53 protein-coding genes, 1 pseudogene and 1 riboswitch (1 of these 55 running past the window's edge) are annotated in these 57,671 nt (G+C 40.8%); of the genes and pseudogenes, 48 read left to right on the forward strand and 6 right to left on the reverse strand.

Annotated features, from left to right (window positions below; all coding sequences use genetic code 11):
- Positions 1-132 precede the first annotated feature (132 nt).
- From thiC to B5Y67_RS03415, 17 genes are all read left to right on the forward strand, one after another.
- Complete coding sequence (gene thiC, locus B5Y67_RS03335) at positions 133-1,431, forward strand: phosphomethylpyrimidine synthase ThiC (RefSeq protein ID WP_088225136.1); 1,299 nt, start codon at positions 133-135, stop codon at positions 1,429-1,431.
- Between the two features lie 19 nt (positions 1,432-1,450).
- Positions 1,451-2,731, forward strand: a complete 1,281-nt coding sequence (gene bzaB, locus B5Y67_RS03340; RefSeq protein WP_088225137.1) for a B12 lower ligand biosynthesis ThiC-like protein BzaB — start codon at positions 1,451-1,453, stop codon at positions 2,729-2,731.
- Positions 2,732-3,374: 643 nt separating this feature from the next.
- Complete coding sequence (locus B5Y67_RS03345) at positions 3,375-5,477, forward strand: BglG family transcription antiterminator (protein ID WP_088225138.1); 2,103 nt, start codon at positions 3,375-3,377, stop codon at positions 5,475-5,477.
- A gap of 15 nt (positions 5,478-5,492) precedes the next feature.
- Positions 5,493-5,750 (forward strand): hypothetical protein, encoded by a 258-nt coding sequence (locus B5Y67_RS03350; protein WP_088225139.1) that lies wholly within the window; start codon positions 5,493-5,495, stop codon positions 5,748-5,750.
- Positions 5,751-5,756: 6 nt separating this feature from the next.
- Positions 5,757-6,077, forward strand: coding sequence for a PTS sugar transporter subunit IIB (locus tag B5Y67_RS03355; RefSeq protein WP_088225140.1), 321 nt, complete (start codon positions 5,757-5,759; stop codon positions 6,075-6,077).
- Between the two features lie 180 nt (positions 6,078-6,257).
- Complete coding sequence (locus B5Y67_RS03360) at positions 6,258-7,565, forward strand: PTS transporter subunit EIIC (RefSeq protein ID WP_088225141.1); 1,308 nt, start codon at positions 6,258-6,260, stop codon at positions 7,563-7,565.
- A gap of 60 nt (positions 7,566-7,625) precedes the next feature.
- A complete protein-coding gene (locus B5Y67_RS03365; RefSeq protein ID WP_088225142.1) occupies positions 7,626-7,967 on the forward strand; it encodes a PTS lactose/cellobiose transporter subunit IIA in 342 nt (113 codons plus the stop codon).
- Positions 7,968-8,177: 210 nt separating this feature from the next.
- Entirely contained in the window at positions 8,178-9,146 is a 969-nt protein-coding gene (gene pfkA, locus B5Y67_RS03370) for a 6-phosphofructokinase (RefSeq protein ID WP_088225143.1), read from the forward strand.
- A 50-nt stretch (positions 9,147-9,196) separates the two neighbouring features.
- The gene (locus B5Y67_RS03375) at positions 9,197-9,460 is read left to right on the forward strand and encodes an HPr family phosphocarrier protein (RefSeq protein ID WP_088225144.1); all 264 of its coding nucleotides are present in this window, start codon (positions 9,197-9,199) and stop codon (positions 9,458-9,460) included.
- Between the two features lie 94 nt (positions 9,461-9,554).
- Positions 9,555-11,249, forward strand: coding sequence for a phosphoenolpyruvate--protein phosphotransferase (gene ptsP / locus B5Y67_RS03380; protein ID WP_170932567.1), 1,695 nt, complete (start codon positions 9,555-9,557; stop codon positions 11,247-11,249).
- Positions 11,250-11,384: 135 nt separating this feature from the next.
- The gene (locus B5Y67_RS03385) at positions 11,385-12,746 is read left to right on the forward strand and encodes a glucose-6-phosphate isomerase (protein ID WP_088225146.1); all 1,362 of its coding nucleotides are present in this window, start codon (positions 11,385-11,387) and stop codon (positions 12,744-12,746) included.
- A 532-nt stretch (positions 12,747-13,278) separates the two neighbouring features.
- Positions 13,279-13,458 carry a hypothetical protein gene (locus B5Y67_RS03390; RefSeq protein ID WP_088225147.1) on the forward strand — a complete coding sequence of 60 codons (180 nt, stop codon included), beginning with the start codon at positions 13,279-13,281 and terminating at the stop codon, positions 13,456-13,458.
- A gap of 137 nt (positions 13,459-13,595) precedes the next feature.
- Entirely contained in the window at positions 13,596-14,114 is a 519-nt protein-coding gene (locus B5Y67_RS03395) for a GNAT family N-acetyltransferase (protein ID WP_088225148.1), read from the forward strand.
- 489 nt (positions 14,115-14,603) lie between these two features.
- Complete coding sequence (locus B5Y67_RS03400) at positions 14,604-16,769, forward strand: LUD domain-containing protein (RefSeq protein ID WP_088225149.1); 2,166 nt, start codon at positions 14,604-14,606, stop codon at positions 16,767-16,769.
- A gap of 2 nt (positions 16,770-16,771) precedes the next feature.
- Entirely contained in the window at positions 16,772-17,800 is a 1,029-nt protein-coding gene (locus tag B5Y67_RS03405; protein WP_088225150.1) for an LUD domain-containing protein, read from the forward strand.
- Between the two features lie 46 nt (positions 17,801-17,846).
- Positions 17,847-19,136, forward strand: a complete 1,290-nt coding sequence (locus B5Y67_RS03410; protein ID WP_088225151.1) for an MFS transporter — start codon at positions 17,847-17,849, stop codon at positions 19,134-19,136.
- A 58-nt stretch (positions 19,137-19,194) separates the two neighbouring features.
- Positions 19,195-19,890, forward strand: a complete 696-nt coding sequence (locus B5Y67_RS03415; protein WP_088225152.1) for a FadR/GntR family transcriptional regulator — start codon at positions 19,195-19,197, stop codon at positions 19,888-19,890.
- Between the two features lie 337 nt (positions 19,891-20,227).
- Here B5Y67_RS03415 and sfsA read toward each other — a convergent pair whose 3' ends face one another.
- Positions 20,228-20,914, reverse strand: coding sequence for a DNA/RNA nuclease SfsA (sfsA, locus tag B5Y67_RS03420; RefSeq protein WP_088225153.1), 687 nt, complete (start codon positions 20,912-20,914; stop codon positions 20,228-20,230).
- 126 nt (positions 20,915-21,040) lie between these two features.
- On the reverse strand, positions 21,041-21,826 hold the full coding sequence (locus tag B5Y67_RS03425) for a lysophospholipid acyltransferase family protein (RefSeq protein WP_088225154.1): 786 nt from the start codon (positions 21,824-21,826) through the stop codon (positions 21,041-21,043).
- Positions 21,827-22,203: 377 nt separating this feature from the next.
- A riboswitch (cyclic di-AMP (ydaO/yuaA leader) is annotated at positions 22,204-22,339 on the forward strand.
- 251 nt (positions 22,340-22,590) lie between these two features.
- Here B5Y67_RS03425 and B5Y67_RS03430 point away from each other — a divergent pair.
- The 17 genes from B5Y67_RS03430 to B5Y67_RS03510 all read left to right on the forward strand — a co-directional run bounded on the left by B5Y67_RS03430 (position 22,591) and on the right by B5Y67_RS03510 (position 40,786).
- The gene (locus B5Y67_RS03430) at positions 22,591-22,965 is read left to right on the forward strand and encodes a YopX family protein (protein ID WP_088225155.1); all 375 of its coding nucleotides are present in this window, start codon (positions 22,591-22,593) and stop codon (positions 22,963-22,965) included.
- Positions 22,966-23,015: 50 nt separating this feature from the next.
- Positions 23,016-23,726: a response regulator transcription factor gene (locus B5Y67_RS03435; protein ID WP_088225156.1), complete on the forward strand. Its 711-nt coding sequence runs from the start codon at positions 23,016-23,018 to the stop codon at positions 23,724-23,726.
- Positions 23,723-25,294: a HAMP domain-containing sensor histidine kinase gene (locus B5Y67_RS03440; protein ID WP_088225157.1), complete on the forward strand. Its 1,572-nt coding sequence runs from the start codon at positions 23,723-23,725 to the stop codon at positions 25,292-25,294. The genes B5Y67_RS03435 and B5Y67_RS03440 overlap by 4 nt, the downstream gene beginning before the upstream one ends.
- A gap of 81 nt (positions 25,295-25,375) precedes the next feature.
- Entirely contained in the window at positions 25,376-25,549 is a 174-nt protein-coding gene (locus tag B5Y67_RS03445; RefSeq protein ID WP_242975813.1) for a hypothetical protein, read from the forward strand.
- Positions 25,550-25,811: 262 nt separating this feature from the next.
- Positions 25,812-27,365 (forward strand): sigma 54-interacting transcriptional regulator, encoded by a 1,554-nt coding sequence (locus B5Y67_RS03450; RefSeq protein WP_088225158.1) that lies wholly within the window; start codon positions 25,812-25,814, stop codon positions 27,363-27,365.
- Positions 27,366-27,631: 266 nt separating this feature from the next.
- Complete coding sequence (gene ald, locus B5Y67_RS03455; RefSeq protein WP_088225159.1) at positions 27,632-28,780, forward strand: alanine dehydrogenase; 1,149 nt, start codon at positions 27,632-27,634, stop codon at positions 28,778-28,780.
- 294 nt (positions 28,781-29,074) lie between these two features.
- Positions 29,075-29,701: a TetR/AcrR family transcriptional regulator gene (locus B5Y67_RS03460; protein WP_088225160.1), complete on the forward strand. Its 627-nt coding sequence runs from the start codon at positions 29,075-29,077 to the stop codon at positions 29,699-29,701.
- A gap of 40 nt (positions 29,702-29,741) precedes the next feature.
- Positions 29,742-32,411 carry a PEP/pyruvate-binding domain-containing protein gene (locus tag B5Y67_RS03465; protein WP_088225161.1) on the forward strand — a complete coding sequence of 890 codons (2,670 nt, stop codon included), beginning with the start codon at positions 29,742-29,744 and terminating at the stop codon, positions 32,409-32,411.
- Positions 32,412-32,600: 189 nt separating this feature from the next.
- The gene (locus tag B5Y67_RS03470) at positions 32,601-33,776 is read left to right on the forward strand and encodes a TIGR04053 family radical SAM/SPASM domain-containing protein (protein WP_170932568.1); all 1,176 of its coding nucleotides are present in this window, start codon (positions 32,601-32,603) and stop codon (positions 33,774-33,776) included.
- 404 nt (positions 33,777-34,180) lie between these two features.
- Positions 34,181-35,428, forward strand: a complete 1,248-nt coding sequence (locus tag B5Y67_RS03475; RefSeq protein ID WP_088225162.1) for an efflux RND transporter periplasmic adaptor subunit — start codon at positions 34,181-34,183, stop codon at positions 35,426-35,428.
- A 15-nt stretch (positions 35,429-35,443) separates the two neighbouring features.
- Complete coding sequence (locus B5Y67_RS03480; protein ID WP_088225163.1) at positions 35,444-36,190, forward strand: ABC transporter ATP-binding protein; 747 nt, start codon at positions 35,444-35,446, stop codon at positions 36,188-36,190.
- Complete coding sequence (locus B5Y67_RS03485) at positions 36,187-37,407, forward strand: ABC transporter permease (protein WP_088225164.1); 1,221 nt, start codon at positions 36,187-36,189, stop codon at positions 37,405-37,407. The genes B5Y67_RS03480 and B5Y67_RS03485 overlap by 4 nt, the downstream gene beginning before the upstream one ends.
- Before the next feature lie 255 nt (positions 37,408-37,662).
- The gene (locus tag B5Y67_RS03490) at positions 37,663-38,004 is read left to right on the forward strand and encodes a GTP-binding protein (protein WP_170932569.1); all 342 of its coding nucleotides are present in this window, start codon (positions 37,663-37,665) and stop codon (positions 38,002-38,004) included.
- A gap of 264 nt (positions 38,005-38,268) precedes the next feature.
- The gene (locus B5Y67_RS03495; protein ID WP_088225166.1) at positions 38,269-38,682 is read left to right on the forward strand and encodes a MarR family transcriptional regulator; all 414 of its coding nucleotides are present in this window, start codon (positions 38,269-38,271) and stop codon (positions 38,680-38,682) included.
- A gap of 51 nt (positions 38,683-38,733) precedes the next feature.
- Entirely contained in the window at positions 38,734-39,057 is a 324-nt protein-coding gene (locus tag B5Y67_RS03500) for a YnfA family protein (protein WP_088225167.1), read from the forward strand.
- Positions 39,058-39,404: 347 nt separating this feature from the next.
- Complete coding sequence (locus tag B5Y67_RS03505; RefSeq protein WP_088225168.1) at positions 39,405-39,773, forward strand: CbiX/SirB N-terminal domain-containing protein; 369 nt, start codon at positions 39,405-39,407, stop codon at positions 39,771-39,773.
- A 62-nt stretch (positions 39,774-39,835) separates the two neighbouring features.
- The gene (locus tag B5Y67_RS03510) at positions 39,836-40,786 is read left to right on the forward strand and encodes a cation diffusion facilitator family transporter (protein ID WP_088225169.1); all 951 of its coding nucleotides are present in this window, start codon (positions 39,836-39,838) and stop codon (positions 40,784-40,786) included.
- 224 nt (positions 40,787-41,010) lie between these two features.
- On the opposite strand, the gene B5Y67_RS03515 is transcribed toward B5Y67_RS03510, so the two are convergent.
- Complete coding sequence (locus B5Y67_RS03515; RefSeq protein WP_207652388.1) at positions 41,011-41,259, reverse strand: spore coat protein D; 249 nt, start codon at positions 41,257-41,259, stop codon at positions 41,011-41,013.
- Positions 41,260-42,015: 756 nt separating this feature from the next.
- On the opposite strand from B5Y67_RS03515, the gene B5Y67_RS03520 reads away from it, so the two are divergent.
- From B5Y67_RS03520 to B5Y67_RS03545, 6 genes are all read left to right on the forward strand, one after another.
- Complete coding sequence (locus B5Y67_RS03520; protein WP_088225170.1) at positions 42,016-42,390, forward strand: DUF1801 domain-containing protein; 375 nt, start codon at positions 42,016-42,018, stop codon at positions 42,388-42,390.
- Between the two features lie 827 nt (positions 42,391-43,217).
- A complete protein-coding gene (locus B5Y67_RS03525) occupies positions 43,218-43,928 on the forward strand; it encodes an FCD domain-containing protein (protein WP_088225171.1) in 711 nt (236 codons plus the stop codon).
- A gap of 389 nt (positions 43,929-44,317) precedes the next feature.
- The gene (locus B5Y67_RS03530) at positions 44,318-44,971 is read left to right on the forward strand and encodes a DUF1847 domain-containing protein (RefSeq protein WP_088225172.1); all 654 of its coding nucleotides are present in this window, start codon (positions 44,318-44,320) and stop codon (positions 44,969-44,971) included.
- 488 nt (positions 44,972-45,459) lie between these two features.
- On the forward strand, positions 45,460-45,561 hold the full coding sequence (locus tag B5Y67_RS03535; protein ID WP_242975814.1) for a MerR family DNA-binding transcriptional regulator: 102 nt from the start codon (positions 45,460-45,462) through the stop codon (positions 45,559-45,561).
- A gap of 159 nt (positions 45,562-45,720) precedes the next feature.
- Positions 45,721-46,284 (forward strand): TetR-like C-terminal domain-containing protein, encoded by a 564-nt coding sequence (locus B5Y67_RS03540; protein ID WP_088225173.1) that lies wholly within the window; start codon positions 45,721-45,723, stop codon positions 46,282-46,284.
- Positions 46,285-46,447: 163 nt separating this feature from the next.
- Positions 46,448-48,136: an oleate hydratase gene (locus B5Y67_RS03545; protein ID WP_088225174.1), complete on the forward strand. Its 1,689-nt coding sequence runs from the start codon at positions 46,448-46,450 to the stop codon at positions 48,134-48,136.
- A gap of 143 nt (positions 48,137-48,279) precedes the next feature.
- Here the strand turns inward: B5Y67_RS03545 and B5Y67_RS03550 are convergent, their stop codons facing one another.
- The 3 genes from B5Y67_RS03550 to B5Y67_RS03560 form a co-directional block, all read right to left on the reverse strand.
- Positions 48,280-49,344 (reverse strand): MFS transporter, encoded by a 1,065-nt coding sequence (locus B5Y67_RS03550; RefSeq protein WP_282432747.1) that lies wholly within the window; start codon positions 49,342-49,344, stop codon positions 48,280-48,282.
- A gap of 276 nt (positions 49,345-49,620) precedes the next feature.
- Positions 49,621-49,860 carry a thioredoxin family protein gene (locus B5Y67_RS03555; protein WP_088225176.1) on the reverse strand — a complete coding sequence of 80 codons (240 nt, stop codon included), beginning with the start codon at positions 49,858-49,860 and terminating at the stop codon, positions 49,621-49,623.
- A 13-nt stretch (positions 49,861-49,873) separates the two neighbouring features.
- Positions 49,874-50,179 (reverse strand): metalloregulator ArsR/SmtB family transcription factor, encoded by a 306-nt coding sequence (locus tag B5Y67_RS03560; RefSeq protein WP_088225273.1) that lies wholly within the window; start codon positions 50,177-50,179, stop codon positions 49,874-49,876.
- Positions 50,180-50,413: 234 nt separating this feature from the next.
- Here B5Y67_RS03560 and B5Y67_RS26110 point away from each other — a divergent pair, with 234 nt between their 5' ends.
- The 8 genes and pseudogenes from B5Y67_RS26110 to B5Y67_RS03590 all read left to right on the forward strand — a co-directional run.
- On the forward strand, positions 50,414-50,545 hold the full coding sequence (locus B5Y67_RS26110; protein ID WP_282432744.1) for a hypothetical protein: 132 nt from the start codon (positions 50,414-50,416) through the stop codon (positions 50,543-50,545).
- Between the two features lie 170 nt (positions 50,546-50,715).
- Complete coding sequence (locus tag B5Y67_RS03565) at positions 50,716-51,852, forward strand: hypothetical protein (RefSeq protein WP_088225274.1); 1,137 nt, start codon at positions 50,716-50,718, stop codon at positions 51,850-51,852.
- Positions 51,853-51,958: 106 nt separating this feature from the next.
- Positions 51,959-52,335, forward strand: a pseudogene (locus B5Y67_RS24815) (hypothetical protein).
- 120 nt (positions 52,336-52,455) lie between these two features.
- Positions 52,456-53,304 carry an amidohydrolase family protein gene (locus B5Y67_RS03570; protein ID WP_088225177.1) on the forward strand — a complete coding sequence of 283 codons (849 nt, stop codon included), beginning with the start codon at positions 52,456-52,458 and terminating at the stop codon, positions 53,302-53,304.
- A gap of 325 nt (positions 53,305-53,629) precedes the next feature.
- Entirely contained in the window at positions 53,630-54,187 is a 558-nt protein-coding gene (locus B5Y67_RS03575; RefSeq protein ID WP_242975815.1) for a TetR/AcrR family transcriptional regulator, read from the forward strand.
- Positions 54,188-54,365: 178 nt separating this feature from the next.
- Positions 54,366-54,797, forward strand: coding sequence for a C-GCAxxG-C-C family protein (locus tag B5Y67_RS03580; RefSeq protein ID WP_088225179.1), 432 nt, complete (start codon positions 54,366-54,368; stop codon positions 54,795-54,797).
- A gap of 926 nt (positions 54,798-55,723) precedes the next feature.
- Positions 55,724-56,212: a hypothetical protein gene (locus B5Y67_RS03585; protein ID WP_088225180.1), complete on the forward strand. Its 489-nt coding sequence runs from the start codon at positions 55,724-55,726 to the stop codon at positions 56,210-56,212.
- 388 nt (positions 56,213-56,600) lie between these two features.
- On the forward strand, positions 56,601-57,671 hold the 5' portion of the coding sequence (locus B5Y67_RS03590; protein ID WP_242975816.1) for an MFS transporter. It continues 348 nt past the right edge of the window; 1,071 of the gene's 1,419 nt are visible here — the first part of the coding sequence; its start codon is at positions 56,601-56,603; the stop codon falls past the right edge of the window.

Here is a 57,671-nt window from a genome sequence, read left to right on the forward strand (position 1 = left end):
GCCATACTCAATTTCTCTGAATTAAGCATTCAATGCAAGTTCTATCCTTGATAAGTTCTTTTGGTGAATTAGCAATTCTATGAAAACAAGAGGAAAACCAAGAAAAATCAAATTTATATAGGGAGGATAATGATGAGTTTGTTAACGAAAGCGTTGGAAGGAATAATTACACCTGAAATGGAGCAGGTAGCAGCCCGGGAAAAAGTCTCACCGGAATTTATCAGACAGGGAGTTGCTGCTGGTACAATAGTAATCCCTTGTAATATTCATCATAAGACTATTGTTCCTATAGGGATAGGAAATGGGTTACGGACAAAGGTCAGTGCCAGTATCGGTCTTTACGGTAGTAAAGCTACAATTAGTGAAGAAGTTGAAAAGATCAAAACAGCTTTAGCAGCAGGTACGGATGCTCTGATGGATCTAAGCGTTAGCGGTGATATCGATACGATGCGTAAAGAGACACTAAGTTCTGTTTCCGTTCCGGTTGGATCACTTCCTATATACCAGGCTATCGCTGAAGCTGGGGAAAAGTACGGTTCGACCGTGAAAATGGATGCTGAGGAAATGTTTGAGGTCATTGAACGGCATGCGGCAGATGGAGTTGATTTCCTAGCCTTACACTGCGCAACGACCATGGATATTGTGGAACGAGCGAAGAGAGAAGGCCGCATCGACCCTTTGGTAAGTTACGGAGGTGCTCACTTAATTGGTTGGATGATCGCCAATCAATGTGAAAATCCTCTTTATGAACAATATGATCGGGTATTGGAAATCGCCAGAAAATATAACGTTACTCTCAGCCTGGCTGACGGGATGCGGCCGGGTTGTCTTGCTGATTCTTTAGATGGAGCCCAGGTTCAGGAACTGGTTATCTTGGGCGAACTGGTCAGGCGTGCTCGGGAGTCTGGGGTGCAAATCATGATTAAGGGACCTGGACATATGCCTCTTGATCATGCGAAGGCGACTGTTACTCTGCAAAAGAGCCTTTGTAAGGGAGCGCCATATTTTGTTTTTGGGCCATTACTGACAGATATCGCCGCCGGTTATGACCATATTAATGCTGCTATCGGAGGCGCCCTCAGTGCCTGGGCAGGCGCGGAATTTCTTTGTTATGTTACCCCGGCTGAACATATTGGGGTACCCAGCGTTGATCAGGTACAGGAGGGAGTCATAGCCGCACGGATCGCTGCACATGCCGGCGACCTGGCCAAAGGGATGAAAGAAGCCCATCAATGGGATCTGGAAATGTCTATGGCTCGGAAGAACCTGGACTGGAAAAGACAACTGGAATTGGCACTTGATCCGCAGAGAGCAAAAGAGATCAGGAAAACCCGAAATAGTGGGGAATCCACGGCTTGTGCCATGTGCGGGAAGTACTGTGCCATGGAAATTGTCGCTAAGTATCTGAACACAACAAAGCATAGCTGTTAAGAAGGGAAAGGTGGTTAAGATGACACAAGTTTTAAAAGCCCGTTCAGGAATCATCACCGAGGAAATGGAAGCTGTAGCGGCTGATGAGAATCTTGATGTGGAGTTTATCAGGCAGGGAGTTGCTGAGGGGAGAATAGTTATCCCAAGAAATAAAAAAAGGAAGGAATTTAAATACTGTGGGATCGGGGAAGGTTTAAGGATTAAGGTTAATGCCCTGATCGGCACCTCCAGCGATCGTGATGACATGGAAATGGAAGCACGAAAGCTAGCGATTGCGGAAGAAGCCGGTTGTGACAGTTTTATGGATTTAAGTACCGGAAAAAATATTGATGGAATGAGAAAACAGTCCTTGTCCCTAGCTCATGTTGCGGTTGGCAGCACGATGATTTACCAAGCAGGTATCGAAGCGATTGAAAAATACGGCAGTGTTGTCAACATGAGAGAAGAAGATATATTTGAGGTCATTGAAAGACAAGCGGCCGATGGTTTGGATTTTATGGCGATTCATTGTGCTCTGAATATGGACGTTATCAAACGAATGCAGACTACCGGACGGGTAACCGACGTGGTTAGTCGGGGCGGTGCTTTCCTCACTGGGTGGATGCTGCATAATCAGAAAGAAAATCCCCTCTACGAAAAATTCGATCGTGTGTTAGAAATATTAAAGGCATATGACGTAACCTTAAGCCTGGGCGATGCTATCCGTCCCGGCAGCATTGCCGATTCGTTGGACGGCGCGCAGCTTCAAGGCATGATCATTCAGGGGGAGCTTACCAGGAGAGCACAGGAGGCCGGTGTTCAGGTCATGGTGGAAGGACCGGGTCATGTTCCCCTTAACCATGTCGATGCAACTATGCGCGTGCAGAAACGGCTATGCAACAATGCCCCATATTATATTCTTGGAACCTTGGCGACAGATGTGACTCCAGGTTATGATCATATCAGCGGAGCAATCGGGGGAGCATTAATCGGTGCGTGTGGTGCGGATTTTCTCTGTTATTTAACTCCCGCCGAACACCTGGGGTTACCGACTGAGGAAGACGTCAGAACCGGAGTAATCACTACCAGAATGGCCGCTCATATTGCTGATATCGCCAAAGGCAATAAACAAGCTTGGGCTAGAGATCTAGAAATGGCCAAGGCCCGTGTTGCCCGCAACACGGACAGGCAGCTTAAGGCGGCTCTTTATCCTGAACAATTGAAGGCTGCTGCGGCAACTGCTGGAGACGACCACGGTTGTGTTGTATGCGGAACCGGATGTGCCGCCCAGGTCGCTGCCGAATATTTTGGTCTTGCTTAAATCTGTAAGAATATCCCCAATAAGATAATTGGCGTAGCAAGCAGGAAGTAATGAGATCAATAAACCGGATCCCCAAGAACCGGTGGACATTTTAGCCTTTTTTAACCGTCGATATATTATCGGCGGTATATTTTTATGTTTATGTATTAGAATAACTCATAATTCTGAGTCCAGACAATAGGCTTTTCCAGCGTTCTTTTACTTATTACTTAAGACGTACCAAAATAATCACTCTTGAGCGATTATTTTGGTATTGTCCGTATTTTTAATGAGTATTTTCTAAGAATGTCAGGGCTTAGCTTGCGTTAACGGTCAAATGGAAACTAATATAGCAATTATAGTTGACAACTGCCTGTCATGCGGCTTTCAGGATAATCATGAGTCTGAAATAGCTTTCAAAATACTATTGTTTAATGGAAAACTAAGGTAATAACTAATGATTTTAACTTTAAATAATAGAAAAGTGTCAGTACAAATATGACAATGTATAATTAAGTTCATATTGCTATGTATTATCTAACGTTTATAATAAACATTAGATAATTTAAATTATAAAACTCGAACAATTAAATTATTATTAAAAGTAATTAATATGATTAATCAATATATAGTTTAAATAATTGGTAAAGGTGGAAAGAACATAATGATTAAGCTTAGTTCTAGACAACTTGATTTGTTCCGGAAGCTGATTAACCGAGAAAATATAAAGGTTAAGGATTTTGCCCACAAAAATAATATAAGTGTTCGAACAGTTTACCGCGAAATTGACAATATTAATAAAGAAATTCATGCTTTTGGAGTTAAAGTTGCAAACGAGGCTGGAGGACTTGTCTTAAACGGAGATGCTGAACAACTTATTCATCTAAAATTGAATATTCCTGGGATTGGCTCAGTTATGAAGGTTGAGAACAAGAAAAATCTGATCCTCTTGGATCTTTTGCAAGGTAAAGAACCTATTAAGATACAATATTTTGCCAAAAAATTTAACGTATCCAGTGCAGCAATCAGTTATTACCTAAAAGATATTAAAGAATGGTTGGAGAGTAAAGATATCATTTTGGTTTCTAAACCGGGTGTTGGAATTTATATTGAATCTGATGAAGGAAATATTCGTCATGCCATCATTGATTTGTTATATCAAACTTACAGTACCGATGAATTAGTAAGCTTTTTGCAAGAAGGTTATGAACATCAAGCTTACCCTACAAACAACAAGCTCAATAATGAATTAAATATTAGATTATTGAACATGATGGATCATAACACTTTAAAAGTTATTGAAAAGGCTTTAATAAACTTAGAGACTGAAATGAATTACCAGATAGAAGATAGACTCTATATTGAGTTAGCGATTCATCTAGCCCTAGCAATTAAAAGGCTGCTTAACGGAGAAACAATAGATATTCAGAGTTCAACTTTAGAAAAATTAAAAGAATCGGAAGATTATATTTACGCCGAAAAGATTGCTCAGTATATTACCAGTGAAATTCCCATTGAAATTCCAGAAGCCGAGATCGGGTATATTACTATTCACCTTCAAGGATTAAGAATTGGCACTCAGGCCCTTCAGGTCGAGGATCAGTTTTTGACTACCACGACGAACAAAATTATTCAAAAGGCTTCTGTTGAATTTGGAATAAATTTTAGAGAAGATCAAACACTGTACAAGGACTTAAAATCTCATCTACTATATTCAATCTATCGCTTGAAAAACGGATTTAAGATCCGTAATCCTTTAATTCAGCAAATTAAAAATCAGTATACAACCGTTTTTGAGCAGTGCAAATTAACCTTAGTTAAAACTCTGCAAGACGATTTGGATCTCGAGATTAATGATGATGAAATAGGCTATGTTACGATGCACTTTCTCGCTTCGCGGGAACGTTTAAAGAATAAGACCAAAAAGATAAATGCTCTTTTGGTCTGTGCCAGTGGGATAGGAACTTCTAGAATGTTAATGGCCAAACTGAAGAAGATCCCTCAGTTAAATGTTGTATCAACGGCGTCTGTGCTTAAGATTAACGAAATGAAAGAGACTTTTGATTTAGATGTCATTATATCAACGGTGCCTATTCAAAGAGATGACATTAAGGTTGTTGTTGTTAATCCGCTTTTTTCGGAAAGTGATTTAGAAAAGTTGGAAAGTGAATTAAACGTAGGGATAACTGTCCAACCCCAGGAGCGAAAAATCGAGTATAAGAAAGACCAGTTAAGCCAATTGAGATATATCAAAGATTATAGTTCGCAAATTAGTGTTCTGACCAAGAATGTATGTTTTACAACGATGAGTTTTACCCAAGTCAAGGCTATTATTAAGGGGCTTTTAAATGAGCTTGTTGAGCGAAAATTATTGAATCAACAGCAGGCCTTAAGTTTAAGACGGACACTGTTGGATAGGGAAAAACTTGGGGCTATTATTATCCCGAAAAAAAACTTCGCCATTTATCATTGTGTCAGCTCTGAAATAGCGGAACCGATGATTGCCGTCGCTCAGTTGGACAAGCCTGTTAATCTGATAAATTTACTGGGCAAAAATGAAAAAGTGACAACGGCTTTTTTAATGCTTGCACCACTAAATGTTAAAGAAAGCTTGGAGGTCATCGGGGATATTTCAAGTTCCATTATCGAGAGTTCGGACTTTGTCTTCGAAATTAATCGCAGTTCAAACGTGGAGGACTGTCGTGCTTTATTGGAAGAAACTCTTCTTAAAAAGCTTTATATTCAAATAGAGAGAATCTTTTCTTAGAAGGAGGTGAGTAAATTGACATCAGAAGGCAAATTAATTTCAATTTCTAAAAAACAATTAGGGCTATTCTATATTCTCTTAGCTGCAGTTTGGTTTGGAGAATCTGCCAATGAAATTATTCACTACCGTTTCTTTGCGGGTGTAAGTTTGTTTGTCTTTGGAAGTTTATTTCTTATTGTTCTCTATCTAATTCAGAGTTACTTCACGAGAATGCTTCTGCTTTACCAGAAGAATTTAAATAGTTCCAGACATTCATTAAAAAATAGGAGGTAGTTAATTATGAAAGCGATTATTTTGTGCAGTTGGGGTGCCACATCAAGTTCACTGGCAAAGAGTGTAACAGATGAAGCTAAGAAGAGGAATCTGGACATTACCGTTGATGCAGGGGGTACAGGTGAATTTAAGAAAAAAGCGGCGGATTACACCGTTGCTTTACTTGAACCTCAGGTTAGGCATCTCAAGAAGGAGATCGAAGAGGCGGCAAGTAAATATGGAATTCCGGTAGATCTCGTAGATATGCAGGCCTTTGCCATGATGAACGGCAGTAAAGTACTTGACCAGATCCTGGAGTTAGCTAAAAAGGCAAAGCCAAGCAGTTAAAAGTAAGGACTTTTAAAGTCCTTACTTAGGTCAACGAAATTTTTCTTCCAGGATTAACAAGGCTGAATGAGAGTGAGGTAGCATACGATTGGTCTTGTCAGCTGGGGGATAAGTAAGTGGCCAATTTGTAAGGACATCATAGTCCCTATTTTAACGATAAATATTAGGGGGGCTAAATTAATGAAAAACAGCCGATTTATGCAGTGGATGGATGAGCATTTTATGCCTGTCTTGGCCAGAATTGCTCAAAACATCTATTTGCAATCGATTCGTGATGCATTTTGCATCTTTGCATTACCACTTATTATTACAGGTTCTGTTTTCTTGATTATCTCAAATCCACCCGTAGCCCTTCACTGGGGAATTATTACAGCCTGGAATAATGCTATTACACCCATCCAAGGCCAAATAATGACCGCATTTAATTTGAGTTTTGGCATTATGGCTTTGATGGTTGCCTTCGGGACAGCTTATAGTCTAGCTACGAGGTGGGACTTAGATGATGCTTTAGCTGGTATCCTCTCGATGGTCAGCTTCCTGATTCTCTGCTTTCCTGCAACAGATGTAAGCAAAGTCTCTTTCGGAGATGTTCTAAACTACCTCGGTGGTCAAGGATTATTTGTTGCGATTATGATTGGAATTATGACCGCTAAAATTATGAAGTTTTTCACGCAGAAAGGTCTCGTTATCAAGATGCCCGCCGGGGTTCCTCCCTATGTCGTAAGAACGTTTACAGCTCTTGTTCCGTTCTTTTTCATGATCACATTTTCTTGGGCACTTGAATGGATCGTATGGTCCCATATGCACATCACAGTTCCTCAATTAGTACTAGAGATCTTTAAACCATTAGTCGCAGTGTCTGACAGCTATCCGGCTGCGTTAGCTGAAATTATTCTCATGATGTTGTTATGGTCACTCGGGATCCATGGTATGAATGTTGTGTCTTCTGTAGCCTATCCGTTCTGGATGACCCAACTGGCAGCAAATGATGCTGCCCTCAAAGCCGGTCAATCGCTTCCCGGAATTGTTACCGAACCGTTCTTCCATATGTTTACACACATAGGTGGTTCAGGGTTGACATGGCCATTAACGATTATGTTCTTAATGTCAGCATCCAAACAGCTTAAGGGTATTGGCAGAACAGAAATCATCCCTGCTATCTTTAATATTAACGAGCCTCTTCTTTTTGGTGCCCCGCTTGTTTTGAATCCAATTATGTTCATTCCCTTAATCCTGGCTCCAGTTGCGGCTGTTACCATTAACTATGCGGCCTTTGCTTTTGATCTTGTACCGAGAATTGTTACGCAGCCCTCATTCACGACTCCGGTATTTGTTGGTGGTATCATTGCTACGGGTGGTTATTGGCAGGGGGCTGTTCTGCAGTTAGTGAACTTGGTTGTCGCTGCAATTATCTACTATCCTTTCTTCAAAATGTTTGAAAAGGAATTGGTAGAAAACGAAAAAGCAGCTGCACAAGAAGCTGCTTAAACGAAATAAGTCTTTACAAGTACCAATTTCCAGAATTATAAATTTTGGGGGGGCATAACTGTGAACATTGAAAACAAACTTGACCTGGAACAGATCATCTTAAATCTTGTCCTGCACGGCGGCAATGCCCGCGGCAAAGCTTACGAAGCTTTGGATGCTGCTGAAGATGGTGATTTTGCACAAGCAGAAAAAAACCTCGAAGAAGCTGATCAGGAATTTTATGAAGGCCATAAATACCAGAATCAACTTATTCAAGGTCAATTAGAAAAGGACACTGCACCTAATTTCCTTGTTATTCATGCACAAGACCAGCTCATGACTGCTCTTGCCGAAAAGAACCTTATAAAAAGACAAATCGCTCTTTATAAACGTGTTCATGAATTAGAAAAGAAAATTCGATGAAGTACGCAAATTAAGTATAAATTAGATTAGAAAATAAGGAACTAAGCAAGTTTTTCGGGAGATTCAGCATTCAGTTTAAGGGGTGGTTCTTTGTACGATTGTTGCCAAGCAACGAACAGAGAATACCCCTTTAAATAGTACAAGCTTGAAACAGCTTGATACGTATTTGCAATTACTTCAAGAGCGTTTTTTGGGTGAGAGGTGATACTATTGGGTGATATAAAAAGGATTGGCGTGTTGACAAGCGGTGGGGATGCTCCTGGTATGAACCCATCTATTCGAGCCATAGTTCGCAAGGGAATTTACCATGGCTTGGAAGTTTTCGGGATTAAAAGAGGGTATGAGGGTTTAATTCACGGGGAATTTCAGGCAATGCAGCTGGGTTCAGTGGCAGATATCATACACCGTGGAGGAACAATTTTAATGACAGCACGCTGTGCAGATATGAAAACAGAAGAAGGTCAGTACGAAGCAGTAAAACAGCTCAAGTTGCATGGCATTGATGCTTTGGTTGTAATTGGCGGAGACGGTTCTTTCCGAGGTGCGCAAACATTAGCCGGTCGGGGAATTAACGTTGTGGGAATTCCGGCGACCATTGACAATGATATCCCTGGCACCGATCTGACTTTGGGTTTTGATACGGCTGTAAATACTGTGCTGGAAGCTGTGAGTAAGATCAGGGATACAGCGACTTCCCACGAGAGAACGTTTATCGTTGAGGTCATGGGCAGAAATTGCGGCAGCATTGCTTTACAGGCAGGACTCGCCTGTGGTGCGGAATCGATCATAGTTCCTGAAGTAACTTTTCAGATAGAAGAGGTTATCAGAAAGCTGCTCCAGGGACATCAAAGGGGTAAAAACCATAGTATTATTCTGGTGGCCGAAGGGGCAGGCAGTGCTTACGAAATCGGAGCCAAAATTAAGTTAAAAACCGGTTTTGATACCAGGGTTACGGTTTTGGGACACTTGCAAAGGGGTGGAAGTCCCAGTGCTGTTGATGCAGTGTTGGCCTCTGCTATGGGCGGTAAAGCTATCGAAATCTTGCTTTCCGGAGCGAGTGAGCGCATGACTGCTTATGTTAATCGCGAAGTTGTGTCACTTCCCTTAGAGGTTGCCTATGGTCCGAGGCCCTCATTTGATAAAGTTTTGTATGATCTAGCCAACGAATTGGCAATCTAAGAAATAACCTACAACTTGATTTTTAATATCACTACAAAGGAGACTGTCAAATGATTGAAAAAGAATATATGTTAACGAATCCGCAAGGTCTTCATGCCAGACCAGCCAGTTTGTTGGTGCAGGCGGCTACCCAAAGTAAGTCAGCGGTCACCCTTATTAAAAATGGCAACGAATATAATGCTAAGAGTATTCTGGGAATTCTGAGTGTGGGAGCCCAGAAAGGGGATAGTCTTATAATTAGGATTGATGGTCCGGACGAAGTGGAGACGGAAAACAAGATTCAAGCTTTGTTTGCTGGGAATTTTGGTGAATAGGTTAATAATAGGGAGTTTGAGAACCAAGAAAGATTAAGAGAAAAATTGAAATTGAATGTATGAAGCCTAATTTAAAAATGGAGGGTCAAAAATAATGGGGATAGGGGTATCACCCGGAATTGCCATAGGGAAAGCCTTAGTGCTCAAAGAGATTCCCTCAAATTTGCCAAAACAAAGCTACCATAACAATGAGGAAGAAAACCAACGTCTGGATAAATGTCTCAGTACGGTGCGTCATCAACTGGAAAATATCCGAGTGGAAGCAGAAGCTAAATTGGGAGATATGGCCCAAATTCTTGATGCTCAAATCTTGGTCACTCAGGATGAAGAACTCCTGACGTTTGTGAGGGGTAAATTAAAAGAAGGTTTGACTGCTGAAGCGGCTGTTTACGATGGTGTGGAATTTTACGCCAATCTTTTGGCTAATATGGATAATGACTATATGCGTGAACGGGCTGCCGATATTAGGGACGTGGGTCAGAGGATGATCCGTCATCTCTTGGGATTGGAACAATCCAATTTAACTCATTTGACTGAAAGCTGTATAATCGTTGCCCATGACCTGACACCGTCCGATACGGCGACGATGGACCAGGAACGTGTCCTGGGTTTCGTCACGGATATTGGAGGTCGAACATCCCATACTGCGATCATGGCAAGAACGCTGGAGATCCCTGCTATTGTCGGTACGGTTGACGGGACGAGCATTATCAAAACCGGAGATATGATGGTTTTTGATGGTGAAAGCGGGGAATTAATCTTGAACCCCAGTGAAGAAACCTTAAAAGTTTATTCTGCTAAGCAGAAACAGGATCGGGAAAACAAAGCAAGGCTGCAGACACTCAAGGAGCAGCCCTCAATGACGCTGGATGGGCGGAAAGTGATAGTTGCTGCTAACATCGGAACGCCTAAAGACTGCGAAGGAGCACTGAAGCATGGAGCCGAAGGAGTAGGATTATTTCGGACGGAATTTTTGTATTTGAACCGAGATACCCTGCCGAGTGAGGAGGAACAGTTTCAAGCGTATAAAGCAGCCCTGGAAGCGATGGCCCCAAACTCAGTAATTATCAGAACCTTGGATGTGGGTGGGGATAAGGAGATTCCGTATTTGGGCTTGGCCAAAGAGAGTAATCCGTTTTTGGGATATCGGGCGATCCGAGTATGTTTACGCCAGACCGAAATCTTTAAAACTCAGCTGCGTGCCCTTTTGCGAGCAAGTGTTTATGGTAAGCTTGGGATAATGTATCCGATGATCTCCGGCCTGGCTGAAGTGCGTCAGGCCAATGCGATCCTAGCCGTTGCCAAAGCAGAATTGGCTGCTGAAGGAATTGCTGTTAGTCCGGATGTCGAGGTAGGCATCATGATAGAGATTCCGTCTGCCGCAGTGATCTCGGACATTTTGGCTAAAGAAGTGGATTTTTTTAGTATTGGAACCAATGATTTGATTCAGTATACGACGGCCGTGGACCGCTTAAACGAAAATATCGCTTCTCTCTATTCACCCTATCATCCGGGGGTGTTGCGTCTGGTGCAAAAGGTTATCGAAAACGGACACAAGTCCGGGATCTGGGTCGGGATGTGCGGCGAAGCTGCCGGAGATACAGCTTTGATCCCCTTGCTCCTGGGCATGGGACTTGATGAATTCAGCATGAGCGCCATATCTGTCCTGAAAGCAAGGGAACTCATCGGACAGCTGAATTATGCCGAAACGCAGGCTTGGGTGCCTGAAATATTGGCCATGGGGACGGCAGAAGAGATCAAGGAAGCTTTGTTGTTAAAGTCGACCTAAAGGAAATCACGGAAATCTGCCGGAAGGCTGGCTGTAGGTGTTTCTGTTGAAGGGGAACTTGGGACTATCGGCGGTACAGAAGATGATCTGTCCGTTGTTGATGATTAAATAAAATCCTATATTAGGAGATTAAACATGCTCGATAAAATTGAATTTGATTATTCTTATGCCCTGCCTTTTCTTAAGCAGGAAGAAATTATGAATATGCAGCCCTATATCTCACTGGCCCATGATTTGCTTCATCTAAAAATGGGAGTCGGAAGTGAGTATACTGGATGGGTTGATTGGCCCCTTAACTATGATAAAGAAGAATTCGCCAGGATTAAACTGACTGCGCAAAAAATAATTGCTCAATCCGATGTATTCTTGGTTATTGGCATTGGGGGTTCTTATCTGGGAGGAAAAGCGGCCTTGCAGATGTTAAATCATACTTTTTACAAGCAGTTACCCGCGAGCAAAAGAACAACTCCGGAAATATATTTTGTTGGTCAGCAGCTAAGTTCGGTTTACTTGGCTGATCTTTTGGAAGTATTAGAAGGAAAAGAGATTTCCGTTAATGTCATCTCTAAATCAGGGACTACCACCGAACCGGCCGTCGCCTTCCGGATTATCCGCGAATATATGGAGAAAAGATACGGGAAGGATCAGGCGAAGGAGAGAATTTTTGTTACCACAGATCAGAAGCGGGGAGCCCTTAAACAAATGTCTGATGGAGAAGGGTATGAGAGTTTCGTTATTCCTGATGATGTCGGAGGAAGATATTCCGTCCTGACGTCTGTAGGGCTTTTGCCGATTGCCGTTAGCGGTGTTGACATTGATCAAATCATAGCTGGTGCTCAAGAGGGACATCGCTTATATTCGCAGGTTCCGCTGGAGGAAAACCTGTGTTATCAGTATGCAGCTATACGAAATATATTTTATCGCAAAGGAAAAAGTATGGAGTTATTGGTAAACTATGAACCAAATCTCCAATATTTTGCTGAATGGTGGAAGCAATTATTTGGGGAAAGTGAAGGAAAGGATCAAAAGGGAATATTCCCAACCTCGGTACACTTTACTACTGACCTGCACTCCTTAGGGCAATATATTCAGGATGGGCTGAAAAATTTATTTGAAACTGTAATTTTTGTTAAAAAGACTAGAGCTGAACTGATTGTACAAAAGGAAATAAATGATCTTGACGGTCTCAATTATCTTGCTGGAAAGAGTCTTCAATTTATTAATCAACGGGCCATGGAGGGGACTGTGTTAGCTCATACTGATGGAGGAGTTCCAAATCTGCTTATTCAAGTTCCCGAGATTAATCCCTATTATTTTGGCCAATTGGTATACTTTTTTGAAAAAGCTTGCGGAATCAGCGGTTATCTCCTGGGGGTAAATCCCTTTGATCAGCCCGGTGTAGAGGCTTACAAGAAGAATATGTTTGCTTTATTGGGTAAATCAGGATTTGAAAAAGAAAGAACTGAACTCGAGAAGAGATTGAGAAAATTATGTTAGGCGTTAACACTCCCTCCTTGATATCCGATATCCGCATTTTGGAAGCTTTCGCGCCAGTTGGGCGCAATCTCCTGCCAGGCGGATAGATGATGAATTTTTAATAAATGACAATAGTCAACAATTCCAAAAATCTGACTATTGTCTCCAAAGATTGGCCTTAAATGGAGCTTGAAACGAGTAAGGTTATGTTATGTTATGTTATTCCAATGCTTCTTGAGAAGTAAGAAAGTTCTTTGTTTGCTCATTACTAAGTTGTTGATGCATCGTTAATGTTATAAGTGAAATTGTATTTTGATTAAAAAGGGAACACCAGAACGTTTTCACACGTTCTGGTTAATTTTTTGGGATGTTCGCGTTTATGACAGGAATATCAGGAAATTTGTTGAATCCTAGGTTGAATCCTAGATAGAGGAAAATTATGGGATGCCCTTTCATTAACTTAATATAGATACCCGTATAGGGGGTTTAGGAGCTTATGCATCAAATGAGAACCTAAGCTTTTCTTCATATTTAATTGGATGGATATATAGAAATGCATGACGAAATGATGTTTGATATAACTTCACAAGAAAAGGCAAAGGGGTTTTTGAGCAATTTTTCAAACATGAGTATAGATAATATTGAAAATTACATTAGTAATAATGCTGAAGATTATAATGTTGACGTTTTTGTAGAGAAACAGGTGCTTGGGGACATTGGAATATCCAACTAGAATAATAAGCTCTAAAAGGAGTTTCTGAATAGCTCTGTAAGTTCCTATTTATGACCCTATGTTTTGAAGTCAAGATGCCCGATTTATATTTATAGAGGAAGGTTAAGAATGAATACTTACATGAAACAGAAAGACTAATATTAAGACAATTCACTATTGATGACGCAGAAGAAATACAATCTATCTTCACCCAACCTCATATATTAAAATGGATGCCTGATTGGGAAATATCCCTGGAAGAAAGAAAGGGATGGATAAGATGGGTGGAAGAGGAGTATTTAAGAGCAAGCAAAAATAGTGTCAGAATAATGCTTGCCATTACCCTAAAATCAAATCAAAATCTTATAGGTATGGTCGGCATTGGAAATAAAGAGGAAGTCAATAACGAAATTGAAATAGCATATTTTGTTTCAGAAAATTATTGTCACAATGGATACATAGGTGAGGCTGCAAAGGCTATGGTAGAATGGGTATTTACCAACTTAAAACTTGATTATCTAATCGCCATTGTAGAGCCTGATAATATTCCCTCCCAAAGAGTCGTTGAAAAGTGTGGTTTTATCAAGCTTGCGACAAAAATGGTTATAAACTCTGGAGAGACCGAAGAAAAGCCATTCTATTATTATCGCTTGGTTTATACAGGGGCGGTTATGTAAAAGCATACGGCAATATTTTGGAAGTTTATGATACGATAGATTTATACCTGGCTAAAAAATAACAAATTTGAGTAAATTCGAAGTTTTTCTTTAGTCATCCTTGCTATCTGCTAAAACAAGTAGAGAAAAGGGGATGAAATGAGAAAGAACTATTTTGCAAAATTAGTAAACTTAATATGAAATATCTTAGCTAGTCAAGCCACACGTCGTTCTAATAAAAGGGTGTGTGGCTTTTTCCACATAAATGTCAAAAAATAGGAACATTGAATAACAAAATAATCTAACCATCTGATTGGATCCATAAAGTAGTTTTCTTCTTGTTTGAAAAGGTAATAAGAAGATTCCAAAATTTACTTTAATCATTTAAAAATTAGTGTATAATTATATAGAACAATAGATTAATAGAAGATGTGTATCATAAAAGACCTTTTGAAGGTTTTTTGTTTTACTCAATTGGTCCAACCACTAAACCACTGAGGAGGAGATTTTGTGGGACAAGATACTTACAAAATTATAAAAAATAAGGTTTCAGAAGGTCTTCAGGATTTAGAGTCGCGCAAAGGCCGGTTTCGGGCTTTTGAAGCAATTCGGCCGGCCATGTTAAAGATGGTGCCGGATTATCCGGAACTTTCTAATCGTTTGCGGGAAATCAAAAAATACAGTATTGATCATTTAGAGGAAGTCATTGTTCAGGCTCAAAGGTCTTTAGAAGAAAAAGGATGTAACGTCTTTGTTGCTGAGACAACTGAGGAAGCCCAGAATTATATCGCCGGTCTGATTCCCCCTAAAGGACTGATCGTCAAATCAAAATCTAATGCTGGTAAGGAAATTAATATTTCACACCACCTTGAAGATCAAGGAGCTACTGTCATAGAGACAGATCTTGGGGATCGGATTAACCAGCTCGCCAAGAGTGAGGCAAGTCATTCCTTAGCACCTGCTATTCATATTCCTATTGAGCGAGTTACTGAAGTTTTTTCCGAAGAAGCAGGAACTAAGCTGGAGTGTACTCCAGAAGCTTTGGTTGTAGCAGCTCGCCAACGTCTGCGCAATTATTTGATTAATGCGGATATAGGAATCTCCGGAGCTAATGCGATTGCCGCCGATACAGGCAGTATTTTTCTGACGGAAAATGAAGGGAATATTCGTGCTGTGACGATGATGCCTAAAACTCATATTGTGATTGCCGGCGTTGAGAAAATTGTCCCGACCTTGGAGGATGCTCTTCAAGTTGTCCGAGCTGCTGCAGTTTACGGTGTTGGACAAGATATCGGAACCTACGTTTCGGTAATTTCCGGGGTAAGTGAATCCCTTGATCCTGATTTAGATCAGCAAGTACACGGACAGGGACCTAAAGAAGTTCATGTTGTACTATTAAAAAACGGACGTCAGGAAGCCATTCGAGCGGGTTATAAAGAGTCACTTTACTGTATTAACTGTGGTAGCTGTCTGAACTTTTGTCCTGTCTATGCAGAGGTGGGCAGCCGGTATGGATATAAGTACCTTGGAGGACGCGGCTTGGTTTTTGCGGCTTTTCACGGAGACTTAGAAAAATCAGAGAAAAACGGTCTATCCCTTTGTATTGGCTGTCAAAAGTGTAAGACGGCTTGTCCTGTGCAAATGCCCACTCCTGAGATGTTGTGGAAGCTTCGAAAAACTGCAGTTGAGAAAGAAGGGGTGGGTTGGAAAAAAGAAGCTATTTTCTCCATGTTAACTAAATCAAAATCCCTTCCTACGGTTACTAAACTTGCCGCGACCTTCGGCAAATTTGTTTTAAAGGATTCGGGTCAGGGAATGAGTTCTCGTTTACCCTTGAGTTCCTTAGGTATGCCAAAAGAACGAGTTATTCCCAAACTTACTGGAAAGTCCTTTTTGACGAAGGCTAACCCCAAAACTATTACTCAACCCCTTAAAACGGTAGGCTTTTTTCCCGGGTGCGTGGTTAACTATTCCGAGACGGATTTAGGTGAGGCCCTTTTACACGTTTTGGCAGAAAACAATGTAGCCGTTAAGCTCGCTCAAGAAGATGTGTGTTGTGGAATCCCCAGTATTGTCAGCGGGGATATGGCTCATGCCAAAGCTATGGCCCTTAAAAACATTGAAATGTACAGCAAATTTGAGATGGATGCTTTGGTTTTCGTTTGTCCAAGCTGTGCGGTGGCCTTTAAAGAAGAGTACCCTAAGCTTTTTGCTGACGATTCTCCTGAGATTCAGAAGAAAGCGCAAAAACTTGCTGAGAGTGTACGAGATATTAATGAATTTCTGTTTCATGATATACAATTAAAAGCTCCAGATAAAAAAGTAAGTGAAAAAGTAACCTATCATGATCCCTGTCATTTGGCACGGAGTATGGGTGTGAAAGAAGAACCACGCAATTTACTGCAGCAAATTCCGGGTTTGGACTATGCAGAAATGAAAGATGCTGATACTTGTTGTGGTTTTGGCGGGTCATTTAGTTTAAGTTTCTACGAACTTTCACATCGAATCAATGAAGGAAAACTACGGACTATTGCTGATACTCAAGCAACGATATTGGCTACGAGTTGTCCAGGATGTATGGTGCATTTTCGGGATGGAATATCCCAGAACAACATGAAGCAAAAAGTGCTCCATACGGTACAGTTATTAAGTCAGGCTTATGGAAGGAGGCTGTAAGGATGAGTGAGGCAAAAACAACTGTAAAGGCTCAAAGAATTTTAAATAACATTGACTCCAATCGAAATAATCTTATCCAAAAATATCCCAGGCTTGCCTCTCAAGTTAACGAAATTAAATCAGAGGTTGTCAAGAATTTTAAAGAACATGTAGAGAAAGCAATTTCATCTTTGGAAAACAAAGGATGTCATGTTCTTGTTGCGGCTGATTCGGCGAACGCTCAACAACAGGTTTTAAAAATTCTTGCCGGAAATAAGCAGGTCGCCATAAGTAAGAATCCTATTTTTTCGGAGATCGGTCTGAGGGATTTCCTAAAAGCAAACGGTGTGGAGGTTAAGGATACTGATCTCGGAGAAAGATTAGCCGGTACGGCAATTGATGTCCATCCCTGGATTGCTACGCTTAATAAAGAGATAACTGACCAAGCATTGGTTGCTCAAGTAAAAGATGAAATCAAACGCACAGTATCAAACTTAGAATATGGAATCACAGGTGCTGAGGCAATCGTGGAACAAAATGGAACGATTACCCTCTTGGAAAGTGAAGGGAACGTCAGATTTACCTCAAATCTTCCCTATAATCATATAGTGGTTACCGGTATGGATAAGATCGTTCCAACACTTGAGGATGCTTTAACGGTTTGTCGGACAATGAGTGTTTATGGGTTAGGAAAAGATATGCTTAGTTATATCTCCTTTATCAATGGTCCCAGTCGGACAGCTGATATCGAATTCAAAATGGTCCAAGGTATGCATGGCCCCAAAGAAGTCTATGTCATTTTAATCGATAATGGTCGTTTGGCTGCAGCAGAAAGCGGGGAGGGGGATGTACTGAAATGTTTAAACTGTGGAAGTTGTTTGGTTAATTGTCCCAAATATCTGACGGAAGGACTGGAAAGGGGTTATCGTTATACGGGTAAAAGGATGAAAGTTCTGACAGCTTTTTTAGAGGGGGGGCCTAAAACAGAAACTACAGATTGTGGAGATTGCCGGAAATGTAACGAACTATGTCCGGTCGGTATTCAGGTTTAGACATAAAAAATAATTTGCCTAAACGTACGGGGAGGATGAAAGTGAGATGGAAATAAAACCAACGAAGATTCGCTGGGTTCTGGGAGTATTTCTTTTTGTACTGGGATTTGTGGCTTATATGGATCGCGTTAATTTGTCCGTCGCTGGTCCTATGATTATGAAAGAGTTTCACTTTGACAAAGTTCAGTTCGGAATGATGCAAACCTTATTTTTTATCGGTTATGCTGTCATGCAAATTCCTGGTGGAATGGTCGCAGAATATTTTGGAGCACGGAAGGCCATGACCTTGGCAATTTCTTGGTGGTCGGCATTTACATTTTTCACAGCAGCTTCAAGTAATTTTTTGACGTTTGGTATTGTGCGTGCTCTGTTTGGCGTTGGTGAAGGACCGCTTTACCCAGGAGGCAGTGTTTTGGTCAGAAATTGGTTTAATGCTAAGGAAAGGGGAACAGCTAATTCTTTTATTTTGGCAGGTTCTTTTGTTGGGCCTGTCCTGGCTCCGGCGGTTACCGTAGCGGTTATTACGACGTTTGGCTGGAAAGCTATTTTTTATATCTTTGGAGGAATCGGAGTTTTAGTTGCGTTGGGTTGGTGGCTTATTGCCCGTGATTATCCTAAGGATCATCCCCTTGTTAATAAGTCTGAGCTGGCAATAATTATGGAAGGCAAAACTAATCCGGAAACGACGAAAAAGGAAATGGCTCCTTGGCGAAACTTCATTGGTTCTGTCCAGTTCTGGGCGATTGGAATTGAATACTTTGTCGCGGACTATATTATGTATGTTTATTTGTCCTGGCTGCCTATCTATTTAATGGAAGCCCAGAAATTTTCTCTGAAGCAAATGGGAATCGCAGCAGCTTTTCCGTGGCTGGCTTTAGCTATTACGACCTTATCAAGTGGATTCTTAAGCGATCGACTGATTGCCAAGGGAGTTTCGGTTAATCGAGTACGGACTGCTTTTGGAGCAATTGGTTTAGTAGTGTCCAGCATAGCCTTGTATTTGGCTGCAGGATCAACAAATCCGATTATTACAGTGGTTTGGCTTTCCATATCCCTAGGGTCATTAGGATTTACGTTTAGTTCCTCGTGGGCAAGCTGTAATGAATTGGGACAGAAATTTACGGGTTCAATATCAGGCTGGATGAATCTCTGTGGTAATATCGGAGGTGTGGTAGCACCCACTCTCACCGCAATTATTGCGCTTCGTTATGGATGGCAGTGGGCAATTTCAGCAACTGCATTCATTGGAGTTATTGGAGTGTGCGCCTGGTTCCTTGTTCGTCCGGATCAGCCATTAGTAATTACAACCCTTCATAAAGAAAACAAGGCAGCTTAATAAGTTGCCATGGAATTCCGATTTCGTTTTTGATACACTGGTGTCATGGAGGGTCTTCATGCAATTTGAAAAAGTTAAGCCGCACCGGACGTATCAAGAGGTATTAAAACAAATTAATAATCTAATTATCGAAGGAAAGTTGAGTCCCGGCGATCGTTTGATGGGAGAACGGGAGATGGCTGCAGAATTGGGCGTAAGCCGTACAACACTGCGCGAGGCTTTGCGAACTATGGAACTTTTAGGCTTGGTAGAAATTAAGCCGGGGGGCGGGACGTTTGTTCGTGATGTTCAGCTGGACTATGTGATTAACCCCTTAGCCTTAGCCTTATCTGTCGAACCGACTCGCCTTGATGAACTATGGGAAATACGTATTACCCTCGAGGCAGAATGTGCTCGCTTAGCTGCAGAGCGGGCCAGTGAGGAAAGCTTGCGTTGGATTGAGCATGCACTTAAGGATATGCAAAGAGAACATCATGACTTAGATGCCTATGCGAAGGCGGATATGCGATTTCACTATATGGTTGCCCAAGCTTCTCAGAACACTCTTATGAATCGGCTTCTCCAAACATTGGTTGTACATATTTTTGAGTTAATTAAAAGGGCTGGGCCCCTTCGTTTTAGTCATGACATAGGTGGACTTCGTACTGTTCAGGAGCATGTCGCAATTTATGAGGCGATTTCGCGTCATGATTCAGGAGAAGCGCAGAGCCTTATGCGGAGGCATTTAGAGGAAGCAAGAAACGAGCTTGCATAACGCGCCTATCTCTCGAATGTTGTACTCAATGAACATATTGTCTTCTGCTTCGGTATTGACTTCATTCGTAATTTTTTTGACACCGATATAAACAGTTTTTGGTTAACTACACCAATTGTACAGGAATTTAGTCTTCGCACTTAAATAATGGAAAATTGTAAAAACCGGGTAGGGGGCTGATCAATTAATGATCAGCCCCCTACCCGGTTAGAGGTAGAAAACGGGAGGTTACTGCCATCCATATACAGAAGAAGCATATTACCGGGCATTCTGCTGCCGCAATTATCGAAGAAGCTGAGAGAGACTTTGACCTCGTAGTAAAATAGTCGGTCTATTATCAAAAACGGACCTCTACCGGAGCTCCTATGCTTATCTCGTCATCAGAAACTATCGAATCATAAGCCAGGACCTTCACTCCTTTTTCACTTGCCAACCGCAGTGCCTTGGCAAATTCCGGATCCCTTAATTCAAAGGGGGTAAAATACTTTACACCCGTCATCTGGATGAGAAAGAAAATGAAACCGGCATACCCTTCTTCCACAGCCCTGATCATTTCGTAGATATGTTTGCAGCCCCTTTGAGTAGGAGCATCCGGGAACATGGCAATTCCCTCGGTTTCAAGTGTTACACCTTTAACTTCTACAAACCCTCTTAGTTCTTTAGTTTCAAAGTACAAATCAAATCTGGAATTATTATAAACTCTCTCTTTGGAGAGTTTTGTAACATCGGGAATCCCCTTAATTTTCCCTTCCTTAATACCTTGATATACAACCATATTGGGGATCTGTGAATCAATATTGATCAGAGCATCTCCCTTATATACGGCAATCAACGAGTACTTAGTTTTTCGCTCCTTATTTTTTGCTTCTTCCAAAATCACCGTTGCGCCTTCCTGGAGGATCTCTTTGCACCGACCTGTGTTTTTTACATGAACAATTTCTTCATGGTTGTCTAATAGGACATGAGCGATAAACCTATTAGGTCGTCTTATAAATTCAGCAACTTTGATAGATGGATACTTCAATGCTCGTTCCCCTTTATCTCTCGTTTGGTTTGACGGATTCTCGATTGATCAAAATAATAGCGTGCTTGAAACAGATCCCCCTATGATATGTGAACGTATCATAGGGGGTTAGTATGTCTCGCAGATTCAGGTGGTTTCCCAATCATTCAAATTTCTCTGTATAAAATCAACGATGGCTTGATGTTCATCCTTACCACTGCCTTTTATTGAGAATGGCTCGCCAAAATTCATGTATATAGGCTTATTCCTGCTTATTGGGCCCAAATCTTTAAGAATTTTGCCATATCCCCAGAAATCAGTTTTAATTGCTGCCGGAATTACTTTAACCCCAGCAGCCTTGGCTAATTTGATCCCTAAGGAATTAAATTTTTCAGGTTCAAAGGTTAAGGTTCTCGTACTCTGAGGGAATATGATAACAGATGTTCCTTTATTTAAAAGCTCTTTTCCTTTTTCCATGACTATTTTAAAGTCTTCCCGAGGGTTATCTCTGCCTACGACGATGGGATCTCTTGAACGCATGATTGAGCCAAAGAACGGATGTTTAATTAAGCTGTCTTTAACAACAAACGTCACATTCATGAAGGGTTCGATTAAGCAAGGAAATACAAAGGTTTCCAAGGTGCTCATATGATTACTGATAAATACAACCGGCTCATGACAAGAAGAGATATTATCTAACCCTCTTAAATGAAATTTACCGCCGCACCCCTCAATAATTTTTAAGATATCGATGCTCGATTTAACCCAAACAGCATCATCATAGCGTCCTTGATTCGCCAAAATACGTGCCCGGTTTATAACATTGACTACTCCGGCTACAAAAACCAATCGGGTATCCAGAACAAGACGGTCCCCCAAAAAACGTTTATTTGGAGGGGTGTCATATGAGTTAGTATGAAAGTAAGTCTGCAAAACGTGATACCTCCCCGAGAAATTATAATTAAATCCGTAATAAATTCCCGATTCCTAGGTCACATTGTATCATTATCCTCCGGACGAGTGAAGTAGTTGGTCGATAGTTGTATGGCACTTGTATGTACGGATAACTAATCAGCATAATCGTGTAATCTCCGGTTTGTAACATTTGTTCACACTTTCGTAAAACACGTTCATAGTTTGGTAAATACCATTTAATATGCCTCCGGTATAATTACGAAATGAGGCGAAGAATTCTTATCATTTTAACGCCTTCCAGTCAAGGAAACATTTTCCTTGACGAATAAGGTTGACACGCCTTGACTGCCAACTTATAATGCTAAAAAATAGTTGTCAGCCATTCCAACTAAATAGCTTAAGACGCGCTGAGTTCCGCACTTAGTGGAAACGGGGGACCCATATTTTCGGGGCGAATCCGGCTTAAGCCGGTAGGGCTATCTCTTAGCCCGAATCCATCAGCTAACTTCGTAAGCGCTTTCAAGAGAAAACTTCTGAAATAGGGTCCTGCGTTCAGTTTGTTAACGCAGGACTCTTTTATGCATTTTGAAAGGAGGACTGCCAACTTGCCGGTTCCTTCCGGGATATAAATCGGTGGATGAAATAACGGTCTAAGTTAAACATTTTAGGGAATATCCCGTTACGCTGAAAAATGAGTTTATTATTATTGGTACCCCCATAAAAAGTAATATTCTTAAGTATTACTAAGTGAGACACTATGGAGGTCTCAAGGAGGAAGTAAATTGAAAGAACTTAAATTCCGAGTTTGGGATAAGGTCAGACAAAAAATGTTTAAGCCTCAAGCCATTTCCTTTGATACACAGACGTTAGCTCCCTTCGCAGTCAGTGTGCCCGGTCGTTCGTGGGAACCGGCTGAAAAGTTTGACTTGCTGCAGTGGACCGGTTTGTCTGATGCCAAGGGTAGTAATGTTTATGAAGGTGATTTTATTAGCATTTCCTCGGTTATGTACCAGGTGATTTGGAATAAATCCATCGGCGGTTTCGAACTCTTGGAAGCAGGAAGCTCTTTTAAGCGAAACATTATTGATGTTGGAATTGGCGAGATCGTTGGAGATCCATACCAAAATGTCCCTTTGACTGTAACTTCAAGATTGTAAAAATGGGCTCAATGCTTTGTTGGAAAGGCTGCCGCCGAGGGAGGAAAAAAATGGCCTATTGTGGTAAGGTGCTGCTGGTTGACGATGACCAAAACGTTTTGGAACTGGTTAAATTATATGGTGAAAGGGAAGGTTTTAAAGTTATTGGTGTGAGCGACGGCGACTTGGTTCTCGCCGTATTCGACCGAGAAAATCCTGATGTGGTAATCCTGGATATCATGCTTCCTGGTCAGGACGGGTTAACCCTCTGTCGTAAATTAAGGGCGGTTCGGATGGTTCCGATTATCATGCTCACAGCTAAGGGGGAGGAAGCAGACCGCGTTTTGGGACTGGAAATGGGAGCCGATGATTATGTTTCCAAACCTTTCAGTCCCAGGGAATTGGTGGCCAGAATAAAAGCGGTCTTGCGCCGTACCCAACCGATAGAAAAAGCAACGTATTGGAAATTAAAATATCCGGGGCTGGAAATCCTGGCGGATACCAGGACCGTTTTGATTGATGGTGAAAAAGCGGAAGTTACTCCCAAAGAATTCGATTTGATGTATTACCTAGCCCTGAATCCGCGCCGGATTTTCAGCCGGGAGGAACTGCTTGCAGCTGTTTGGGGATATGATTTCTTCGGTGATCAGCGGACGATAGATGTCCACATCCGCAGGTTAAGGACCAAACTGGCATCTTTGCCGGTTGAATACTTGACTACCGTTTGGGGTGTGGGATACCAGTTTACACCTCCTGCCAAAGGAGGAGCGACCACGCCGTGAATAGTTATCTGGAGAAGGGCAGGGAAAAACTTCAATGGGTTATCCGAGCCCTCCATCGATTTGGGCTTCGTATTAAACGTTTACTTCAGGAACAATTCAACAAAAATCTTTACACTAGGATCTTGTTTACGAATGTCACAGCTTTTGTCATAGCTTTTATTGTCGTGATGCTTTTTTCCGGCTTTGTGGTTAAGCAGGTAACCTATGATCAGATTCAACAAGAATTGTTACGGGAAGCTAAACGAGTAAACTTTGCTTTACTCCAGCAAACGGACAGCGCATGGAGTGTCCCGTTTGATCAGCGATCAAACAGTCAGGTTCAGGCTCAGCAGGACTTCTTGAAATATCTGGCCGGTATCTTTGACGCTAAAATTACAATTTTTGATATGACAGGAAAGATTACAGCCACATCTGCTGAGCAGGAAATGGTGCCTGGCAGCCAAATCGATAACAAATACATTCAAATACTTCAAAAAGGTTTAATATCGACGACCCGATCTGTGGATCCGGATACCGGACAGCCAATCTTTGCTGCCGCCGTGCCCATGGGGAACAATAAGGGTAGTTTAACGAACGGTATTTTGCTGGAAACGAAATCATCCAATCTCGACCTTGCTTTAAGCAAAATGCGTTTTTACATGCTTCTCGGGGGTATGGTCATTCTGCTGTTTATTATTATCGTTTCTGTTTATCTGGCTATGTACATTTCCAGGCCAATTTCTCGTTTAACGGCTAATGTTGCTGAGATTAGCAGAGGGAGTTATGTTTTGAGCGATAGGGACCAGCCCTTGGACGAGATCAATGTTCTCGGCGGCCAGCTTAATAAATTGGCGGAACGACTGCAGAAGATTCAGACCGAGAGCAGCAGGATGGAAGAGGAACGAACCCGCTTATTTGCTGAGATATCTCATGAGTTACGGACCCCTCTGACGGCTGTCCAGGGCTTTGTTGAGGCCATCCGCGACGGCATTGTACAAGATGAGGCTGTCCAGGGGAGGTATTTAGACACGATTCACACGCAAACGGTTCATATCTGCAGACTGGTGGATGATCTTTTGGAATTAAGCCGTCTGGAAAGCGGCAATGTCACGGTAGAAAGACTACCCATTGACTTGAATGCTCTGGCACAGGGAGTGGCTACGTCCATGGAGCCAGTGGCCAATCGCACAAACATCTCGATTTTAGTGCTCAGGAAAAGCGAAAAGGCCATGGTACTTGGGGATGCTGACCGGATGGAACAGGTGATCAGAAATCTGCTGAAGAATGCAATCAGGGCTACGGAGAATGGTGCAATCAGGATTAGTGTGGAAAACCGACGGGGTAATATTCTGCTTAGTATTGAGGATAATGGGATTGGCATAGCACCTGAGGATCTACCGCATATCTGGGAACGCTTTTACCGGACCAAAAACCAACGTGATAACCGCATTCAGGAAAATGGGAGTGGCCTGGGTCTGGTGATTGTGAAAAAGATGGTACAGTTACAAGGCGGCAACATTGATGTGGTCAGCCAGTTGGGGAAGGGGACAACCTTTCACATCGATTTCCCAGCGTTTGAGCAGAAATGACTTGTTACCTCTGATACTCTTGCGATAGATTCTTATATAACTCTATCCGGACTCGTGGGGTTGGTGAAGCCAATATCCCGTGTGCTAGAAGGGCAATTTGCTGAGCTTGAACAAGAGATGAACTTTCTGCCGATTTTAGGGCATTTCTCCTATGATCCGGTTGTTGTAGATGCTGATTTTCATGGCAAAAATCTTTTCGATCTAAGCAAAAGGTTTGTTCAAGAAGCTGAAAAGATAAAATGGCTCCTTCTGTGAATTTGAATCATGCTCCTTTTGTCTTACAGGTACCCCAGGGAAATCATATGACTTCCCTGGGGTATCTGATTTAATCTCCTGTATGATGTTCTTCGATGGAATGATCATGACTATGGTTACAGGCGAGTCAAACTGGGGATTCGTAAAATTATCGTGGCGTTTAATTTGCGGAAACGCTTAAATATTTGGAATATTTATTGGGGACGTATTATGGTATTATTCGTATTATGATAACAATTCTGGAGAGAGGAGCGTAGGAACCGTGTATTTGCGCATATCATTTATCGATCGTGTCGGCATTGTTTATGATATTACGTCGATTTTGACGAAGCGTGAGACTAATATTATATCAATGGAAGTGGAAGAGGGCGTCGTATTTTTGGAGTGCCAGACTGTTCTCCAAGACCAACGTATCGGGTTTATTCAAGAACTGAGCAGCATAAGTGGGGTGCAAAAAATAGAGGAGATTTCCTTTATGCCATCAAAAGGACGAGCTGAACAACTGGATGCCATTTTAACTTCTGTACATGATGGTATTTTAGCTGTTAATCAGGATGGTATTATTACACAATGTAATCCCGCGGCCGTTCGTATGCTTAGGTTGTCGGCTCAACAGGTTCAGGGACAACCATTAGGATCTACGCTCTTTAAAAACTTGCTGATACAAGAAACTCTGCAAACTGGTTGTCAGCATAACAATCGGGAAGTGTTCATTGCCTTAGATCATGCTTATTGTGTTGTCAATACCATACCTCTAAGGAATAAAAGCGGTGATGTGGTTGGTGTGGTTGCAGTAATTAGGGATTCTCAGGATGTAAGGAACTTAATGCGTAGTATGACAACTTCGTTACCTATGACCTTTGACGACATTCCTTTTGCCAGTCCGGTCATGGAAAAGGTGCTGGGACAAGCTCGCCGATGTGCTGCAAGTGACTCAACGATACTCATTAATGGTGAAACCGGAACGGGTAAGGAATTATTCGCCAGGGCCTTGCATAGTGCTTCAAGAAGGGCTAATGCTGCCTTTGTACCTATTAACTGTGCGGCCATTCCAGATACGTTGCAGGAAAGTGAACTGTTTGGGTATGAAGAAGGCGCTTTTACTGGGGCGGTCAAAGGAGGCAAGCCGGGGCTATTTGAACTAGCCAATGGCGGAACTTTATTTCTTGATGAAGTGGGAGACGTATCTGCTCATTTACAAGTGAAGTTGCTGCGTGTACTGCAGGAACAGCGCGTACGGCGGGTGGGGAGCAACAAGGAAGTAGCCGTTGATGTGCGGATTATTGCTGCTACTAACCGTAATCTGGAGGATATGGTGGCAGATAAGACGTTTCGGGAAGATTTATATTATCGACTGAATGTGATCTCATTGGTAATACCGCCTCTAAGAGAACGATTTGAAGATATCCGATTGCTCAGTGAACTTTTTTTGAAACATTTTGCCGATAAATTACAGCGTTCGGTAAAGGGATTTTCTCCCTCGGCGTTACAACGCTTAGAGGGTTATAATTGGCCAGGTAATGTGCGGGAATTAAAAAACATTATTGAGCGGGCAGTGAATCTGGTGGACGGCGCCGAAGTACAGTCAGAGCATATATTTTTAGGTCGTCGGTTATCTGGTTTATCGACACTGCCAAATCTAGTGCAGTTTGAAACATATCAAACATTAGAAGAACGCTTAGGGGAAATAGAGCGTATTATTCTACAGGAGACCGCGCTGCGTTTCCCATCATCGAGGCGTATGGGGGCGGTACTTGGACTGTCTCATACTGCAGTTCTAAAAAAAATGCGCAAGTATGAGTTGTCTTTTAAATAGTAAATCGTTAGCTAAGCTGGATCAATACAAGCAGCATCTCTGATTGGGGGTTCTGCTTGTATTGATTTTGGAAACTTTTCGTAACAGTGGAAGTATCTTTGGAAACAGAAGTTTACAGAACAAACAGACGATTATGGTTAATTCAGACAGAATAGGCGTTGGTGAATTGGTACGCTTCTTGCATCAGTGAGTCAACAGGAGGATAACGATGGATTTAGAGAACCGTACACAGTATATGATGCAAGAAATAATAAGGGGGATTCATCATGATTATTGGTGTTGTAAAGGAAATTAAAGACAGCGAAAACCGTGTCGGGCTGACTCCAGCAGGTGCAGAAGATTTGTGCAGAGCAGGGCATACAGTATTAGTTGAGCAAAGTGCCGGTTTGGGTAGTGGTTTTTTAGATGAAAGTTATATTAAAACTGGTGCAACCATCATCGCCGACAAGAAAGATTTATTTGACCGTTCGGAAATGATTATTAAAGTGAAAGAACCCTTAGCTGCGGAATATGATTTATTTCACGAAGGGCAAATCTTATTTACGTACTTGCATTTAGCACCTGAGGTTGAGCTCACTAAGGCAATGCTGGAGAAAAAAGTAACTGGAATTGCTTATGAAACTATTGTAGGACGAAATAATACCTTGCCTCTCTTATCCCCTATGAGCGAAGTTGCGGGCCGTATGGCAGTGCAAATTGGCGCACAAATGCTCGAAAAACCAAGGAGTGGTAAGGGTATCCTCTTAGGCGGCGTCCCTGGCGTAGAATCAGCCCAAGTCGTCATTATTGGTGGTGGTATTGTAGGTACCAATGCAGCGAAAATGGCTATTGGGATGGGTGCCCGGGTTACGATTATTGATAACTCAGGCGACCGTCTTGCTTATCTGGATGATATTTTTGGCGGTAGAGTCACGACGGTCATGTCCAACAGTTATAATATCGGAAAGTGGGTAGCAAAAGCTGATCTTTTGGTTGGGGCAGTGCTGATCCCTGGTGCTAAAGCTCCCAAGATTGTGAGCGAAGAGATGGTTAAATCCATGGAAGCGGGTTCGGTGATTGTTGATGTAGCCATTGATCAAGGCGGTTCTATTGCGACCATTGACCGGGTCACAACTCATAGCGATCCTACATATATGAAGTATGGCGTAGTGCATTATTCAGTTGCCAATATGCCTGGCGCAGTGTCGCGTACTTCCACCTTTGCTTTAACGAATGCCACACTCCCATATGCTTTGAAAATCGCCAATAAAGGCTGGCAACAAGCTCTTAAGGATGATACTGGCTTAGCGCGTGGGCTTAATGTTTATAATGGACAGGTAACTTTTAAGGCTGTAGCTGATGATCAAAATCTGCCTTATACACCAGTAGAAGTAATCCTGGCCCAGAACCCAGAAAAATCGCCTGCAGCAAGATGATTTGTGATATGAACACTAAGGCTTTGATAAGCACAGACCTCTCCAGCGCTGAGGATATGTGTGCTATGCGATATTCAAGCAATTAAGCAGAAAAAACCGAGGTAGTCAGTCCTCGGTTTTTTTGTCGCCCGTAAAGAAAATTTGTATTTAGAAAAATCATAACTAGGTATTGACACATTCGCAGCAAATGAAGATAATTATTATATACACAATGTGTAATTGTGCCCAACGTATATTTATTATCATCATTAACTTCGGTTTGTTGTAAGGAAATAAATACAGAGGAGGCGTAGTGTGGAACCAAGAGATATAGCGGTCGAAGGCAGGGTCGAAAGGAAGAAGAAGGAAACACAGCAGAAAATTATTAAAGCAGCAATTGATTTATTTCAAAGCCAGGGGTTTAACAATACAACTATGGAGCAGATAGCCGAAGAAGCAGATATTGCCAGGAAAACCCTGTACAATCACTTTCCTGTTAAAGAGGCCATTGTCGACGATTATGTTAGAGGCCTTTCCAAAGAATTTACACAGCAGGCTTTGGTCACACTACCTGACTTCCCCGATACAAGGTCGCGTCTGCTAAATACACTGGACAAAGTATATAAAGAAGTAGAAATTAACCCGGAGCTTATAGGGATTAGCTTAGGCTATCGTTTCAAAAACATGTCTCAGGGAGCAGGATACGAAAGCGGCGGTACTCAAAGCCTTCTTGCCGAGATTATTAAGTTAGGCCAGGAGGCAGGTGAAATCAGGCAAGATATCTCGGCTAACCTGTTGGTAAAACAATTAGACTTTCTGCGCGGCTTTGTTGTCATGGAGTGGTTGAATGACTCATCAAAGATAGAACTGCGCAAAGAGATCGCTAATATGGTCGATCTATTCTTAGAGGGGGCCAATTACAGAGGAGGGTCCAAGATATAATGCAGCACATGCCATAAATAGTTTGGGGGGAGTGGTTTAAGTGACTAAATCCAAAGACAAATACGTTTTAACGTGGGATGAAGCTTTCTGGTGCGGAGTACAAGAGGCCGGCGGGAAGGGCTGGAATTTGGGACGTCTGGCGAAGTACGGCTTCAAAATTCCCATGGGAGGGGCCCTTATTACCCGCGCTTACGCTGAGTTTATCAAGCACAACAGATTAGAGGACAGAGTTAAAAACATTTCCGAATCAGTAACTCTCGGAAACATAGAGGAACCTGAAAACCAGGACAAATTGAGTCAATTAAGGGAAAAAATCAAAGGGGGCTCTATACCTCAGCTTATCATAGAAGAATTAAGAACCATGCTCGACAGCCTGGGCATTCTTGAAAGACCAATGGCCGTAAGATCGTCCGCTTCAGCGGAAGATTCCGCACAGGCCTCCTTTGCGGGTATCCATGAATCGTTCCTAAATGTCCGTGGCTGGAATAATATCCTGGAGTCTATAAAAGGGTGTTATGCCTCCCTGTGGTCGAATCAAGCGATAGCATACCGCAGGAAACTAAGGATCAGCGATGATGAGGTAGTTACTGGGGTGGTCGTGATGGAGATGGTGGACGCCCAAGCTGCCGGAGTCGGTTTTACCTGTGATCCCCAAACCGGACGGCGGGATATTTTGGTTATCAATGCTAATTTTGGCCTGGGCGAAAGCGTTGTAGCGGGCACTGTGGAGCCGGATACATATTATCTGGAGGCCAATCCAGCGTACGCAGTGCCTCAGTTAATTGAACGAAAAACTGGGCGGAAGGAAGGAGCAACCTGCCTTAAAGATGGTGGAGGAACTCAATTTGTGCCAACTGCGGAATATTTTACCAGACGGGTGTTGCCGGATGAGAAAATTGAAAAGTTGGGCTTACTCCTTTTAAGGGTTTTCGAAGCTCTGGGGCATTTTGATCAACACCAGGATGTGGAATGGGTTTTTGATGGCCGGGATTTCGTTTTAGTACAGGCCAGACCGGTAACTTCCTTACCCCGTAAGACCTTTGACGCTTTAAAGAACCAAGCTGATATCTGGTCCAACGGAAATTATAGGGATGCCATGCCAATGGTCCTGTCACCCCTCAATCGTCGTTCAGCAATTAATACCATCGATAAAATTCTTAAATTCAATTTTACCGAAACCGGTTATCCTTTACCGGAAGGATTACAATTCTCCAGGTTTTTCAACGGCCGTCTGTATTGTAATCTATCGGCGCTACAATGGGCTATGTTTGATGCGATGGGGGCATTGCCCCGTGACTTTAATGCTGGCTGGGGAGGGCACCAGCCGGAAATTGAGCTAAAGGACCCCAAACCTTTTGAAGGGATCATTGGTAAGAAACGAATAGAGCGAGGAATAAAATACAACGATTTAGTGAATGAGGCAACAAAAAATGCCGGGACAATTCATGCTCGGGTCATGGGTTCCATCAACGACCTAACGAAGGATGGATTTAGGCATTTATCAGATAAGAGGTTTATTCAACTACATAACGATCTGGGTAAGATATCTCAAGGATTTGCTGGGGAGTTCACCTTTTTAAGCGGAGCGGCTTCTATGGCCATAGGGAGACTCATTAATATCCTAATGGAATATTTCGCTTACGGGACTCCGATGATTATCAATGGCTTAATGGTTGGTGGAACGGCGGACATAACGAGCGCAGATCATGGCTACAAACTTGTAGAATTGGCCGAAATTGCTCGCCAGGATCATGATGCTGTTCAATTTTTAACCGGCCCAGCCTTTGACCCGACGGGCTGGGAAGAGCAATTATCTGAACGATCACCTTTTAAGCAGGCCTTTCGCGAGTTTTTAAAAGAATACGGGCATCGGGCAGTCTACGAGCTGGATATCATTAACCCCAGGTGGAAGGAAGATCCTTCTTACCTGATGGACATTATACGTAGTACAATAAACACCGCTGATCTGGCTAAATTGAAGGCAAAGCAAAAGGAAAAATTCGAACAAGCTTGGTGGGAAATTGAAAAAACAGTACCCTCTAATATGCATAGTTCGATTAAGGAATTAATTAGGGGAGCTCAGGAAGGAGCTGCTGTACGGGAAAAGACCAAATCAGTGATGGCCGTACTGATGGAGGCTTACCGGATGATAGCCCAGGAGATAGGTTCTCGTTTTTGTGAACGGGATATTATAGAAAAGCAAAGCGATATTTACTTCTGTACCTGGCCTGAGCTGATTACAATATTAGACGGCGAATGGGAAGGTGACGGGCTCCGGGCACTGGTTGCCGAACGAAAGATCTTCATGAGTGAAATGGAGGCTATTGCACCTCCGGATATTATTATGGGAGACACTCCTAAGTATTCGGAACCTGCTGCCCGAAGTTCCGGCAATTTCCTGGCAGGTGTGCCTGTTGCCGCCGGAAGAGCCTCCGGAACAGCTCGATTGATCCGTCATCCGGATGAAGGAAGCAGATTGCAGCCGGGGGATGTAATGGTAGCGCCATCCACTGATCCAGGTTGGACGCCGTTGTTTTTAAAAGCCAGTGCTGTGATTATGGAAACCGGAGGTTTCTTATCCCACGGGGCCATTGTGGCAAGGGAATATGGCATTCCCGCTGTCGTGAATATACCTGGAGTCATGCAAGTGATTAAAGAGGGCTGGAAGGTAGATGTCGATGGGGATGAAGGTAAAATATTTCTACATTAACAAACAAGTAGCCAAACTTTAATCGATAGGCCAAACACCTGAGTGCTGCTAGATAGTATGGTTGGTCATGAATTCAAGGTCGCTAGGAAAGTTTTGTTGGACAATAGCGGCAAGTCCATCAATGGACTTTCGCCAGATTTTTGTGTAAAATCTTTATTTAGAAAACTAAAATGGATTGAGTGATTTGAGATGGAAAATAAAATGAAAATGGGAGGACATCCGCACGGTAAAGGTGGCCATCCAGGTGGGCACCCAGGAATGAACGTTGACTACGATAAGAACCCGTTCATCGTAATCTGGGAAACTACTCGTGCATGTGGGCTTAAATGCCAACACTGTCGTGCAGATGCGCAACCTGATCCGCATCCAGAGGAGTTAACGCACGAGCAAGGTATCGCGCTAATCGATGAAATCTACGAAATGGACAACCCGATGCTAGTTTTCACTGGTGGGGACTGCATGCTTCGAAAAGACCTTTTTGAATTAGCAGACTACGCTATTAAAAAAGGAATGCGTGTTTCGATGAGCCCAAGTGCTACTGTTGAAGTAACAAAAGAGCGCATGGACATGGCGAAAAAAGTTGGGATTTCTCGTTGGAGTTTCTCAATTGACGGTGCAGATGCTAAGACGCACGATGCTTTCCGCGGAATCGAGGGAACTTTTGATTTAACAATCGAGAAACTTAAGTATTTAAATGAAATTGGTATTTCTCATCAAATCAATACTTGCATTAACAAAGCAAACTTACACCAACTTGAGCCAATGGCGGAATTGATGAAAGAGTTGAAGACTTCGGTTTGGTACATTTTAATGATGATTCCAACTGGACGAGCTTCAATAGATGATTGCATATCAGCTGCTGAGCACGAAGAAGTATTCAAGTGGCTATACCAGTTAAGTAAAGTTGCGCCTTATGATATAAAAACAACTGCTGGTCAGCACTATCGTCGTGTTGTATTCCAACAACGTGCTAAGGAAAACGGTACTACAGGTGAGGAAATCACTTTCGAAGGTACTAAGACGCGTGACATGGCTCAGTTCATTGACGGTCTAGCAAGAGCACCAAAAGCAGTTAACGATGGAAATGGTTTTATCTTCGTATCACACACTGGTGATGTTACACCAAGTGGATTTTTGCCATTAGTAGTTGGTAACATTAAGGAAAATAGACTGCGCGACATCTACCGCGAAAGCCCTATTTTAAAAGACTTGCGTTCACCAGATAAGTACGAAGGTAAATGTGGTATTTGTGAGTTCAACAAAGTTTGTGGTGGATCAAGAGCACGTGCCTACGGCGCAACTGGAAACTATATGGCATCAGAGCCATTTTGCGTGTATATTCCAGAGAAGATGAGAAAGAAATAGAATTATATTGTGAACGCCTGCGATTTTCGTGGGCGTTTTTTTGTGCCATCCCAACAATATTTTTCGTTACTAATTCAACAGACTCCAATAGGGTTCAATAGGATAACTTATAATTACTTTTAGAAATAAGAAACAATAAACTTGTCATTTTAAAATAAATATATGGGATTTTAGATTTGATTTTTAAATTTGTATTTAGTGAAACAATATATTGCTTACATTTTCCATTATTTAAAAAACAGCTTAGAATATCTATGATTCAAAGCAATACCGTTAATAAAAGTTTATTTTTTAATTAACTTGCCGCAGATATTCAGCAAACTTTCAGGTTGTACTCATTTTATTTTAAGATTTATCCTCCATAATGACAAAGTAATAAATAACTTACTTTTGGAGGTAATTTTGTGAAAAATATACAGAGTGAAAAAGGAAGGTTGCAAGGTATGAAAAAAGGACGAATTAAATGGGTTATCTCCGGTGTCCTAATTGTAGCTGTAGCATTGGTTGGTGGAAATATACTCTACAACACCAAGAATGCTAAAGCAGCCACACCAAGTTATATTAGTGGGACAGTGAGAATGGGTACTGTTGAAAAATCAGTGACTGCCTCAGGAACAATTCAACCGCTCAATGAATACGATTTGTCTTCAAGCAGCGGAGGAAAAATTACTGAAATTGACGTCAAAGTCGGTGACTCGGTGAAGGCTGGCCAACAATTAGCCAAACTTGATCCCAGTCAGGCTCAAGCTCAGCTCGATACAGCGCAGGCAAATCTTATCCAAGCCCAAGCAAAAGTGGATCAATCCGGATCTAACAGCTCCAATCTTGAGTCTGCTCAGCTTCAACTTTCTGCAGCCCAAATCGCTTATAATACTGCGGAGACTGCTCTTGCCGATACAACCATTAAAGCGCCCGCCGCTGGAATTATTACCGCTATCAATGGACAGGTTAACTCAGCCTCATCAAGTGGAACTTCCTCAAGTAGCCAGTCTTCCTCAAGTAATACAGGGAGCCAAGGGAGTAGTGCTTTGATCACGATGATGGGCAGCTCTGATACAATGCAAGTGGTTGTCCCTGTCAACCAAGTGGATATCGCTAAAGTCAGTGTAGGTCAGTCAGCAAATATAGCCTTGGATGCTTATCAAGGTCAGACGTTTTCCGGAAAAGTAACTAAAGTGAGTCCGACGGGTACATCGCAAAGCGGAGTAACAACCTTCGATGTAACCCTTAATGTTACTAATAAAAATAGCGAAATGAAATCCGGAATGACTGCTAATGTAACCATAATTATTGCTCAAAAACAAAACGTCCTCACAATCCCAAGCTCAGCTGTCCATACAAATGGATCAACAGAAACTGTATCTGTGCTGAACTCTGGTTCCACGACACCGGTGACTCAAACAATTGAAACAGGGTTGGACGATGGCAAAAATGTTGAAGTCGTTAAAGGGCTCCAAGCTGGAGATAAAGTTGTAGTGGGAATCCGCAGCTCGCAAACAAATTCTTCAACTTCAAAGTCAAGCAATTCTTTAAATAAAGCATTAAGCGGAAGTACGGGTAATTTCGGAGGCGGCAATGGCGCTGGCTTCGGAGGTGGCCGAGGCGGCAATGCAGGTGGAACTAGCGGTTCCTTTAGCAGAACTCAAGGTTAGGAAGAAGGTGATTGGATGATAATACTCAGAGAGATTACCAAAATTTATAAGACGGGAGATATTGAACTTAGAGCACTTTCCGGAATTAATTTGACAGTGGAAGACGGAGAATTTGTAGCCATCATGGGGCCTTCCGGTTCCGGTAAATCGACGATGATGAACATTCTCGGTTGTTTAGATACCGCCACATCAGGAGAGTTTTGGTTAGATGATTTGAATATCAACTATGCCCGTGAGGATGAGCTGGCTGACATCCGCAATCGCAAGATAGGCTTTGTCTTTCAGAGCTTTAACCTTTTATCCCGAACGACGGCGTTAGAAAATGTTGAATTGCCCATGCTTTATCACGGAATAGGTGCCTGGGAAAGGCAGATTCGAGCGACAAATGCTCTGAACGCAGTTGGACTCTCCGCTCGGCTTCATCATAAACCCAATGAATTATCCGGAGGGCAACAGCAGAGGGTTGCTATTGCCCGTTCTCTAGTTAATAATCCAGTCATAATCATGGCGGATGAACCGACTGGAAACCTCGACAGCAAATCAAGCATAGAGGTTATGAATATCTTTCAGCAATTGAACGCCATGGGAATTACCATAGTCCTTGTAACTCATGAACCGGATATTGCTCAATACAGTAAACGTATTATCCACTTTAAAGATGGAATCATTGCCCAGGATGAAACCGTTAAAAATAGAAGTTTCGCTGAAGGTGAGCCTCTAAAACTTGACTTGAATTGGCGAACGGAGGTGGCCAGCAAATGAATTTTCTGGAAAATATCCGAGTTGCTCTGCGTGGCCTAAGATCAAATAAACTTCGTTCTATTCTAACGATGTTGGGAATCATTATCGGAGTGGGTGCGGTGATCATTATGGTTTCCATCGGTCAAGGTGCCAAGGCATCGGTTGCCGATCAGATCCAGGGATTGGGGTCGAATTTACTCATTGTAACGCCAGGTCAATCCAATACAGGTGGCGTTAAAGGTGGTATGGGAAGTTTAAATAACATGACCATAGATGATGTTAATGCCATTAAAAGCGGTGCTGATGCCGTCGCAAATGTTGCCCCCACGACCAGTAAACAGGAACAGGTCGTTTACGGGAGCGAGAACACGAGCACAACGGTTGTGGGAGCAACCTCTTCCTATGCAGATGTCCGTAATCAGCAAGCAAGTATAGGACGATTTTTCACCGATCAAGAAAACCAAGAAAATGCTCAAGTAGCCGTGATCGGTACAACCGTCGTACAAGATTTAACGGGTAATCCCAATACCAATATGGTTGGAGAAACAATTAATATCAATCAAGTACCATTCGAAGTCATCGGAATCTTACAGAGCAAGGGCTCTAGCGGTGCAAGCAACAACGATGATCAAATCGTAGTGCCGATTTCCTCGGCTGAAACCCGGCTCATCGGCTCAGATAGTATTCGCACAATCTATGTCGAAGCAAAAAGCTCTGATTTGATGAATACAGCAAGCGCTGAGATTACTCAAATTTTACGCCAACAGCATGGTTTGAGTATCAATGCAACCAATGACTTTACGGTAACGAGTCAAACGGATATTTTGTCCACTGCCGAAGGTGTATCTCAATCCTTGACTCTCTTACTCAGTGGGGTTGCGGCCATTTCCCTCTTAGTTGGTGGAATTGGAATTATGAACATTATGTTGGTTTCCGTAACAGAGCGAACACGCGAAATAGGAATTCGTAAGGCAATAGGTGCCAAACGAAAAACGATTATGCTTCAGTTCTTGATAGAAGCGGTGATTATAAGTATGCTCGGAGGTGTTCTGGGAATTGGGTTTGGAGCCGGTGGCTCATCCTTGCTCAATAAATTTGCGGGAATGACCACTCAAATCTCAACTTCACCGATCATCATGGCATTTGCCTTTTCATTCGCCATCGGGATAATTTTTGGAGTATTCCCAGCTCAAAAGGCTGCGAAACTACACCCCATTGATGCTCTGCATTTTGAGTAGCTTGGAAGTGAGAATTGAATAAATATTGATATAAGAGATCAAGAATAATAATCCCCCTGTACGTTGATGAACGGAAAAGGACATCTAACGTGCAGGGGATTATTTATTAAGTCACCTATATAAGTGCAATCTGATCTTTACACTATAAGTCTAAGTATTATTAACTTTTGTATGCTAGAGGAACATTGTGAATAAAGAAACATTGTTTCAGGAAATTTCCCACAGAGCCTTCTTAGCAGTTCGGCGGACCTGGATTTGAGTGATATTCTCCATACAGACTATAAGCCTTGCAGTGAAAATGAATTTCAAGCTTTAGCCATTAAAACTTCCAGAGCCCATAGCCGGGAGGAACTGGAGCAAATTCTGACTTCCCTCAGCCAGCCCCAGAATGGACAGGTCTTGAGAGGGAAAGGGTTCCTCCAAAGTACCCAGGGATACTGGGATTTCAGTTATACTAACGGACAGTTTATTATTTCGAAAAGTCGTTTCAAAGCCAGCGGTAAGCTCTGTCTGATCGGGAAAGACCTCAAGGAAAAAGAAATTAAAGACTTGTTTAAGGTCAAAAGCAGGGGGTTGTTTAGTTGGTTGAAATTCTGACTGACAGCTTCCAAGATGTCATAGCAACTGTTCCCGTGCTATTCCTTGTCATTCTTTTGGTTAATTGGATTACCAGTAAGGTTAACAAAGGCACGCATTATTTTAGTTAGGCCAGAAACCGATAGAAGAAATTGATTCTGTCGGTTTTGCTTCTGAACAATTTTTCAACCTACTTAAAAACTATTGTTTTGAATAAATATATTTAATATAATATATCTTGAAATTCAAACAGTAAAATATTCTTACTATACTGGGGGATGTTATATGATTCAGGAGTTAACAAATGAACTCTTATTTTTCTTTAACGGATTTTCGTCTTGGGAAAATTCAATAGTACGTGCTAGTGATTTAACAATTTCAGAGGCACATGCCTTGGAGGTATTGGGAGAACACGAAAAAATAAATATGAAAGCTCTAGCGCAAAAACTGGGAGTTACGACGGGAACTACGACGGTAACGGTCGATAGACTCGAAAAGAAAGATTTCGCAAAACGTGAATCAACACGGGAAGATAGAAGGGTTAACTTAATTGTTCTAACAGAAAAAGGTAAGAAAGCCTTTGAGGAACACCATAACTACCACATGCAATTAACTGAACAGATGGTTTCAGTTTTGAACGAAGATGAAATAAGGCAATTTCTTGATACCCTTAAAACGATAAATATGGAGACATTCTAATCTAAATTAGAATGTGCATAGGTAATTTAAAACAAAAAGGAATTGGTTTATATGAATGCAATCATGCTATTTGTTATTGCTGGTTTTGCGGAAATTGGGGGAGGTTATTTAGTGTGGCTTTGGCTTCGGGAATCAAAGCCATTCTGGTTTGGTATTCTTGGAGGAATCATACTTGTCATTTATGGTATCATCCCCACTTTACAAAAGTTTCCGAACTTTGGCAGAGTTTATGCTGCTTATGGAGGGGTATTCATATTTTTAGCTGTTTTATGGGGCTGGCTTATTGATAAAAGAGTGCCCGACCGGTGGGATTGGATAGGCACAGTAATTTGCTTATTGGGCGTATCGATTATGCTTTGGGCACCACGTCACTAATATGAATCCTCAACAACACCAACCGTTGCAGCAGTATGAGCGCAGAAATGGTTATCGTACTCATCACAATGAAAATCTAAATATAAATACGTCTGGGTATCATATGTCTGAGAATCATATGGCGGGCAGCCAATATGGTCATGAATGATAAAATCTACTAAGTAATTTTTTGCTAAACTGAAAATGAGTAAGCGAGTATAAAGTCAATACTTAACTGCCAAAGATATTCTATAAGCAAGTAAAAAGGTTTTATCCGTTTATAAGTATGATGGAGTTAACCTTTGTTGTAACACTGGGATATATTTGGGAAGATGTGAGTTGGACTGGAGAGGATTGAGGAAGAGTCAATGCATACGGGAATAATTTTACTTGGACATGGTAGCCGAAATTCCGAGGCGAATCATGGACTTGTCGAAGTGGCAGATAAGGTAACTCACATTCTTAGCAGCTCTGTAATACCCGCTTTCGGGTCTCATGGTACGCCGGACTTACCGAGTGCTATTACTGAAAAAATACTAAGTGGGGCTATGCGCATCATCATTATGCCCTTGTTCTTATTCCGTGGGATGTATGTTAGTACAGAGATTTATAAAGAAATTGAGGACATTAAAACACAATTTCCTCAAATCGAAATTATAGTTGCTAAAGAATTAGGAACTGATGATACTATTGCCAATTTGGCATGCTCGCGTATAAAGGAGATCATTGAAACATAAATTTTCTTACTGAATGGAAAGAACAAGCGCAGGCCTGACATGTTAATTCAGGAGGAGTTAAAATGAGTTCAGATAGCCATAAACATGATCACGAACACGAGCATGGATTGTTTCATTCCCATGCGCCAGAAGGCAGTATGAAACTAGCGTTTTTCCTAACGCTAGTTATTTTAATCGTTGAAGTTACGGGTGGATTTATTTCCCACAGTTTAGCGTTATTATCTGATGCGGGGCATGTACTTACAGATATCGCAGCTATTGGACTGTCATGGTATGCTATTAGGCAATCTAGGAAACCTTCGGACGAGGGTATGACTTTTGGGTATTACCGTGCAGGTGTTTTAGCGGCTTTTATCAACGCTGTCACATTGGTTTTAATTACTCTTTGGATATTTTGGGAGGCATATGGTCGCTTTCGTTCCCCCGAACTTGTAACGCCAACTTGGATGTTTATTAGTGCAGGGGTGGGCTTAGCAATAAACTTGTATCTTGGATTAGGGATGCGTCATGATGAAAATATCAATGTAAAAAGTGCGGTCCTCCATATGCTGGGCGATGCCGCTGCATCAGCTGGGGTTATCGTGGGCGGAATAATAATAGCTTTTACGAAATGGTATGTCATTGACCCAATTCTAAGCGTTCTGATTGCCTTGCTAATTGCCTTTGGAGCATGGAGAATTATAAAACAAACCGTGAATATCTTGATGGAAGGAACCCCTGCTGGAATTGAAATTAAAAAAGTACATGATACAATTCTTTCGGTAAATGGCATTCAAAAGGTCCATGATTTAGACGTATGGACAATTACAGACGGAAGAATTGCTTTATCCTGCCATACGGTAGTAGATACTAAAACGACCATTGGGGAAATGCAGAACCTTCTTAGGACCGTAGAACACAAATTAGTACATCTGGGAATTGGACATGTTACAATTCAACCTGAAGATAAGAGTCACCCACATGACGAGGCAGTTTTGTGTGGAAATGATTATTCACAGGGACATAAGCATTAAGGCTTTAACTATGTAAAGTAAAATATATTATTTAAGGAAAATTGTTTATCCGTTATACCCAAACATACTCTCTTAATCAAGAAGTAGAAATTTGGATTGCAAATAATGATGCTTCACCTAATGTAGCCCCCCCCAGATATTTGTTTACCTAGGGGGGCTCTTAGCAAAGATAATCAGAAGAAATAGATATTAAAAATTCATCGGTAATATAGTCGTAATTGTTTCTAACCTCTTCCTCCAGTAAATCTAGCAGTTTCAACAACTTGTGGTTGAACCCTTCTTGGGTCATAACCGGGGCAGCCTGGATCAAAAACAACGTTTCTAACCATTGGTTGATAAAAATGCTGAGGAACATTCACTATATTTTGACGCATGACATGCACTACCGGATGAATATAAGGAACCATCCGAGGAATAAAACAATCATGCACACAGTATTGTGGAGGACAGATCACAGGTGGGCAACTATACATTTGAATATCACCTCTCTTAATTTATATATAGTTACTATATGTAGTGGGATATTTTAGTGGCATAATATCCCAGTTATAATTTTTATGTTGATGTCTTCGAAGACCAACCAATTGTTTTAGATGATATACCAGCTTCTGTAGAACGTATATTATGTAACTTAAGAGAAAATAATCTTGTTAAGGCGGGTATACCGCGACTGACGTTCAATATTTCTCATTATGAGCTTTTTGGACTTAGGGATGAGGATAGTTCCAGGGAAGATCTATTTCATCAATTTGGGATTGTTCGAGATGATTCACCGCAACCGGCTTAGAATACGTTTAAGAGATTAATCAATGAATTAGGTAATTAATCATATCTAAAGCCGTGGGAACAATTATTTTAGAACATATTTGAAAAAAATGTTGTTAATCAGCCCCAAAATATCGAAGCCAAACAGGCACGGCTTATTAAGCTTGCCTCAACACCAATCGAACGAATGATCTTCGTGAGAAGTTATAATACACGTAGACGGAGAATGAATGCTACGTAATTAATGGAATTCTTCGATTTAGGAAATTAAGCAGGCAAAACGTCTAGAGCAAGGCGGCTCCTTTCGGGAAAATAAGCGGCCTTGTGACGTTATGATTCTGAAACATGCTCAGTAATTACTTACTTTCGAGCATAAGAGACTAGGCTTGATATCCATGGCAAATAATCCCTGAAATCCAAGATTAAGCACTACCAAGCAGGAGAATGAAAGAAGGAAGGAAAAAATGAGACCTAAGTCAGTTGATGAATATATTTTGCAATTTCCTCCTGATATTCAGAAAATACTTGAGATGTTAAGAAAAGTTATAAAAGAAGCAGCACCAGATGCAAAAGAAAAGATTAGCTATCAAATGCCAGCTTTTGATTTGCACGGAATTTTAGTATATTTTGCTGCTTGTAAAAATCACATAGGCTTTTATCCAACTTCAAGTGGGATTGAGGCGTTTAAACAGGAATTAATGGAACATAAGAGTTCTAAAGGAGCAGTCCAATTTCCAATAAAAAAGCCGATACCTTATAGCCTAATAAGTAAAATAGTTAAATTTAGAGTTGCTGAGAACATGAGGAAGGCAGCTGACAAACTGAATAAAAAGAGATGATAAAAAAAGGAGAGGCACAATTAATAAGGACTGTTCCTTTATTGGCGGAAAATAAAACGGCGCGAAAGCTGTCCCCTGTGATGAGAGTATCGATCACAGGGGATTTCTATTTGCCAAGGGATAGTAGGAAGTGCAGCAATTGAATGCTAAGGGCATTACCATCGTCCTTGTTACTCATGAACCGGATATTTTTCCCAATATAGTAAGCGTATTATCCACTTTAAAGATGGGTTTATTCCCCAGGATGAAACAGTTAAAAATAGAAGCATCGCTGAAGGTAAGCCTCTAAACTTTGACTTGAATTGACGAAGGGAGGTAGCCACCTGGTAACGAGTCAAACCGATATCTTATCAACTGCCGAAGGTGTATCTCAACTTAACAGAATTGCTGGATGATGAATGGGACCACCGATCAGGGAAAAGTGAAAGTGCAATTTTATAGAAGAAGACCATTAAGCATGATTATATTACAAAATCCTTGCTATAGAGTGGAGTCTATAGTCTAAATTAAAATCAGGTGAAACCTATGAGTTATTCGACCAAAGAAGTAACAAATAAACTGAATATCTCCATGCATACTAGAGCAAATAGATTTAGCTTATAAAAAATACTGAATTCCAAAATTCGCTATAGAGCTGTTTTAGTTCTGGGAAAAGTTACAGATTAAACTGCAAAGGCTTTTGTCAGCGTATTGCTGTATAGCGGAAATCAAATTTGCCTAAGGGTTCTATGTGGGGCGTAGGTAAAGAAGCTATTGACACAATTGTTCTAAAAATATACAATTAATTCTAAATAATATGGTATTCCAGAATACCAGGAGGGTATTGTATGGAAATTATGATAGAGGGTCAGGAACTCAGTAAGACGACAGATAAATCTTCACTGTATATACAAATTGTTGAAAGAATACGTCATTGGATCATAAAGGGATACCTAAAAGATGGCGATGTTCTCCCTTCCGAAAGAGAGCTTGCCAAAATTTTGGGTGTAAGCAGGATGCCAGTAAATCAAGCATTGAAGATTCTGGAATATTTAGGAGCAATACAGTATGTAAGAGGAAAAGGTGTTTGCGTTCGAAATCTCGATATCCATCAATTATTAAATAATATAGGTTTTTTAACTTTAGATCCTGCTAATAGTTTGAAGAATTTATTTGAAGTAAGGGAGGCCATTGAAGTTAAAGCGGCTTGGTTAGCTGCACAGCGAAGGTCAAACGACGATTTGGATGATATTGAAGATCCTATTCTTGAAATGGAACGCAATATTTTAATGAATAAAGACATAGAAAATTCGTCGTTGCGTTTTCATTCAGCTATAATTAAGGCTTCCCAAAATGATATTCTAGTCAAAATAAATGATTTTTTAAGTGAATTGTTGCTATTTTCGAGAAAAGAAACTTTGAATGATTCCAACAATCGAGATAAAGCTCTGGATTATCATAAGAACATATTTCGGGCGATAAAAGATAAAAATAGTGAATCTGCTGCTCTTTTGATGGAAAAACATTTAAAAGTACTGGCAACGGCTCTAGACACTTAACTTACAAGGAGTCGAGTTACGAGTTAGTAGTTATGACATTCCATACATAATAAACTATTTTTTTACTTTAATATATTTGTGAAGATTATGGTATTCCGGAATACCATAATCCGAATTAAACCATAAGGCTAATTGATTCTCAGCCAAAAGAAAGGGTAGTACAAATTAACGAGTGTGAGAGGAGGACTGTTTTATCTAGAATGTTTATTTGGCTCTGTCGCGTAGGTAATCTATGATGTTCATATTAATGTCTCTGTTGCGGAAACCCCTGTTTTTTCACATCACAGGCCATATTTAGTGTCTTTTGTAAAGACGACTAGATAACTATAATCGCAGAATGGAACTTTCTGTATTATAATCAATAACTATAATTTTGTGAGGGATAAAAAATGGAAAAAGAAACGACAAAATCTCTAAGCTGCAGTGATTGTGGAGCAGCAAACTGTTTTCACCAGGATAAGAAATTCCCGAGCTTTTGTTTGACCACGAATACTCGACAAGGACTAATTGATGAATGCATTGACTTATATAAGGGAGATGATCTAGTAGCTAAACTGGCAAAAACTGCTGCTGAAATAGAAGGAATTTATTATGGCAAATTGACTCGTGCTGAAGAAATTGTTGCTTTTGCCAAGCGAATAGGAGCCCAAAAAATAGGGATTGCTACTTGTGTTGGTTTACATAATGAAGCAAAAGTATTCAGCAAAATTTTAAAGGCAAAAGGGTTAGAGTGTTATTGTGTAATATGTAAGGTCGGATCGGTTGATAAAACAGAAATCGGAATTCCCAATGAATTAAAGTTACAAAAAGATTCTTTCGAAGGAATATGCAATCCCATTTTACAAGCAAAGTTGTTAAATGAAGCTAAAACGGATTTGAATGTTATTGTTGGTTTATGTGTTGGACATGATTCATTGTTCATAAAGTATTCTGAAGCAATAGTAACAACTCTCATTACTAAAGATAGAGTTACGGGGCATAATCCTGCAGCAGCTTTATATACAAGTAATTTTTATTATAAGAGATTATTAGAGGAAGAATAATATTAAGCTAATGAAAAAGCAGCCCAATAGGTCATGTAGCCACTGTGGAGTTATCCATTGACCCAGTTGGCGGTCATAAACTTAGAGTCTATTATGATCCTAGAACTGGCAATAGATTTTATCACAAAGTTAACGATGAATAATACGATAGAATCCCAAACCTTTTCGGTCTGGGATTCTGTTTTTCAGAGCTATTCGATTAGTTCATTCTTGCAGGGATATTTTTCAGGGATCTCAGTTTATTATTGCAACTCATTCACCAATAATAATGACTTATCCCAATTCATTGTGTCAATATTCTCTATTTTGCCAGCACACCAAGTGAACTTCTATGGCTTTTGATAATTACTTTCCATTCTGTAAATAAGATAAAAGTATGCCAAATCGAGGGTAGTAAGACTTTACTTCGCCTTCTTTTCCTGATACGTTTACTTTAGCGCATTCGAGTGACACGAAGTCAGGCATTTTTTCCAAGAGAAGGCAGAGCAATGTATACTGTCAAAGAAGTAGCTCAGAAAACAAATCTTACAGAGCATACCATCAGATTTTATACCGACAAGGGATTAGTACCGAACATACAACGCGACTAATATAACAATCGTCTGTTTGACGAAGAGTCTCTTAATTGGCTTAAACAGGACCAATGGAAGTTTGAATTTGTATGAGAATAGACTACTCCCTGTCTAACCACAACCTACCACATAGCCAAGGGGACTTCGTAATATAAAAGTGTTACATCGGAGGGCTATATGTCTAACATTGCAATCACACAAACTGCGCTTGCTAATTCGTTAAAAAAGCTTATGTTGTCCCACTCTATTAACCATATTCATGTCAGGATGATTACCGATGATTGTGGATTCACAAGGCATACATTTTACAATCATTTTCATGATGTCTATGAACTGCTTGGTTGGATCTTTAGCCGTGAAGTAATCGACGGTGTTGATCAATACTGCACGCTAGACCAATGGCAGCAAGGACTTCAGTTGATTTTGGATTATACGGCAGACAATCGCATGATCTGCCTAAACACATACCGTTCCTTGGGAAGAGACCATTTGGAAGCATTCTTGCAACGTGTATTTTATCGTTTTTTGTTCAGGATTATAGAAGATATCTCCAAAAGCATGGTGTTGTCTGAAGAGATTAAGTTTGAATGCTGCGAATTTTATTCAAATGCCCTGATGGGTGTGTTTATTTCTTGGCTTAAGCGAGATTTACGGGAAACTCCTCAGCATATGTTAAAACAAATCGATCAAATGATGAGTGGAAACATTGTAAATACTCTTAGAAAATTTAATAGATGCTGAAATTACACACTTTCAATAATCTGTGTAATTATTGCACACGTATCCCTTTTTGTTCATTGAGCACTCTTCTGATTTATACTATCTTTTTTATAGCAAGTCTTGCGGAACGGCTGAAGATAGCCTATATCCAAAGATTACTTGCTTGAAAAGGAGAGTGTTTTTTATGTATAACTATGAAAGAATCACCCCAAAGGCTCCGAAGAACATTGAAAAACGGCATGCTTACCTTATCGGTGGTGGAATCGGTTCTCTCTCTGCAGCAGCATTTCTGATTCATGAAGCGCATATGCCGGGAGAAAATATTCATATATTGGAATCCCTGGATCGTCTTGGAGGGTCAATGGATGGTGCAGGAACGGCTGAAAAGGGTTACACTGCACGGGGCGGACGCGAAATCGAATCGCATTTTGAGTGTTTCAGTGAACTGTTTAGTTTTATTCCCTCGCTTTCCGACCCGAAAGTCAGTGTACTTGATGAGTTTCATCAACTGAATATCGATGAGCCAATTGAATCCCACTGCCGTTTGTTAGAGAAGCAGGGTACTCCGGCGGATTTCTCTTCTTTCGGTCTCAGCACGAAAAATGCTCTGGAATTGGCAAAGCTCCACATGCTGACAGAAGAGGCGCTGGGGGCAACGACCATTGAACAATACTTCACTCCCCAATTTTTCAGGACAAACTTCTGGTATTTCTGGGTTACAATGTTTGCCTTTGAGCCGTGGCACAGTGTCGTTGAAGTTAAACGATACATGGAACGTTTTATGCACCTGATTGATGGAATGAACCAGCTGAAAGGCATCCTGCATACTGATTATAACCAGTACGATTCACTGATTTTGCCGTTAATTACATGGCTGAAACAGAACGGTGTGCAGTTTGACTGCGGCTACACAGTAACCGACATTGATTTTGACTTTTCCAAGGATACAAAAACAGCAACCAGTGTCCATTATTCTAAGGACGATAAAACCGGCAGGATTGCCGTCTCCGAAGATGATCTTATTCTCTTCACAAACGGTTCAATGACCCAGAATACTGAGCGTGGGGATTTCAATACACCTGCTCCGCTTAACCGTTCGGACGATAAGGGCTGCTTCTCCGTTTGGGAGAAAATAGCCGTGAAGTCACCCGATTTCGGTCATCCGGAAGCATTCTGCTCCAATATTGACAAAACAAAGTGGATGAGCTTTACAATTACCTTAAAAGACGATGGTATCGTGTTCCCGCACATTCTGAGTTTGACGGGTGACAAGCCGGGTATGGGGGGACTGGTAACAATTAAGGATTCCAGCTGGCTGATGAGCTGGGTTGTCCCGAAACATCCGCATTTTATCGGTCAACCCGACAATGTTAAAGTTCTATGGGCCTATGCACTAAACATGGATGTACCCGGCGACTATATCAGAAAAACGTATTCCGAGTGTACCGGACGTGAGATGTTTGAAGAACTGCTTTATCACATGGGACTAAAAGACCGTATTTCGGAAATTTTGTCTCACACGGTCAATGTAATTCCGGCAATGATGCCTTATATTACTTCTCAGTTTATGCCGCGTGTTGCAGGCGACAGGCCGGATGTGATTCCCGCAGGAAGCAGGAATTTCGGTTTCCTTGGTCAGTTTGCGGAAATTCCGCATGATTGCGTATTCACTGTTGAATACTCGGTCCGCAGTGCAATGATGGCCGTCTATGGACTGCTTGGCTTAGAAAAACCCGTCGAACCAGTTTACCCCGGATGGTATGATATACGGGTGCTTACCAAAGCGGCGAAGACCTGTCTTGGTGTAAGTTCGCTCAAAGATATTCCTCTTGGACTTCTTTTAAAAAACCTTGAAATTGGAAATTTGTTATAGACCTTACAGCCAGCATTTCGTCCATTAGGGGCGAAGTGTTGGCTTTGGTATTTCACCGTTTTCTTTTCTTAGGTATTCGAGTATTGTTTGCAAATCCATTTGTAAATCCTCCTTTGTATGCTTGTTACTAGTTTGGGTTAGCTTTAAGCCTCATTAATTTCAACGACACGTCCACGAATCAGGATATAACTTAAGCAAAGCGTAGCGACTAAAGCAGCTCCGTAAATAATGAACAATTGTAGTAATCCATAGGCTGCAATGAGTCTGCTTCCAATCGCAGTGCCAACACCACCACCACCCATAAAACAGAAGGCAACTAGGGACATAGCTGCTCCACGGGCCTTTTGGGCAAACTCTGTGGCTCTTGTAAGAAGCGTTGAATTCGTAAAAATAAAACCAAGCCCCAACATGGCAACTCCTAAAATCAATAGGATTAAGTTCGCCCCCAGATAATGGATGATCATGTCAGCCAGAGAAGCACATAACAGGTCTAACGTTAATACTGTTCTAGCTCCCACTTTTGCTGAGAGTTTGCCGCTCAAACGTCCGCCTATAACCGTCATGATCCCAAAACCGGTCATGATAAGGCCAATATAAAAGAAATTATAGTGGTAAGTTTGCGCAATAAATGAGCCGATATAGGAAAAGCTGCCCACAATGAAAATGCCTTCCAGCAAAACTAAAATATAGGTCAGAAGACTCTTGGAAGTCGCTAGGAGTTTTTTGTAGGGTGCCAGTATTTTACTGTCAGGGTGTTTTTCCGAGGGCAGACTTTTGTAGTTTATTAGAAGTAAGATCGTTGGAATCAAAGAAAAAACAGAATAGGCGGCGAAAACCCCTCGCCAGTTTAGGAAAAAAGCGATGGTTCCGCCAATAACCATACTCAAACCTTGACCTAGAAAAGAAATGCCCATAAAGTTGCCAATGGCCCCCTGGCGTTCTTGAAGAGGAAAGACATCAGCAATTAAGGCTAGGGAAATTGGTATTACGGATGCAGCAAAAATTCCTGTTAAGGCCCTAAAAATAGCGAGACTAGTCAAAGTGCTGCCGAAAGCACAAAGCCCCGTGACAACAGTGAAAGCAATCATAGAAAAGGTAATTATTTGTTTCTTGCCATATCGATCGGCTAAAGGTCCAAAAATAACCTGAAAGATGCCAAAAGGTATCATGTAAGCACTGATTAATAAGCCAGCCTTTGCTACATCAATGTTGTAAACATATAATCACTTCCTGTATTCCTATTTAAGCTGGTTATGTGCTTAGAAAGAGAGGTTGTTAGTGGCTATAACCCCGATTAGAAGAGACTAGTCTGCTAGAAGTTCACCTCATCAATAAGTAATTAAGTAAATTCTAATATTATTATAGTGGCACGACTTTTCTTTTTCAAGAGAGTCAGGCCAAAAGAACCAAAAAAAACCGTCATCCTCGATGACGGTTTTAAGGTTAAGTTGTAGAAGTCTGATAGACAAGGAAGCTTAGCATAATTAATTTTGTGCTTGAATTAACGTTTTAATTTCTGCAGTAGACAATACTTTTCCATAGGATTTTACCTTTTCGTTAATCACAAATCCAGGAGTTCTCATGACGCCATATTTTATGACCTCTTTAATGTCCTCAACTTTTGTTACTGAGGCATCGATTCCCATCTCTGCAATAGTTGCTCTGGTATTAGCCTCTAATTTTTTACAGTTGGCACAACCGCTGCCTAGAATTTTGATCTCCATTTCCAGTTCCTCCTTAAATAATAGATTCCTGTATGCTCTTAATATGGGCAATAGCAAACTCATCCGTTAGTTCGATAATTGCTTTTACTTTCTCGCTGCTGATACGGTAATGGACATTGAGACCAACTCTCTCGCTTACAAGCACACCAGCCTCTTTGAGGATCTTTAAGTGCTGTGATAAGTTGGATTGGCTAAATTCGACATCTTCAGTGAGTTTACAGACACATTTCGGTTCATCGAGCAAAAATTTAACAATCTTATAACGAATAGGATGGCCTAGCGCCTTTAAAACTTTCGCACTTAATTCTATTTGGTTCATGATGTTCATCTGTTCATCCTTTATCGGTAATTGTTTTATGAAATTAATTATGTTATAAAATACTTATATTATCAATTTTCATTATATGCATTGTCGAATCAAAACCACGAAGAAGAGAATTGGATGTCCATGGAATTGTCCATTCGCAGAATGAAATTGGAGTCTTAACCGAGGATTTTAATAGAATGACAGTATCTCTTAGCCAGAACCATCGCGAACGAGAGAAATTGCTGGATGCACTTAAGGAAATTTAATATTGAATCACAAAAAGGTATCGGAACAACGGTCTTTATTAAGATTCCGGTAAACATGAATCAGGTGCAGGGAAAGATTCTGGATGAACAAAAGTATCTACGGATTGCTTAAGGTGAGAAGTAGCAGATGCCATGAACCTGGCCCATATGCAGCAATTGCATATAGTTGCCGGTCTTACTTCGTTCTTAAAGTGTAGGTAGGGGAGGTTCACTAACTATGATAGAATGTATTTAACACTAGGAGATGATGCTCAGATTTAAGTCGAAAGCAAGGTGTTAAATATGGCAACGATAATTTACTCTGAAAAATATTCGGACTGTGAAGGAAACCAAGTAACCCCAGAAGGATTAAAGGAAATTTTCAGAGAAGCGATCGCAATTAATAAAATCCTATCTTCAAATAAAAAAAGGATAGCCTATTTTTTTATTGATCCCCTCCTAAATAGTTTTGAAGCTGCTAATGACTTCTATTTTAATATCATGGGGTGTCATTCAATCGACAAAATACATACTTATAAAAGCGGCGCGAGCCCCGTGCAGGCACTCTATGATGCTAAAGAACTGATTAATGAGAATCTGTATGATGCAATTTTTATTTTTGGATATGACCCTTTGTTAACAAATAAACAGCTATATGGAAAAGACATCGTAAAACAAGCCATGGACATTTTCAAAAGTAAAAGTATTATTGAGTGCTACAATTTAGCGGCTCACAAAATGTGTGAAGAACTGGGCATCTCAAAGGAATATTTCTTAGAGCTATCCGACCAATTATATAGAAATTATCGAAAAACGTATGCCCAAAAAATAGGCCGGGAAGTTTCTTATGACAGAGGCAGATTTCTTGACGATCTAAAGGGAGATTTGTTTAGAATAACAGATTGCGCAAACCCCAATGTTGATTTTGCCGGGGGCGTTATTCTTGTAAATGACAGAACTGCTAATCTATTAAATATCCCATCTGGAAGAGTCAAAGTTTCAGGGGCTAAATACAGAATGGTTAAAGGTATACCTGAAGGCATTGGTCAACTTGTTGGGCAAAAAGGTAACCTCTTTGCCCATTTAAAAAGCTCCTTTTTAGAAGCTCAAAGACAAGCGAAAATTGACGTTCTTAAAGAATTCAAACGTGGGAATTTGTACTTAGAATTGTATACATGTTATCCCCCGATTCCTTTGGCATTTTTATTAACCACAAACATGGTGGAGAACCCCTGGGAATTACCGGAGTTTTTATCAAATCATGAAATTACAATTACCGGCGGAATGAACTTCGCGAGAGCACCCTGGAACAACCCAGCCTTAAATGCTTTGATTGAAATGTGTGCTGCCATGAAAAAGGGAGATATTAAATATGGTTTAATTCACGGCAATGGCGGAATTGGTGAAGTCCAAGGCGTAGCTATTTTAGAAAGGATATAGATGAAAACAGGGGACAGGTTCGCCGTTCAGAAATGAACAGTGTACCTGTCCCCTTATTTCCTTTACCAATGAGAGCCGAGAGAATGCTATCACATTAAAAAATGCAATTAGGAGAACCATTAATCGTTTGTTAGAAGAAGTTACCTTTGATAAGGGAGTTAGTACCAAAGAAGTTATGAAAATGACAATTGTCAGTAATACGACGATGTACCATCTATTTACGGGTTTGAAGTATCACATTTTGCGATTTCTCCATTTGTATCTACCTGCAATCTTCCATTAGAATTTTCGACTCATGAATTGAACTTGGACATTAATAACGAAGCCAAGGTATACATCTTTCCGAATATCGGGAGGTTTGTAGGTGAAGATACTATAGGAGCAATTAATAGGAGCGAAGAAGATGTTCGAACTTGGGAGAAATGCTCATCTGTCAGGAAGTTAATAAATATTTACAAAATCATAAGGCTAATATCCCTGTGAAAACGGCCTTCGCTAATGCATTAGCGAAATTTAGACAGGAACAATAACAAAATGAAGATATGATATAATGAAATAAACATATTTGAAATTGAAAGGATAACAAATACGGGGGATGTTATTTTGAAAATCATTGATGCGCATTTGCATTTTTCCTGTCGCTCTGGATTTTATGAAACGGCCAAACATATATCACAAGTGGAATTTAGTGCTCAAGGGCTAAGACAAGAGTTTGAACAAGCCGGTGTTGTTGCTGGAATCATCATGTCAACGCCCAGCCGAGAACCCAACCAACCTTCGGGGAGTCCGGAAGAATTTGTTTTGGAAGATGGGACTGTAGAAAGATTACTTTCTTGTGTAGGGGTCAATCCTGAAAGGCTGAAGGAAGATCACAAAGAACTTGATTATATTGAAGGAGAACTTAAAAAAAGGGTGGTGACAGGGATTAAACTCTATCCCGGTTATTTTCCATATTACGTGTATGACTCGATTTATGATCCCATCTATGAGCTTGCTCGCAAATATCAAGTTCCCGTGGCGATTCATTGTGGGGATACACAATCCCCAAAAGGGCTTTTAAAATATTCCCATCCGTTAACAATTGATGAGTTAGCTGTAAAACAAGAGGACGTTACGTTTGTGATCTGTCATATGGGCGTCCCGTGGATGATTGATGCAGCAGAGGTCACCGCCAAGAACCAAAATGTTTACGCCGACTTATCCGGACTCATTGCAGGGAATAAAGAGCACGTGATGAAAACCAAAGCTAAAAGACTTTACGTTGAGTATATTCAACAAGCCTTAGTCATATCGAATTGCTATAATAAAGTTCTTTTTGGATCGGATTGGCCACTTGTACCGATTAAACCTTATGTAGAATTTATCAAGCATGTTATACCGGAGGAGTACCACGAAGCTGTATTTTATCGAAATGTGCTTACGGTTTATCCTAAACTAAGTGAAATTTTGTAAGAGAAGTATTAGCAAAATATAGTAATTGTAAACACCGATAGCCTGAAAAATCACTGATGCGGATAAGTTTGCTTATAAATCCGAATCGAGCTTTTCAGGCTGTTATTAGTTATTACCCCCTACAGTAAAATATACACTACTTTACATAATAACTAAAATACGATGTTGAAAAATCAACGGAAAGGGTGGAAATCCCCAATATATAAGGGATTAGAGGGTTAGGATTATTGAAAATTTATAATGGTAGCAGTAAAATGAATGTATTCATAAATGAATGTGGAGGTAAACCGTTGTTAATATGAATACTCGACGTGAGCGAAAAAAAATGCAGGCAAAAAAATCAATATCAGAAAACGCTTTGAGACTCTTTCTGACAAAAGGTTTTATGGATACCACAGTTGCGGAAATAATGGAAGAGGCTGACCTAGGGACCGGTACCTTTTATAACTACTATGATTCAAAGGAAGATGTACTTAAATACTGTCTCGGAGAAAAAATAAATGAAGTCCGGCATTTTGTTGAAGAGATACAAAAATCCCCCCTGGAGCCGTCTCAAAAATTGTCGGAAATCCTTTTAACCGCTGGTAAAAATTTCGAAGAGAACAGTCAGCTTATAAATCTGTTTATGCAGTTTCGTCGCCAGGCCTCGCGCACCCAACGGGAGTCCCCCCACGGCCCTGTTTTTAAAGAGATACTGGCTGACATTGTGTGTGAGGGGCAGGAAAAAGGCGTATTCCGTAAGGATATCGCTGTGGGAATAATTATCGAAATGTTCATGGGCCTGATACAATCCACCATGAACAGCAACCTGGATATTCCATTTATGGATAACCTGAAACAAAAGCTATATTTATTCCTGGAAGGTCTTGGAGTAGAACAATAACCCTTATACATTATTGGAAGGAATAAAAGAGTTTTAAAATGAACATATTCAATTATGAATATGTTCATTTTTATTGACTTCGAACAGATTGCGGGTTAAGATAAAGTGAACGCGTTCATATATGTATAAATTCATAAAAATATCTCAATAAATGCTAAAATTGTGGGAGGAATGTAATGTGAAGGTTTCCGATAAAGCGGTAGATATGATGAAGAACGGCTTTTTATGTAGTCAGGCGGTTTTTTCCACCCTAGGGGAACAGCTTGGAATGGACCGCAGCCAGGCCATTAAATTGGCCACCGGATTTGGGGCTGGGATTTCTGGCACAGGTGAAATATGCGGCGCGGTAAGCGGAGGAATCATGGCTATGGGATTAAAGCATGGCAACGATGAAAACACCGTCTTCGATATGGGAAATAGGACTTTTCCCTTAGCCCAGGAACTAATAGAAAAAATTAAGGTAAAACATGGCTGTTCCACGTGCAAGGGCCTAACTGGAATTGACTTTACTCCAGAAGGATCTAAGTTATTTAAGGAACAGAATATAGCAGAGAAAATCTGCTTTAATGTTATAAGAGATGTTATAGATACTGTGGAGGAGCTGTGGTAAGACGGTTATTACGGTACTGAAGCAGCTATTGCACCAACCAAAAGTCTTGTAAATGCGAGAATAAAAGCTCTCGTGCAAATGGAACCAGAATTGATTCCATTTGCACGGCTAATGGCTCGAACGTGATTAATCGCTCTGTGTCATGGTAAGAGCTACCTGCAAAAATTCCAACTCAGGGAGGCATTGTAGTATCATGGCTTTTCATCTTGGAATGGGCTATAAACCTTTGTGTTGCCTAGATACAAATAATTAATTGATTTTATAGCAGAAAACGCAGTGTGAAAATTGTGGTAAAAATTGTAATTCGTTTTAAACGGATTGCAAGACTATATAGAGGATGCGTATAGAAAAACTGCCAAAATTTTTAATAAGAGTAGTAGAAAATTAATTTGATATTGTTCAGAAGCATAACAAACAGCCCAACAATGGTTTGAAACTTATCGCAACATAGATTAATAGATTATATGTATAAAATCGAAAGGATCTTTAATAAAGAATACAAAAACGTTGTAATAGTAGATAAATTGCGATACAAAGGTAAAGATAAATATAATTCTTATCTAAAACATAAAACTCTTCATTAAAATGATATTTAACGATAGTTGATAGTGCGTGTGGTCGGGCAATTTTTCATCGTAAGTGCTTAATAAGTATAATTGGTCAAGCAAGAAATCAGATTATTTTAGGACAAAATAAATCATATTTAAAAGGAAAAGAGGTTCCAATTAAAGTTCAAACCCTTTAATTGGAACCTCTTTACATCATGGATATAGTTAAGCCACTGGAACTGTTCTGAAGTTTATATATAAAAAAGTCGTTTCATTCTTATCCCATCAGACGTTGGCCTAAGATCTATATATTTGATTTTCAAAGTCTACAAATTATTGCACGTGGCAATTCTATAAGCATAAGGGGGAACTTTGATAATGACGGTCACAATTGCTTATAGAATAAAGCAAGACATTGTCCTAAGCCATACTTTCGAGGATGCAGGGGAGTTGGCTTCTTTTGAAGAATTGTTCAGCTATCTTCGTAAAAACCCATGGTTATGGAGTCGCCTGTTTCTGTGTGATGATGGGCTTGTTTCCACGCTCCATGGTGGAACGCTTCAGTATGCTGGAAATATCAAGAAGCATCCCGTGCCGTTATGGTTAGCAGCTAAAGACTTTCGCGGCACGATCGACTTCTATTATAGTCAATTTGAATGGTCATTTCAGATTCAGTTTCAGCCGCATGGGTTTCTTAAAGATTTTGTAATTAACAGGATCGAAAAGTGCTTTGTGGTTCCGGGTTTTACTCGTCAGATTTTAAAGCTGCAATCAGGCATGTCTGACGCACATCAAAAATATGCAAAGGAATCATTAAAACAAGTCAGAAAAAGGATAGAATGTTCTGTAAAACTATCCGCAAGATAGTAATCAATTAATTTGTGATGAGATACAAGTAGTTGATTGTTTCCAGGATATCAAGATGTACATTTTGGCCTTATATTTTAAGGCCTGCAAGATTGAGATAACATAGAGTATGAACAAGTCAAATAAAGTGAGGATTAGAAAATTGACATCTTTTTATAGTCTTAAAATTTACTTTGTGTAATTTTTACAGGCCACAAGTTTGGATGCTAGGGATGTAAGCTACAGGGCAAGTTTGATGGAGGTTATGGAGTGAATTAAGGAAACAGTCCTGTTATGAATCTAAAATATGAGTAGCTGAAAAAAAGTGAAAGGACATATTGACACCCCATGCTTAAGGGGGTATATTTACATCAATACATTTACATATTTGAATATATTGTTGGGAGTTATGAACGAGAAAGATGGTGGCCTTATGAGTATACAAGCTAAAGCACAGTCAAAATTTATTTTGTATACCATTATGATCGGTGCTTTTATGTCTATGTTTGACAGTGGCGTGGTCAATGTAGGCTTGCCTGTCATGGCCAAGCAGTTCGGTGTTGATATGAATTCCGTGCAATGGGTTACGTCAATTTATCTTCTTGTCATGTCTGCGCTATTGCCCATATTAGGGACATTAGCTGATCATTTTGGCAGAAGAAAGATTTATAACCTTGGTTTTTTTGTGATTTCAATATTTACTTTGTTTTGTAGCTTTTCGATGAATCTGCCAATGCTGATAATCATGAGAGCTTTGCAGGCAGTGGGTGGAGCAATGGTTATGGCTAACGGAATGGCTATTGTTACAGAAAATTATCCTCCAACCGAAAGAGGTAAGAACATTGGAGTTTTAGCAATGACAATGGCTATTGGCAGTATTGCTGGACCTCCGTTAGGGGGATTAGCTATAGGTTTGTGGGGATGGCAGACAGTATTTTTTCTGACCTTTATTGTATCAATTTTGGGTTTTGCAGCATCCTACTTTTCCATACCACGGAATAAAAAGACCAAGAATAAACATTTCGAATTTGACGCTTTAGGCTCAGTATTGCTTGTGATCGCAATTATTACATTTATATACGGTTTTTCAAATATTAATACTATGGGATTGAGTAATCCGTTGATCTATGGAAGCGTTTCGGCATTTTTGATTTCTAGCATATCCTTCATCTTATATGAAAGAAAAGTTTCGTATCCGGTGATGGATTTGAGCCTATTTAACAATTGGATCTTTACATCATCTGTCATATCATCGTTAATCTCATTCATAACTATGTATTCTCCAACGGTACTGATACCTTTTTACTATCAAAGAGTTTTGGGTTTCAGTACTGAAAAATCCGGTCTGTATATGATGGCTTTTCCCATCGCTATGGCTGTCATATCGCCCTTAAGTGGAGCGCTTTCTGATAAAATCGGAGCAACGATACTGACATCGTCAGGGCTTTTAATAAATGGCGTTGCTTTGATTTTATTGGCG

Origin of the sequence: Desulfosporosinus sp. FKB (assembly GCF_002196705.1) — a bacterium.
In the GTDB taxonomy this organism is placed as follows: domain Bacteria; phylum Bacillota; class Desulfitobacteriia; order Desulfitobacteriales; family Desulfitobacteriaceae; genus Desulfosporosinus.

Coding starts and splice junctions, on each gene's coding strand:
- thiC (WP_088225136.1), top strand. CDS start 133: ATGAGTTTGTTAACGAAAGCGTTGGAAGGAATAATTACACCTGAAATG.
- bzaB (WP_088225137.1), top strand. CDS start 1,451: ATGACACAAGTTTTAAAAGCCCGTTCAGGAATCATCACCGAGGAAATG.
- B5Y67_RS03345 (WP_088225138.1), top strand. CDS start 3,375: ATGATTAAGCTTAGTTCTAGACAACTTGATTTGTTCCGGAAGCTGATT.
- B5Y67_RS03355 (WP_088225140.1), top strand. CDS start 5,757: ATGAAAGCGATTATTTTGTGCAGTTGGGGTGCCACATCAAGTTCACTG.
- B5Y67_RS03360 (WP_088225141.1), top strand. CDS start 6,258: ATGAAAAACAGCCGATTTATGCAGTGGATGGATGAGCATTTTATGCCT.
- B5Y67_RS03375 (WP_088225144.1), top strand. CDS start 9,197: ATGATTGAAAAAGAATATATGTTAACGAATCCGCAAGGTCTTCATGCC.
- ptsP (WP_170932567.1), top strand. CDS start 9,555: ATGGGGATAGGGGTATCACCCGGAATTGCCATAGGGAAAGCCTTAGTG.
- B5Y67_RS03385 (WP_088225146.1), top strand. CDS start 11,385: ATGCTCGATAAAATTGAATTTGATTATTCTTATGCCCTGCCTTTTCTT.
- B5Y67_RS03390 (WP_088225147.1), top strand. CDS start 13,279: ATGCATGACGAAATGATGTTTGATATAACTTCACAAGAAAAGGCAAAG.
- B5Y67_RS03405 (WP_088225150.1), top strand. CDS start 16,772: ATGAGTGAGGCAAAAACAACTGTAAAGGCTCAAAGAATTTTAAATAAC.
- B5Y67_RS03410 (WP_088225151.1), top strand. CDS start 17,847: ATGGAAATAAAACCAACGAAGATTCGCTGGGTTCTGGGAGTATTTCTT.
- B5Y67_RS03415 (WP_088225152.1), top strand. CDS start 19,195: ATGCAATTTGAAAAAGTTAAGCCGCACCGGACGTATCAAGAGGTATTA.
- B5Y67_RS03435 (WP_088225156.1), top strand. CDS start 23,016: ATGGCCTATTGTGGTAAGGTGCTGCTGGTTGACGATGACCAAAACGTT.
- ald (WP_088225159.1), top strand. CDS start 27,632: ATGATTATTGGTGTTGTAAAGGAAATTAAAGACAGCGAAAACCGTGTC.
- B5Y67_RS03470 (WP_170932568.1), top strand. CDS start 32,601: ATGGAAAATAAAATGAAAATGGGAGGACATCCGCACGGTAAAGGTGGC.
- B5Y67_RS03480 (WP_088225163.1), top strand. CDS start 35,444: ATGATAATACTCAGAGAGATTACCAAAATTTATAAGACGGGAGATATT.
- B5Y67_RS03485 (WP_088225164.1), top strand. CDS start 36,187: ATGAATTTTCTGGAAAATATCCGAGTTGCTCTGCGTGGCCTAAGATCA.
- B5Y67_RS03495 (WP_088225166.1), top strand. CDS start 38,269: ATGATTCAGGAGTTAACAAATGAACTCTTATTTTTCTTTAACGGATTT.
- B5Y67_RS03500 (WP_088225167.1), top strand. CDS start 38,734: ATGAATGCAATCATGCTATTTGTTATTGCTGGTTTTGCGGAAATTGGG.
- B5Y67_RS03505 (WP_088225168.1), top strand. CDS start 39,405: ATGCATACGGGAATAATTTTACTTGGACATGGTAGCCGAAATTCCGAG.
- B5Y67_RS03510 (WP_088225169.1), top strand. CDS start 39,836: ATGAGTTCAGATAGCCATAAACATGATCACGAACACGAGCATGGATTG.
- B5Y67_RS03515 (WP_207652388.1), bottom strand. CDS start 41,259: ATGTATAGTTGCCCACCTGTGATCTGTCCTCCACAATACTGTGTGCAT.
- B5Y67_RS03520 (WP_088225170.1), top strand. CDS start 42,016: ATGAGACCTAAGTCAGTTGATGAATATATTTTGCAATTTCCTCCTGAT.
- B5Y67_RS03525 (WP_088225171.1), top strand. CDS start 43,218: ATGGAAATTATGATAGAGGGTCAGGAACTCAGTAAGACGACAGATAAA.
- B5Y67_RS03530 (WP_088225172.1), top strand. CDS start 44,318: ATGGAAAAAGAAACGACAAAATCTCTAAGCTGCAGTGATTGTGGAGCA.
- B5Y67_RS03535 (WP_242975814.1), top strand. CDS start 45,460: ATGTATACTGTCAAAGAAGTAGCTCAGAAAACAAATCTTACAGAGCAT.
- B5Y67_RS03540 (WP_088225173.1), top strand. CDS start 45,721: ATGTCTAACATTGCAATCACACAAACTGCGCTTGCTAATTCGTTAAAA.
- B5Y67_RS03545 (WP_088225174.1), top strand. CDS start 46,448: ATGTATAACTATGAAAGAATCACCCCAAAGGCTCCGAAGAACATTGAA.
- B5Y67_RS03555 (WP_088225176.1), bottom strand. CDS start 49,860: ATGGAGATCAAAATTCTAGGCAGCGGTTGTGCCAACTGTAAAAAATTA.
- B5Y67_RS03560 (WP_088225273.1), bottom strand. CDS start 50,179: ATGAACCAAATAGAATTAAGTGCGAAAGTTTTAAAGGCGCTAGGCCAT.
- B5Y67_RS26110 (WP_282432744.1), top strand. CDS start 50,414: ATGCACTTAAGGAAATTTAATATTGAATCACAAAAAGGTATCGGAACA.
- B5Y67_RS03565 (WP_088225274.1), top strand. CDS start 50,716: ATGGCAACGATAATTTACTCTGAAAAATATTCGGACTGTGAAGGAAAC.
- B5Y67_RS03575 (WP_242975815.1), top strand. CDS start 53,630: ATGCAGGCAAAAAAATCAATATCAGAAAACGCTTTGAGACTCTTTCTG.
- B5Y67_RS03585 (WP_088225180.1), top strand. CDS start 55,724: ATGACGGTCACAATTGCTTATAGAATAAAGCAAGACATTGTCCTAAGC.